Origin of the sequence: Erythrobacter sp. A6_0 (genome assembly GCF_017744235.1) — a bacterium.
Lineage (GTDB): Bacteria > Pseudomonadota > Alphaproteobacteria > Sphingomonadales > Sphingomonadaceae > Qipengyuania.
The window spans coordinates 277,947-334,605 of record NZ_JAGHQR010000004.1; the positions used below are offsets into that span (position 1 = coordinate 277,947).

Consider the following 56,659-nt stretch of genomic DNA (forward strand, 5'->3'; position numbering starts at 1 on the left):
GCTCTTTTCGGTCGCGTGCCGAACTTTCGTTTCGGCACGCTGCGGCTTCGCATCGCCGTACTGTTCACCATCCTGTTCGCGGCCGTCATGGCCGTCGTCATGCTTCTGGTCAGCCAGAGCATCGAGCGTTTCGGAGAAAAGGCTGCCTCCGGAAACCTGAGCGCGAATGCAAAAGTAGTCGACGAAATCCTCGATCTGCGCGCACGCCAGATGCTCGGCTCCGCCGATGTCCTGTCGCGCGATTTCGGATTTCGCGAAGCAGTCGCCACCGGGGATTCCGCGACCATAGCGAGCGCGCTGCGATCGCTGCGCTCGCGCTCGAAAAGCGGGTCCGCCTTCGTGGTCGGTCTCGACGGTTCGCTGGTGGAAGACGGCAGTGGTCGATACCCGCCGGTGGACACCATTTGGGGGCCGCTGGACGATGGAGGCCGGAAGGGACTGATGCGGTTCGGCGGCGAATTCGCGCTCGCGGCCGCTTCACCCATCGAGGTGCCCGACACCGTCGGCTGGCTGGTGGTTACGCAGCCGCTTAACGCCGCGGAAATGGATCGGCTCGCCAAGCTGGGAGGAGTCGATATGCGGGCGCGCGTTTCGGCCCAGTCGGACCTACCCGAGTGGGCCCGTGGCACGCAGGACGGGGAAATCCTCGAAGGGCGGGGCGAGAACGATCATCTCTATCACATCTCGCGCCTTCCCGCGCTGCAGGACGGAATCGAACCGCGCCTGGTGCTCGAACATTCGCTGGGCGAAGCGCTCGCCCAATACGCCTCGTTGCGGTATCTGCTCGCCGGGGTGATCGCTGCCGGTTTGGCGCTCGTCATCGCGCTCGGCTTTCGCATCGCCAGTGGCATAACACGGCCGCTGAACCGCCTCGACGTCGCGGTGCGAAAATTCGCTCGCGGCGAAGACGCGACGCTCGCCGTCGAAGGCGAGGACGAGATCGGGCGATTGGCGACCAATTTCAACGGAATGGTCAAGGCGATCGCCGAGCGCGAGCGCGAGATCATCCATGTCGGCCTGCATGACGGGTTGACCGGGCTGCCCAATCGCAAGCTCTTCGTCCAGCAATTGGACGAGGCGCTGTCCTTGCGCAAAGACGACGATCGCGTGCTCGTCGCCTATGTCGATCTCGACGATTTCAAGGTCGTCAACGACACGATGGGCCATCCCGCCGGTGACGCGCTGCTGCGCGAAACCGCCGCCCACCTTCGCAAGCATCTGCCGCAAGCCCGCATCGCGCGGTTCGGCGGAGACGAATTCGCCGTGCTGATCAGCCACATCGAACCGCACAGCAATCTCACCGCCCTGGCCGACGAAATCCAGGCCTGCTTCGAACGCCCCGTCGATCTCGGTGGGCATCAGGCGGTGAGTTCGGCCAGCATCGGCATTGCCATTGCACCCGGCGACGGTGAGGACGGCATCACCTTGATGAAGCACGCCGATCTCGCGCTGTACCGTGCCAAGCGCGACGGCAAGGCCAACCATCACTTCTTCGAGCCCTCGCTCGACGAGCAGGCGCGTCGACGCCGCGAGATGGAACTCGATTTGCGGCTCGCGATCCGCGATGGCGGGTTCGAACTGTACTTCCAGCCGCTTTACGACCTGCGTGCAGACCGGTTGCAGGGTTTCGAGGCCCTGATCCGCTGGCCGCACCCGACGAAGGGCATGATAAGCCCGGGTGAATTCATCCCGCTGGCGGAAGAGACCGGCCTGATCCTGCCGATCGGTGAATGGGTGCTGCGCGAAGCCTGTCGCATCGCGCGCGACTGGCCGGACGAGCTTTCGGTCGCGGTCAACATTTCGCCTAAGCAATTCCTCGCACCTGGCCTTGCCAACACGATCATGCAGGCTCTGTCCACGACCGGCCTGTCGCCCAAACGGCTCGAGCTGGAAATCACGGAAAGCGTCTTCATCGCCAATGTCGATAAGACGCTGGGGACGCTCCATTCCCTGCGCGATGTCGGCGTCAGGATCGCGCTCGACGATTTCGGCACCGGCTATTCCTCGCTCAGCTATCTGCGCAGTTTTCCGTTCGACAAGGTCAAGATCGACCGCAGCTTCGTTCAGGATCTGGCGGGTGAGGGCAATGCCCACGCAGTCATCCGCGCGATCACGACGCTGGCGGAAGCGTTGGGAATGGATACGCTGGCCGAAGGCGTCGAATTGCCCGAACAGATGGAAATCCTGCGCCGCGAAGGGTGTCAGTATATCCAGGGATATCTGCTCAGCGAGCCGCTTCCGATTGCGCGCGTTGCCGAGCTCTTCCACGAGATGGCGGAGCAGAAAAAGCAGCGCGCCATCGCCTGACAGGTTCAGGGCTCAGCGATCGAGCCCGTCGCCTGCGTCGCGAAGCGCTTGCCCAGGGGCCGCTGGCGACCTATCGCCGCGACGATGAAAAACGACACGACAGACAAGACCGAGCGCGATCTGAGCGATCGCAAATTCTACCCTGCCGAAGAAGAGGCGAAGTTCGAGAAATCGCAGCCGCGCCAGACGCCGCAGACCGCGCATCCCGCCTACAAGCTGGCATTTCAGGACACCGAATTTCTCCTGCGCGAAGAATTGCGCCCGGTCCGCTTCCAGCTCGAGCTGCTGAAGCCTGAAATGATCTTGGACGAGGCGGGCGTGGGCTCCACACTGGTGATGTATGGCAGCGCCCGCATCCCGCCGCCCGAAGCTGCGGAGACGGCGTTGGAAGGTGCGAAGGACCTGCCTGAAGGCGAGCGCCGTGTGGTCGAAAGCCTGGTCGCGAAGAGCAAATATTACGCCGAGGCGCGCAAGCTCGCCAAGATCGCGACCGAAAAGTCGATTATCGAGAACGGCAAGCGCCAGTTCGTGGTGTGTTCCGGCGGTGGCCCGTCGATCATGGAAGCCGCCAATCGCGGTGCGAGCGATGCGGGCGGCGAAAGCGTTGGCCTCAACATCATCCTGCCGCATGAGCAGGCGCCCAACCAATATGTGACACCCTATTTATCGCTGAACTTCCACTATTTCGCGCTGCGCAAGATGCACTTCCTGCTGCGCGCCAAGGCGGTGGCGGTGTTCCCGGGCGGGTTCGGTACGTTCGACGAGTTCTTCGAGCTGCTGACCCTGATCCAGACCGGCAAGATGAAACCGATGCCGATCCTGCTGTTCGGCAAGGATTTCTGGACTCGCGTCGTCGATTTCGAGGCTCTGGCGGAGGAGGGGACGATCAACCACGCCGATCTCGACCTGTTCCGCTGGTGCGAGAGCGCCGAGGATGCGTGGGAGCATATCGCGGATTTTTACGACCTGAAGCGCTGAAAGCGCGTCCGGCTCAGTCGGAGGAACCCTCCGCCAACCGGCGCACTGCCTGATGGCCCAGCGGGCCGTGGCCGGCGCCGAAGCCGGGCGCGTTCTCGATCGCCGCGAAAGTGAAGGCGCGCGCCATCCGTACCGCGTCGGTCAAGGGCAGGCGATGCGCAAGCATGGTGGCGAGCGCTGCTGAAAGGGTGCAGCCCGTCCCGTGCGTGTGCCGCGTTTCAAGCCGGGCATGGCCGAAGCTCGCGATCTTGCCGCTGGGCGCGAGTACGCGGTCGAGTACCTGATCGCCGGTTTCCGCATGGCCGCCCTTGGCCAGCACCATGACATCGTGCCTGCTTGCCAGATCCAGACCCGCATCGACGATCGCGTCTTCGGCCGGTTCGGTGCGCCCGGTCAGCGCGGCGAGCTCGGGAATATTGGGCGTGACGATCGTGGCGATCGCCATCAGCTCGGCAAATCCGGCGATCGTCGCCTCGTCTGCCAGAGCCGCTCCGCTGGTCGCGACCATGACCGGATCGAACACGATCGGCCCGGCAAAGCTATCCAGTCGACGGGCGAGCGCTCGCGCCGTCGTGGGCGATCCCAGCATGCCGATCTTGATCCCATCGGCACCGATATCGTCGAGGCAGGCGTCCACCTGCGCCATCACGAAATCCGCATCCAGCGCCTCGACCGCGTGGACGCCGAGAGTGTTCTGCGCGGTGACGGCGGTAATCGCGCTCATGCCGTAACCGCCCAGCATAGCGATGGTCTTGAGATCGGCCTGGATTCCGGCTCCGCCCGAAGAATCGGACCCGGCGATGGAAAGAATGCGAGGGGGCGGGGAGGATATCACGCGGCTGCGCGCACCGCGTCGCAGATAGTGTCGACCACGCGTTCGACCTGTTGGGCATCGTCCCCTTCGGCCATTACGCGGATCAGCGGTTCGGTGCCCGAAGCACGGATAACGAGGCGGCCTTTTCCGGACAGCTCGCTCTCGGCTTCGGCGATTGCGCGTTTCACGGCGTCGGCATCGAGCGGAGAGCCGCTTTCGTAACGAACGTTCTTGAGCAGCTGGGGTACGGGATCGAAGACATGCAGCAATTCGCTTGCCGGCTTGCCCGACCAGACCATGCTGGAGAGGACGCGCAGCGCCGCGATCGTCCCGTCTCCAGTAGTGCCGTGATCGAGCAGGATCATGTGACCCGATTGCTCGCCGCCGACATTGAAGCCACCTTCCTTCATCCGCTCCAGCACGTATCGGTCACCGACCTTCGTGCGCTCCAGCGTCAGGCCGCGCTCTGCCAGATGGCGCTCGAGCCCCAGATTGGACATCACGGTGGCGACCACGCCGCCTCCGGTCAGAACACCCTTGTCGGCCATTCGGTCGGCAATCAGCGCCATGATCTGGTCGCCATCGACCGTGCGCCCCTTCTCGTCGACGACGATCAGGCGATCGGCATCCCCGTCGAGCGCGATGCCGATATCCGCGCCGACTTCGACAACCTTGGCCTTGACCGCGTCGAGCGCGGTGGAGCCGACGCCGCGATTGATGTTCGTGCCGTTGGGTTCGACGCCCAAAGTGACGATTTCGGCCCCAAGCTCCCAGATGGCGGAAGGCGCGACATGGTAGGCGGCACCGTTGGCGCAATCGATGACGACCTTGAGATCGTCGAACCGCATGGCCGGGCCCACCGATTGCTTGATCGCGTGGATATAGCGCCCGCGCGCATCCTCGATCCGGCGCGCCCGCCCGATTTCGGGCGCATCGGCGAGAACCGGCTCCTCGTCCATCAACGCTTCGATCGCCAGCTCGTCTTCGTCCGAGAGCTTGAAGCCGTCGGGGCCGAAGAGCTTGATACCGTTGTCTTCGTAGAGATTGTGACTGGCCGAGATCATGACGCCCAGATCCGCCCGCATCTCGCGCGTCAGCATGGCAATGGCAGGGGTTGGGAGGGGGCCGGTCATGATGACGTCCACTCCCGAACTGGTGAAGCCCGCCACCAGCGCGCTTTCCATCATATAGCCGGACAATCGCGTATCCTTGCCGATGACCACGCGATGGCGATGATCCCCGCGGCGGAAATGCCTGCCTGCGGCCTGCCCCACCCGCATCGCCATGGCGGCGGTCAGCTTGCCCGAGTTTGTGCGGCCCCGGATACCATCCGTGCCGAAGAACCTGCGTGTCATGCAAAGCGTCCAAATATGAAAGTTTGTCGGGGCTTCTGCCGCGAAAGGCGTTGGAAGGAAAGGGTGAGAACCGAAATCCGCTTTCAATCGAGAGAGGCGATTACCGGCACGCAAGAAATTGGTTCCGAACGATGCAACAATCATCGCCCAGAAGCGTTAATCGACCATACACCCACAACCAACCGACCAAGAGGGACTTACAAACATGGCATTCAAGCTCACAGACCTGCCCTATGCGGACAGCGCGCTCGACCCGGCCGTTTCGGCGGAAACGCTGTCCTATCACCACGGCAAGCATCATCAGGCCTATGTCGACAAGACCAACAAGGCGATCGAGGGCACGGGCCATGCCGACAAATCGCTTGAAGAAGTGATCGCTGCGGCGCGCGGTAACGATCAGGGCCTTTTCAACAATTCGGCCCAGGCCTGGAACCACGGGTTCTACTGGCATTCGATGGCGGCCGAAGAAGGCAGCATTTCGGACGAATTGCAGGCCATGATCGACAAGGCCTTCGGTTCGACCGAGGAGCTGAAGAAGAAGCTGGCCGAGCGCGGCGCAGGTCATTTCGCCAGCGGCTGGGTCTGGCTCGCCGTCAAGAATGGCGAACTGACGATCGAGGAAACGCATGACGGCGACACGCTGGCCGACAAGGACGGGATCAACCCGCTTCTGACGATCGACCTGTGGGAGCACGCCTATTATCTCGATCACCAGAATAAGCGTCCGGAATATCTCGACGCGGTTCTGGGCAGCAAGATCAATTGGAGCTTCGCCTCGGACAATCTCGCACGCGGCGAAACATGGAAATATTCGAGCTGATCGCGCTTGAGTCCTAACGTAAAAGGCCCGCATCGTATTCGCGATGCGGGCCTTTTGTTTGGCGGCTGCCAATCCGGATCAGGCGGATCGCGTCTCTTCGGATGTCTTTTCGCCCGGCGTATCGCTCACCAAGTCGAACATATCGTTCGCGAACAGCGGTTCACCGAAGACGAAGCCCACCAGGTTCGGACGCCCCGTATGTTCGAACAATGCGGTCAGGATAAGGAGGATCGGAACCGACAGAAGCGCCCCGATCATTCCCCATATCCATGAAAAATACATCAGGGCGATCAGGATCATTACCGGGTTCATAGTGAACCGCGCGCCGAGGATCGATGGAGTAACGACGTTCGCCTCGACGGTGTGAAGGCCGAGATAGGCCGCCGCCGGGATCAATCCGATCAGCACCGTTTCCATCGTCCCGATTCCGAACAGGGCGAGAAGGCCGACCATGATCGTGGGGCCGATATAGGGCAGGAAATTGAGGAGCGCGGCCAGGCCGCCCCACATCACCGGTGCCTCGACGCCGAGGGCCCATGCCCCCAATCCCGCGACGATGCCGACGCAGATGTTGATCCAACCGACGGTCATTACATAGGAGGCGACCCGGTCCTGCACCTCGCGCAGGACTCGCGCGGCCTTCACGCTGGTTCCGAAGGAACTGCGCCCGAACAGCAACTTCTGGCGCAGGCGAACGCGCGCCTCGACCATGAAGAACGCCATCAGGAAGGTCAGGATCGTTTCGATCACGACGCTGGGTGTTGCAAAAGCGAGCTCCTGCAAGAGGCTCGGCGTGGCGACGACGACTTCGCGCCCCTCCTCGCGAGCCATCAGTTCGGCGAGCTGTTCGTTGATCTGCGCGATCCAGCCGAACTGATTGCGCAGATCGGAGAACCGAGCGCCCGCCGTGTCGATCATGGTCGGCAAGCGGTCGAAAAGGACCGTCGCTGGCTGCAGGATCAGAGCCAGCGCAAGAAGCAGGACGCCGAGGAAAATCAGCAGGGCGATGAAGGATGCGAGCACATTGGGAAGGCCCCAGGCCGCCAGCCTGTCTGCCAGAGGCGACAGAATGATGGTGAGCACCAGTGCGGCGGTAATCGGCAGGAACACCACCGATCCGATCGAAAGCACAAAGGGCATCGCGAAGAACAGGCCGAGTCCGATCAGGACGACCAGCGCCGAAATCAGGCGCAATTCCTGCTCGGCGAATCCTTTTCGCCGACCGCGCGAGGTCGTGCGCTCGGTTTCGGCTCCGCTATCGGACGTCGCGCCCGGTCCAACTTCGCCCGTGTTCATGCCTCCGACTGCTCGCCAGCGGGAAGGTCGGTCGAAAACCGCTTGGCATCCTCGAAGGATGCGGCCGCACGGCGCTCAGTTACGCGCGGCAACGCCGTTGCCGGCGGCAACATCGTCCAGCTCTTCAAGAATTGCGCGATGCGCCGCATCGTCGGAAGTGGAGCGGCGCGGGATTGCACCGTCGGCAAGCATCGCGTTTAAAGCGGCGCGGGCACGGCCGACGCGGCTCTTGATCGTGCCGACCGCACAGCCGCAGATATTCGCAGCTTCCTCGTAGGAGAAGCCGCCCGCACCGACCAGCAACAGCGCCTCGCGCCGTTCGGGAGGAAGCGTCAGCAAGGCGCGATGCATGTCGGACAGATGCAGCGGTTCTTCCTGGCCGGCAGGCGCGGTCAGGACGCGTTCCGCGACACCTTCGTCATATTCGCCGCGGAACCGGTTTCGGCGCATATCGGTGAGATAGGCATTGCGCAGGATGACAAAGGTCCAGGCGCGCATCGACGTGCCGGGCTCGAACCGCTCCTGGGCCGCCCACGCCTTTAGCAGGGCTTCCTGCACCAGATCGTCCGCCATGTCGGCGCGTCCGCAGAGACCCCGCGCAAACGCGCGAAGATGCGGAACGACTTCCGTCAGTTCCCGTTTGAAATCGGCCTTTTCCGCGACCGTGCGTGTGTTCGACCCCATCAGTTCTTAGTGTCCAGCTGCGACAGCAGATCCTTGAATTGGTCCGGTATATCCTCGTCGACGACGGAATCGTAAAGCTGGCGCAAGCCAGTTGCCCATTCGGGTCGTTCTTTTCGGTCGGTACGCTTCGCGGTACTGGCAGCACCCTCGGCGGGCGGAACCGCGACGTCTTTGTCCTGTTCGGATGTCATAGGCGAGAAGATAAGTTCCTGTCATTAACGGAGCTGGAGATAGGGAGCCCCGGCGCAGATGTCGATCCCGTGAATTGCGGGGGAACGATGCGCTTTGGGTTTGGTTCCCTATTCGACAGCCCCGACTTGCCGTTCGCTCCTGCGGATGCGAGGACGTTGTGAGGCAGAAACCGTTTTCACGGTGTTCGTTGGAAAACTTGATTTTGGAAGGCAGCGCGCTGGCGAGCAAACGGGAAATCACTAGCCCCGAGACGGGCAAAAGCGGCCCACGGCGATGGCTGGTGACCTATCCCAGGATCATCCCGGTGGCGATCTTTCTGATCATCATCGCTTTGACGGGCTTGAGCGTCTTCACGATCGAGCGTGGCGAACGTGCGCGGGAAGACGCAATGATGGCGCGCACGGCCGGGGCCTTGTCGGCGGTTATGGAGCGCCGCGCATCGGTCAACGCGTCCTATCTTCGCGCAGGCGCAGCGCTGTTTTCCGCACAGGGAACCGTCGATCCCGCGCTCTTCAACCGCTTCGTCGCCGAATTGCGGCTCGATGCGGATTACAAAGGCGCCGAAGGATATGGCTGGGCGCCGGTGCTGCGCCCGTCCGAGGTTCGCGCCTTCGAAGAGGATCTCAACCGCTATCGCGTCGGCGATGTCCGCATTTCGCCCACTCTTGAAGAACAGCCGCGCGATCGGCTTGTGCCGGTACGCTTCCTTCAGCCCGATACCGTGAGGAACCGCAGGGCTCTTGGATACGACATGTATTCTTCACCTGTCCGGCGCGAAGCGATGGATCGCGCGCAACGGTCGTTACGGCCGACGGCCAGCGGTTCTGTCGTGCTCGTCCAAGAAGGAGGAGGGAGCGAGCCCGGCTTTCTGATTTACATGCCCGTATTTTCCGGAATGGGCGATGACCGGACATTGTTGGGCTTCATCTACAGCCCCTTCAATGCGCCCGATTTCCTGAGTTCGGCCGCGGAATTGGTAGATCACGAAGGTTTCGGTCTCTCGCTTTACGATGGGGGGCCTGGCGGGAGCGAATTGCTCGCATCGCTCAAGGGTGGCGATGCGGATGGCCGGGCGGTGGAGCGAGAAGTGAATGTCGCCAATCGCGAAATGCGGCTGGTTGTGCGCGCTGCAGACGATCCGGCCTTGTCGTCGCTTTCGATGATTACGATGCTCTTCGGACTCGCGGTTGCCAGCCTGCTGATGCTGGTCGCGCGACTTCTGACCAAGCAGGCGCTGGAGGATCAGCGCTCGCTCAACTGGTTTGCGGAGCAGAATTCGATCCGCAATTCGCTTACGCGCGAACTCAATCACCGGGTGAAGAATACGCTGGCCAACGTGCTGTCGATCGTCGCGCTGACCCGGCGCCGCGCGGACGATGTGCAGTCCTTCGCCGACGGGCTCGATGGGCGTATCCGCGCACTTTCAGCCACGCACGACCTGCTGACGCAGTCGGAATGGGGCACGACGCCGATCGCATCGGTCGTCGCAGCCGAACTCGCGCCTTACGCGCATGACGAGGCGCATACGATCGTCAGCGAAGGTCCACCGGTGGAGCTTGCGCCGAACGATGCCCTCTCGCTTGGACTGGCGCTGCACGAGCTTGCCACCAATGCGTCCAAATATGGCGCGCTCAGCTGCGAGAATGGGAGTGTCACGATTCATTGGGAACTGACGCCCGACGGTCTGGCGCGCATCGACTGGCAGGAGCGCGGCGGCCCGCCCGTACCGGAAACACGCAAGCGCGGCTTCGGCACCGATCTCATCGAGAAGATCGTTGCCCACGAATTGCGGCATCCGGTCGAGCTCGATTTCGACCCTCAGGGCGTGCGCTGCACGCTCATGGTTCCTGTTCGCGAGCGAGGGGATTTCGAAATACGCGCCGCTCGCCAGATGGACAAAATCTGACTTTCAAGTTTTTCGAGGCTTGATTGGATCGGCGCCCTTTCGGCTCGGCCACTGCTATCGAAGCGCTTTGGAGCCCCCTGCAACCGCACATAAATGACGAAACGGCCGGCGCCCTTCCCGGGGCACCGGCCGTCATTTCGCTATGTTCCGACGCGTCGGAGGCTGACGGTCAAGCCAGCGGGCGGCTCGATCCGAAGAACAGCGCCTGACTGATCGCCGCGCGGACAGTCTGTTCCTGAAACGGTTTGGTCACCAGATAGGTCGGCTCGGGCCGGTCGCCGGTCAGAAGGCGTTCCGGATAGGCCGTGATGAAGATCACAGGCACGCTGCCGATCGCGAGAATATCGTCAACTGCATCGAGGCCGGAAGACCCGTCGGCAAGCTGGATATCCGCGAGCACGAGACCCGGTGTCTTTTCGGCGACCACTTCCTGCGCCTGCGTGCGCGTTGCCGCGGTGCCGCAGATCTCGTGGCCGAGCGAGGTGACGAGATCTTCGAGTTGCATGGAGATCAGCGGCTCATCCTCGATGATGAGCACTTCGGTAGAGGTCTCGCGATCGATTTCCTCCACCGCTTCCTGAACCAGCTTCTCGATGTCCTCTTCGGACACTTCCATGATCTCGGCGGCCTGATCGGTGGAGAAATCCTCCAGCGTTGTCAGCAAGAGGGCCTGCCGGTTCATCGGCGTGATCGCTTTGAGGCGGCCGCTCGCCGCTTCTTCATGCGCATTCAGATCCGAGCCGCTATCGGGGGCTTCCATGTAGGCGCTGCCCCAAACCTTGTTAAAGGCGCGGTAAAGGGGCACTCGTCCACCTTCGAGCGAGGTCTTGAGATCCTCGTCCGCAAGGGCTGCTTCCAGAGTGGCCCGGACGAAGGCATCGCCAGTCGCCTGAGAGCCGGTCAGCGCGCGGGCATAACGGCGTAGATACGGTAAGTTTTTCGCAATTTGATCACCAAGTGACATAGAGACCCCTTCCAAGGAATGCGCGCCTAGAACGTCCCGTTCGGGGGATGGTTCCGTTGCGTCCGCGCTAATGTTGCGCCGCGATTTGACATACATCCCGCTCCTTGGGAATATCGCATTGCAAAAGGTGAGGGAGTGTCCGGTTTCGATGGAAAACGTCGTGCGAACGATGACGTGTGCCCGCTGTCCGCTTCAGGGGAAGCCGGGATTGCGCGAGCTCGAAGGTGATCAGATCGCGTACATGGAGGATTTCAAGACCGGGGAAATCAAACTCGTCAAAGGCGAGGTGCTGATCGAGCAGGGGGCAAAGTTCGAGCAGCTTTTCACGCTGACCGAAGGCGTCATGATGCGTTATCGCTGCCTCGACGATGGGCGGCGCCAGATCGTCAATTTCATGTTTCCCGGCGACCTCGTCGGCTTGCAGAGCGCCTTCGACGAACCTTCACCTCATTCGGTGGAGGCACTACTCGATGCGCGGGTGTGCGTGTTCGAACGCACGCATTACGAAGGCCTGATCGCTAAATATCCGCGCCTCGGATACGATGTGACCTGGCTGGCCGCGAAGGAAGAAACCGCGCTTGAAGAGCATCTAGTCGCTTTGGGACGCCGCTCCGCCAAGGAGCGCGTCGCCTATCTGGCGGTGTGGCTGATCGATCGAGCGAAAAGCGTCGGATTGGCGGGCGAGATGAACCGTCTCCGCCTGCCTATCCGGCAAGCGCAGATCGCGGACATGCTCGGCCTCTCGCTGGTACACACCAATCGTACCATCAAGGCTTTGGATCGCGACGGTCTGGTTTTTTGGCAACCTGGCGAAATTCACGTTCCCGATCTGAAAACCGCGAGAGATTTTGCCAATTTCGAAAGGCGCGAAGGAGGGCATAAGCCCTTCATATAAAAAGAAAATATATCACGCGCGACGGTTTTCGCGATTTTTTCGATCGGCGCGGGAACCGCTTTTGCGGTCGCTCATTATATCCCTGTCACCGCCGAGACCCCCCCTCCCGTCCAAGCGGCTGGTGATACGATCCCGAAAGGCCTCCGTTCAAGAGAACGGAGGCCTTTTTTCTTGTGCGGTTCTTTCAGGAAAAAGAGGCGGAAGGTTTGAGCTGCTAAGGGAGAGCTGCGAGGCGAAACCGCCTGCGGATCGGCTTTCCGGTCAACGCAGGACAGCGCGCAACCGCGAAATCAGGCCGCGTCGCTTGGGTTCTGCCAGGATCCGGATCAGATCCTGCGGATCGTATGGCTTTTCCAGAATGCAGCCGATTTCCGCGATTTCCTCGGGAATATCCTGGGGGGCGCCGGTCGAGAAGACGATTCGCGGACCCGACGGGCCGAGGGATCGTGCCAGTTCTGCGATCGCCCACCCATCGTCGCGATCGGCGAGATGAACGTCGAGGATGATGGCATCGGGCTGTGCGGCCTTGAGCGCGGCCAGCGCCATCTCGGTCGTGGAGCTTACCTCGACCTGTTCGACGCCCGCGTCCCGCAGGGCCATTTCCAGCGACATCGCGAGCACCGCATCGTCTTCCACGACCAGCACATGGCCGGGCAGGGGAGGGGTTGAGATCTGATCCTTGCTGGTCATAGGAAGAAGTCGCGAATCCGTTTCGGGCACGGCGATCCGCACCTCTCCTTTCGAACCAAGCTCGGCCCTACTCGGTTCCCCGCGGCTGGGATTTGCGACTACCATGCGACCAGATTACCTCATCGCTCGCTCAGCGCGTCAGCGGCCTGCGATCGCCTTTTCGAAGACGACATATTCGCGATTGATGCGGCTATCGATGGCATCGGCGATCGCCAGCATGCCTTTGTTATCGTCGAGAATCCAGCCGATCTCGCCGCGTACGGATCCGAAGTTTTCCGTCGCGCTGCGGCGGATGCGCTCGATCATCATGAAAGCGAGCTGGCTTGCCATCCGCGAATTCTGAAGCTCGCGCCGGACGCCCATCAGGGGCACGCGCATGTCCGCACCCGTCGGTTTTTTCAGCCAGCGCAGCATTTTCAACCAACCGAAGGGCAGGAGGCGGCCCCCGATGCGCTTCAGCACGGCGTTCATGTCGGGAAAAGTCAGCATGAAGGCCACCGGTTCGCCATCGACTTCGGCGATCATGTTGAGTTCTTCGTGTACGATCGGCTTCATCTTCTTCGCCGCATAGGCGATTTCGCGATCGGTGAAGGGGACGAAGCCCCAATTGTCCGACCAGGCATTGTTGAGGATGGCGAGCACGATAGCGAGATCGGCGTCCCAATTTGTCTTGTCCACGGGGCGGACGGTGATGCGCGCATTGCGTTCGCCGGACTGGATGATCCGGCGGATCAGGGGCGGAAATTCCTGCGTGATGTCGAGTTCATAGGTCAGAAGCGACTTTGCCGGTCTGTACCCTGCCGTTTCGATCCAGTCGCGATAATGGGCCGGATGGTGGCCCATCAGCATAGTGGGGGAATGGTCCTGCCCTTTCACAAGCAGGCCCGGCTCTTCCCAGATCGATAGCGAGATCGGGCCGAGCAGGCGATCCATTCCCTGCGCGCGGTTCCAGGCTTCCGCCTGCGCCAGAAGTGCGTGGGCGACCTGTTCGTCCGCAGCGTCGAAATACCCGAACAGGCCGGTTCCGGGGCCCATCCCCTGTTCGGGCGGCAATTCGAGCGCCAGCTCGTCGATATGGGCGGAGATGCGCCCGACTGCAGTCTCGCCGCGATAGGCGATGAAGAGGGCCACGCGCGCATGCCCGAAGAACGGATTGCGATCGGGATCGATCAGTTCGAGCTGTTCGGACCGCAATTGCGGCACCGAATGCGGCTCGGCCTGAGCGAAGGCACGCCCCAGATCGACGAATTCGGCCCGTCCGGCCTTGCCCGATACCGGGCGGATCACTATTTCGCCTGCCGTCACGGCGCGGACCTTTCGATAGGATGGGTCGATCACTTTAAAGGCGTTCAGCCAAGGTTCGCCCCTGCTGCCCCAACCAGCATCGTGTCAAGACGCCCGCTCGCTTCCCGGCCTTACCGGCCGCCTTGCGAGTTCGGCGCACTTTCGGATAGATCGTAGCATGAATTTTCAGCAAACCTTCAAGCCAGGCCAGTCCGATCGCAACGCGGCGCAAGCGCCGGAGGCGTCGACGCCCGTCGCTCGCAAACCTGTCGAGGACGACAAGGCGATGCTGCGCGCCGCGCGCGATCTGACCAAGGATATCGCTGAGGCCAATCCGGCAATCTACTGGACCGACATGCTGGCCTCCGCCCTGATCGGCTATGGTGCGCTGGCCGGTGCGATACTGGTCGACAATGTCGCGGCGGCCGTCGCGCTTGGCGCGATAGCGGCGCTCGCGCTGTATCGCGCGCTGCTGTTCATCCATGAAATCTCCCATTTCCGGCGCGGCGCCATGGCGCGCTTCGGCGCGGCGTGGAACGTGCTGGTCGGCATCCCACTGCTGACGCCGTCCTTCATGTATGAGGGCGCGCATGTGATCCACCACAAGCGCACTCAATACGGCACGGTAGAAGATCCCGAATACCTCCCGCTGGCGCTGATGAAGCCGTGGACGCTACCGCTGTTCGTCATCATCGCGCCGTTCGCCACGGTCGGATTGCTGTTCCGGTTCGCCGTGCTGGTGCCGCTGGGTGCCGTCATCCCCGCCGTGCGCCGCATGACCTGGGCGCGGTTTTCCGCACTCTCCATCAATCCCAAGTTCCGCCGCCGCCCGGTGGAGGACGATCTGCGCCAGAAGGTATTCTGGCAGGAGCTGGGCGGAGCCATCTGGGCCTGGACGCTGATCGCCAGCGTGTTCCTGCTGGGCTGGAAACCGATCCTGATCGCGTTCGCCGTGTTCTCCGTCGTCGCGACCGTCAATCAGCTGCGGACGCTGGTGGCGCATCTGTGGGAGAACGAGGGCGAGCCGATGACGGTGACCGCGCAATTCCTCGACAGCGTGAATGTGCCGCCGCCGGGGCGGATCGCGGAATTGTGGGCGCCGGTGGGCCTGCGCTATCATGCGCTGCATCACCTGATGCCATCCATGCCCTATCACTCTCTGCCCGAAGCGCATCGCCGCCTCGCCAGCGAACTCGGCGAGGGATCGACCTATCATGGTGCGAACCACCCCGGCATGGCCTCGCTGGTGGCTCGGATCACGCGGAGCACGATGGCGCGCCGCTAAAGCCCGTGGCTCAATCGAGCAGACGCACCATCGCGCAGCGATCGGGCGCGAGCGTCTGCTCGGGATTCTCGTTCGCTATCTCGACGAAGCCGTGCGCTGCATAGAATGGCGCGTTCCACGCAATGTCGCGCCAGGTGGTCAAAGCGATCGCCTTGAAGCCCGAATTGCGGGCATCGATCGCCAGCGCTTCCAGCAATGTCGCTCCGATCTGTCTGCGCTGCCAAAGGTGCGCAACGCCGAGTTCGTGAAGGTGCAGTTCGCGGCCCGATGGAGCGGCGGCGGCGAAGCCGATCACCTCGTCATGCACGACAGCCGACAGGCAATGGCCGCGTCGGATCAGGCGGGCATAGTCCTGTGCGCTCTGCGCGGGAGGGATCTCCATTCCCGCCAGCTCGGGCGCGGCGCGCAGGATTTCGGCTGCATCCTCCTCGACCCGGTGGAAACTTTCCGCATCGTCCAGGCGTGCGAGGCGAAGCGACCATTCGGCGCTCATTCCTCGGTCCGGATCAGCACCGTCTCGCCGAGGAGAAAGAACAGCAGGAAGGGCGCCCAAGCGGCAAGGTAGGGCGGATAGCCTCCGAAATTGCCCATGGCGAGAGCGGCGTTGTCGACCACGAAATAGGCAAAGCCCAGCGCCATCCCGATCAAGGCGCGCACGAACAACTGCCCCGATCGCGCAAGACCGAACGCCGCCACGGAGCCCAGCAGGGGCATCAGTACGGCAGAGAGCGGCCCGGACAGCTTGTGCCACCATTTGGCGCGCAACTCCGCCGTACGCCGTCCCGCCGCTTCGTAGCGGTCGATGGCCGCAGACAGGTTCCAGAAGGACACGGTATCGGGATCGACCTGGGCGAGATCGACCTGTTCGGGCGTCAATGCTTCGCCGACCACGATCTCCGGTATCTCCTGCGCGCCGGCGCTGGCGACTTCGAAGCGGGTCGCATCCTCCAATCGCCATCCGGGGGCGGCATAGGTGGCAACGGGCGCGCGAATCTGTTCCACGATCGCGCCTTCGGGGCTGCGGCGATACCAGGTGACCTGGCGCATCCCGATCGCCTCGCCACTGCCCGCCACGGCAGCGGCGGTGAGAATGTCGGTTCCGTCGGTCAGATAGACATTGGTGCGCACATTGCTCGCTTCGGGGATGGGTCCGAATTCGTTCGCCTCCCAAGCCTTCAAGGTCGCGGTCGCACGCGTCACGACGCGCTCGTTGAAGGCGAAGCTGATCCCTGCGACCACGAGCGACGTCAGAAGGAAGGGTGCCAGCACCTGATGCGCGGACAGGCCCGCTGCCTTCATTGCCACGACTTCGCTGTTCTGATTGAGCCCGACCAGCGCGATCAGCGTCGCGAGCAGGACCGAATAGGGCAGGAAGCGAGCGACCAATTGCGGAATGCGCAGCCCGGCATAGGTCAGCAATTCGGCCTGGCCATTCCCTTCGACCGCGAGGATCTCGCCGCTGCTGGACAGCAAGTCGAGCATGAGCAGGACGAGCACCAGCATCACCAGCACTGCGAGGATGCGGGTGACGAACATCTTGGCGAGATACAGCGTCAGCGTGCGCGAGGGAAAGAAGTCGAATTGCATGGGTCTGGCCGCAGCGTCCTATTCCGCCGGTATCGGATCGGGCAAGGTCTGGTCGGCGGGCGCCGAAGCCTCGGTCCCGCGCCGCGGTTGCTTTCGCCCGAAGAGCCGGCCGAGCCGCTTGGCGATCTTGGCGAACCAGCTTTCCAATGCGCCGATCGCCTGCCCGCCCGGAACATGCGCCACCTGATAATACATCCAGCCGATCAGGGCTGCGAAAAGGACGAATGGGCCCCACAGCGCCAGGACCGGATCGAACCGGCCGAGTGCGGCCAGATCCTCTCCGTACTGGTTTATCTTGTGGTACGAGACGACCATCACGATCGACACGAACACGCCCAGAGCACTGGTTGATCGTTTCGGCGGAATGCCCAGCGATACCGCCAGCAGCGGCAGCAGCGCCATCATCACCACTTCGACCAAACGGAAGTTGAAGCTCGCCTGGCTGGCATCGCGGCGGGCCTCGCTCTCGCCCGAATTCCACCCGATGCGCAGCAATTCGGGCAGGATGAATTCGCGCTCCGCATCGCCGCGGGCGCGGAATTCCTCGATCGCGGGCAGGTCGATGGGGAGATATTGACGCGTAAAGGCGAGGACGCGAGGGCTCTGATTGCCGGTGTCCTGAACGATGGTCCCGTCGTCGAGCCGCAGGATGATCGTGTCCGGACTGTCTGTCGTGGCGAGAAAGGCGCCCTCGCGCGCACTGATCGACAGGATCTGTCCCTTGTCGTTGGAAACGCGGGCGAAAATGCCCTTCAACCGGGTTCCGTCATCCTCGCTTTCCTCGATGCGGAGCGCCATCCGGTCCGCCAGCGTGGTGAATTCGCCCACCTTGATCGAGGCGCCCAGCGCGCCCGAGCGCAATTCGTATTCAAGCTGCTCGTAATAATAGCGACTGATCGGCTGGACGTAGAAGACGAGCGCCACGTTTACCGCCATCAGCACCGCCGTGATGATGTAGGGCATCCGCAACATCCGCCCATAGCTCATCCCCACGGCGCGCAGCACGTCGAGTTCGCTGCTGGTGGCGAGTTTGCGGAAGGCGACGAGGATCCCAAGCATCAGCCCCAGGGGTATCGCGAGGCTGGCATATTCCGGGATGAGCGCGCCGAGCATCTTGAAGACGACACCGACCGGGCCGCCTTCGACAGCGACGAAATCGAACAATCTCAGCATCTTGTCGAGCGTCAGCAGCGATGCGGCGAGCGCGAACACGCCCAGCATCGGCACGACGACGAGCTTGAAGATATAGCGATCGATGCTGGGGACGAAGTTGAACACTAGGGGCCTGGCTATCGTTCGGGGGACGCGATAGCCCTAGCGCGCTTTGCCGCGAGGGTCATGTGCAAAGGCACTGCAACAGGGTCGCGCCCACCTCGCATCGCTACCAGAACCGGCTGCCGGGCACGCCCTTGAACGGCCCCGCTTCGCGCGAGGTGATCCAGCCGCCGTAAAACCCACCCGGTTGCGGCACGACCTGTTCGCCATCGACCAGGCATTCCTCGAACGGATCGGAATAGAAGGCGATGTGGCCCGCCACGGGAGCAAAGGACGATGTCGGATCGGGATAGGACCAGCCGACGCCTTCGAACCGATCGCCGGCGATCGCGACGTCCCAATAGCGTGCCTGACCCTTCCATTCGCACAGCGACCGGCGCGCATTGGGCGACAGCAGATCCATCGCGATATCGGATGGCGGCAGATAATAGGTGGGGGGATGGCTGGTTTCGAGCGTCCGCCAGGCTGCATGCGTATCGGCGAGGACCACGCCCTTGTGGCGGATTACGATATGGCGATCGGTCGGCTCGGCAATGGCGGGGCGGGGATAGTCCCAGACGCTTTCCTGGCCCGGACCGGGCGCGTCGGGATCGGGATGGCCCATCATCGCACCGATCCCTGATCGTCGTCCTTCACGCCTTTTCGAGCGTGCACTGGAGCGGATGCTGATTCTGGCGGGCGAAATCCATCACCTGGTTCACCTTGGTTTCCGCCACCTCGTACGGGAAAATGCCGCAGACGCCGACGCCGCGTTGGTGGACGTGCAGCATCACGCGCGTGGCTTCTTCCATGTCCATGCGAAAGAACCGCTTCAGCACGATCACGACGAATTCCATCGGCGTGTAATCGTCGTTCAGCAGCAGAACCTTGTACTGGCTGGGCTTTTTGGGCTTGGTGCGCGTCTTGGTCGCAAGGCCGACGCGGCTTTCCCCGTCGCCTTCGTCGCCGCCCGGGCCATTCTGGCCGTCATCGTCCCCCGCCATCCGGAAGGGTAGGGCGGAGAGGCGGGCGGAGGCCGCAAGGGGAGAACGCAAGGATCGCATGACAGCTCGCATATCGTATCGATTGCGCGCTTCGCAAGTCGTGGCGCGATGCGCCGTGCTGTTTGCGCGCGATTTACCGGGTAGGCCGAGGCCCCTCCGGACAAAAGAACGGGCCGGGAGGCATAACGCCACCCGACCCGTTGTCGCGACGCTCCCGGGCGGGAGAGAGAGGAGAGAGGCCCGGGAACGAGGAGCGCGTTAAGCTTAGGCGGCCTTCGAGAACTTCTCGGTGGCGACGCTGGCGCGGCTCGAAATCGGCGCGAACGCTTCGTTGACCAGCTTCATCATCATCTCGGTGTTCTTCGAGGTGGTGGCGACCATCGCGTCGAAATTGCGACGGGCGATCTCGCCCTGCAGCTGGAAGAATTCGGTCGGCGACTTGATCGCGGCCATCTTCTTCACATCGTCCTGCACGGTGTCGGCAGCGGTCTTGGCTTCTTCGACATAGGTGCGGCCCATGTCCTGCATGCCCGAAGCGAGGATCTTGCCCGATTCGACGAGGGCTTCGATGTTCGCCTTGTGGAAGTCGGTGACCTGCGAAGTCATTTCGCCACCCTTTTCGAAAGCGGCCTTGGCGCGGGTCTGCATCTGCGCAGCCATGTCCTTGGCGGTGGCGGTGTAGTCGGTCTTGGTGTTCTTGGCAGTGGCCATGATTTTTTCCTTGAGTTGGGTGACGGAGGGGCGGGCGGTGTTGCGCGCAGCCGCCTTCTTGGTTGTTTTTTCAGCGGGTTTCGAACCGGCAGCCTTCTTCGGCCTACGCTTCTTCGCGGGCGCCTTCTTGGCAGCGGCCTTATTGGCGGGGGCCTTATTGGCGGGGGCCTTTTCAGCAGCAGCCTTCGCAGGCTCCGCCTTTTCGGCTTCTGCCTTGGCGGCCGGGGCCGATGCCTTGGAATCGGCCTGCGCCGGTTCTGCGGCGACGGCTTCGGCAATCGCGGACGGCTTGACCGCAGCGGTCTCGTCGGCGGAAACCGCCTTCTCGACAGCCTTGACGTTCACGTCGTCGGCTTTCTTCTGCGCCGCGTCGGCAAACGCCTTTTCCGCGGCAGCATCGATTTTGCTCTGACCTTCGGCCATCGGTAACCTCACTTTGTTGCATTGCACAAATAGGGTGCAGGGCAACAAAGGTCAAGCGGTTTTTGTGCAGTGCAACATTTCTGCTTCGAGAGGCTCCGGTGCGGCCTATCGCGTCATCACATAGCGTCCCGGCGCATCCTCGATGCCCGCATCATTCTTGCCGCCGGGTGCGCGCTTGCCCTTGGCAGGAACCGTCCGGCCATCCTGATCGCGCAGCCACTCGATCCAGTCGGGCCACCAGCTGCCCTTGTGCTCGGTCGCCCCGGCAACGAATTCTTCCAGCGAGGCGGGATCGCCCTCGTTGATCCAGTACTGGTATTTACCGGAGTCGGGCGGATTGACGACGCCCGCGATATGTCCCGATCCGGCCAGCACGAAGCGCAGCGGCCCCTTGAAGTGATCGGTGATCTTCCAGACGCTGGCGGCGGGTGCGATATGATCCTCGCGCCCGGCCTGAACATAGGTCGGCGTTTCCACGATGCCGAGATCGACCTTGGTCCCGTCGACTTCCATCCGGTCCTTGTCGACCAGCCGGTTGTCGCGATAGAGATCGCGCAGGTAATCCTGATGCCATTGCGCGGGCAGATTGGTGACGTCGCCGTTCCAGTGCAGCAGGTCGAACGCCGGATAGTCCTCACCCAGCATGTAATTGTTGACGACGTAGTTCCAGATCAGATCGGTGCCCCTCAGCAGGTTGAAGGTCGCCGCCATGTACCGCCCGTCGAGATAGCCTTCGGGCGACAGCGCCTGGATCGCGGCGAGCTGCTGATCGTCGACGAAGTGCAGCAATTCGCCGGCCTGTTCGAAATCGACCTGCGCGGTGAAGAAGGTCGCGCTCCTGACCTTGTCCTGCTCGCCCCGGCGATGCAGCAGCGCCAGCGTCGCCGCCAGCGTGGTCCCGGCCACGCAATAGCCGATCGCGTTCACCGCTTCGACATCGAGGCGTTCGCGCACATGGTCGATGGCATCGATCTGCGCCCGCACGTAATCGTCCCAGACGACATCCTTCATGCTGGCATCGGCCGATTTCCAGCTGACCATGAACACCGTCACGCCCTGCGCGACGGCCCAGCGCACGAAGCTCTTCTTCTCGTTCAGATCGAGGATATAGAAGCGGTTGATCCACGGCGGGAAGATGACGAGCGGGGTTTCCAACACCGTGTCGGTGGTGGGCGAATACTGGATCAGCTGGAACAGATCCGTTTCGTAGACGACCTTGCCCGGCGTGGTCGCGATGTTCTCGCCCAGCGTGAAGGCGTCGGCATCCGTGTGGCTCAGCTGGCCGCGCCTGAGATCGGCGAGCAGGTGCTCCATCCCCTTGACCAGATTTTCCCCGCGCGTTTCCAGCGTGCGTTCGAGCACGACCGGATTGGTCATCGGGAAATTCGCCGGACTCGCCGCTTCGGTGATGGCGCGCGTGGTGAAGCGCAATTGCTCACGCTTGTCGGGGGTCAGACCGTCCATATTGTCGACCATGGCGAGCGCCTGTTCGGCTAGGAACAGATAGGTCTGGTGGATCAGCGCGAAGGCGGGATGGGCGCGCCAGCGCGGATCGGCAAAGCGCTTGTCCTTCAGGGGAAGATCGGGCTCTCCATCCTGCGCCTCTGCCGATTTGGGGCCGATCCCGTACTGGCCCAGCACGTCCTGCCACAGGGCGAAACCCTGTTCCCAAAGCGCCTTTTGCTGTTCGGCCTGCGCCAGCGGCATCTGGCGGTACCAGCTTTCCGCAACGCTCATCCAGCGGGCCGGATCGAAGAACGGCATCATCGCCTGCGGGTCGCCCATGCGTTCCTGCTGGTATTGCAACCACATGCCCTGCAGCTTGGTGCCGACTTCGGCCCAGTGCTGCATATCCTGCGCGGACATCGCGGCATTGCCATCGGTCCCCGCCATCGGGACGAACGAAGGATTGAGCATCGGAGCGAACATCGCCTGGGCAAGGCCGGCGGGGTTATCGTACAGGGCCGTGAAGGCAGTGCCGTCGAAAGGGTTCGGCGCTTCGGTCTTGTCGGTCATCACAGCTCCGCTCGTTCTGATTGCACGCTTGTGGGACAAATGCGCGCTTGTCGCCTGTGTAGAATATTCCGGCGCGCCCTGCCTAGGGTGAGTTTGCGCGAGGCCTTCAAGCAGCTAAGCATGGCAGTGTCGAAACGCCCGTTTCGCATTCGTATTCGCCATCGGAGGATCGCTTGGCCGAGGAATTCTACCGTATCAAACGCCTGCCGCCCTATGTGATCGCGGAAGTCAACGCGATGCGGCACGCGGCGCGGCGCGAAGGGCGCGACATCATCGATCTGGGCATGGGCAATCCCGATCACCCGCCGCCCCAGCATGTGATCGACAAATTGTGCGAAGTCGCGGGCAAGCCCAGCGCACATGGCTATTCCCAGTCCAAGGGCATTCCCGGCCTTCGCCGCGCGCAGGCGAATTATTACGGGCGCCGCTTCAACGTCGATCTCGACCCCGAGCGCGAAGTGGTCGTCACGATGGGTTCGAAGGAAGGCCTGTCGAGCATGGCGACCGCGATCATCGCGCCGGGTGACGTGGTTCTGGCGCCAAGCCCGAGCTATCCCATCCACACATTCGGCTTCATCATCGCGGGCGCCACTATCCGCAGCGTGCCGACCACGCCTGACGAGAAATACTGGCAGGCGCTCGACAATGCGATGGCCTATACGGTGCCGCGCCCGACCGTGCTGGTGGTGAATTACCCCAGCAATCCAACCGCCGAGACGGTCGATCTGGCCTTTTACGAACGGCTGGTCGCCTGGGCGAAGGAGAACAAGGTCTGGGTCCTGTCGGACCTCGCCTATTCCGAGCTTTATTACGACGGCAAGCCTACCCGATCGATTCTGGAAGTGCCGGGGGCGAAGGACGTTGCGGTCGAATTTACCTCCATGTCCAAGACCTATTCCATGGCCGGATGGCGGATGGGCTTCGCGGTGGGCAATCCCGAACTGATCGGCGCGCTGACGCGGGTGAAGAGCTATCTCGATTACGGTGCCTTCACGCCGATCCAGGCGGCGGCCTGCGCGGCGCTGAACGGGCCGCAGGATATCGTCGAGGAAAACCGCCGCCGCTATCAGCACCGGCGCGACGTGATGGTGGAAGCCTTCGGGCGCGCGGGCTGGGACATTCCCGTGCCGCCCGCCAGCATGTTTGCCTGGGCGCCTCTGCCGCCGGGCTTCCACAATGTCGGCAGCCTCGAATTTTCCAAGCAATTGCTCGAACATGCGGGCGTAGCCGTGGCGGCGGGCGTGGGCTATGGCGAAGAGGGCGAAGGCTTCGTCCGCATCGCCATGGTGGAGAACGAACAGCGCATCCGCCAGGCGGCCCGCAACGTGAAGCGGTTCTTGGCGGAGCGCGGCTGAACAGGCCGGGCGCTTACCCCTCCGAAGCGGAGCTTTCCGCGCCCGCACGGCTCATCCGACCTCGCTAATTCCCTTTTCGGCCCGCATGTCCGCGCGGCCGGGAAGGGTCGATGCCGCATCGTTTCGTCTGGATTTCGCTCGCGCCGGAGCCGCCGCCCGATTGGGATCTGCGCCGCCGCGGCTGGACGATGGTGCCGGGCGAGGAAGGCCCCGAACCGCGCCTGTTCGACCGGCGGGAAGCAACGGCTCATGCCCTGCCGGAGAGGCCGACGCGTCTCATGGCGGCTCTGGGCGTAGAAGCCGGGCCGGCGCGCGCCGATCTGCTCTCGCGCGGGTTCGGCGATGCGCTCGGGCCCGACGCCGGGCTGGAGGAATTGTCCGCGCGGATGGAATTGATGGCCGAGAATGCCGCGCGGCTCCGGCGCGAATTGTCGGCGGGCCCTGTCACGCTCGACCTCTTTCACCGTGACGGGCGCGTGGGAAAGCGCTGGCTGGGCCTCCACCCGCGCGAATTCGCGCTTCTCTGGCATCTGGCGGAAATACCGGAGAAGGCGGTGTCGCGGGCCGATCTGCTGATGGAGGTCTGGCGGCTGAAACACGATCCGGGCACCAATTCGCTCGAAGTCCATGTGTCGCGCCTGCGCTCGAAGATCGCCGCCGCCGGTGTGAAGGGGTTGGTCGAAACCGCATCCGAAGGTGGGTATCGCCTTTCACTGTGACGCTGGACAGGACCGCCGCCTTTCCCCACCATCGGCACAAACCCGCGATGAAGGAGCGTGAGAGTGCAGGAAAACGATCGGATTCGGATCGATCTCGGCGATGACGGCGTGGCGCAGGTGCGCTTTACGCGCGGCGACAAGATGAACGCGCTCGATCCCGAACAGTTCGACCGGATTATCGAAGCGGGCGAATATCTGCGTGACCTGAAGGGCCTGCGCGTCGTGGTCCTGTCGGGCGAAGGGCGCGCCTTCTGCGCCGGGCTCGACCTGACCAGCATGGCCGAGGGCGGCTCGAACCCGCAGGCCAAACTGGCGGAGCGCACGCACGGCAATAGCAATCGCGCGCAGGAAGCCGCCATGACCTGGCGCAAATGCCCGGTACCGGTGATCGCGGCAGTGCATGGCGTTTGCTTCGGCGGTGGCCTGCAGATTGCGAGCGGGGCCGATGTCCGCATGGTCCATCCCGATACGCGCATGGCAATCATGGAGATGAAATGGGGCCTGGTGCCCGATATGGGCGGATATGCCCTCTGGCGCGGGCTGGTGCGCGACGATGTCTTGCGCGAGCTGGTCTACACCAATCGCGAATTTACCGGGCGCGAGGCGCAGGAGCTGGGGCTGGCGACCTTCGTCGACGAAGATCCGCTGGCCCGCGCGACGGCGTTGGCTGAAACCATCGCGCGCAAGAATCCCGCCGCCATTCGCGGCTCGAAACGCCTGTTCGACGTGATGCAGGACCGCGATACCGATGCGATCCTGATGGCCGAGAGCGAGGAGCAGGATCACGTGATCCGCAAGCCCAACCAGATCGAGGCCGTGATGGCCGAAATGCAGAAGCGAGCGCCCCGTTTCGAGGATTGAGGCGGCGGGCTTTCCGCCAGCTCAGCCTGCGCGGAAATGCCGCAGATCGCCATCGCCCGCTTCGATGAGGCCATCGGAGCCGACCGGGTCGCGCCGTCCGTTGGACAGGAAATCGAGCGTGGCGCGATCGTTTGCCGGGACGGCGGCCAGCGTCCGCTCTCCTGCTGGCGTCAGAGCGACCACCGTTCCCATACGCACCGTGCCGTCGCGACGATAATGGACGGTGTAGGTCTCGATTCGTACCGGCCCTACATACTCCTCGTCCAGCGACGGGATCGGCCCGCGCCGGGCATCGGCTTCGGCCTGATAATCGTAATCTTGCGGGAAGGAAGCACCGGTCGGCTGGCTCGACAGCAGGATCGTGTGATTGTGCGTCGCATAGCCGCCATTGGCAAACAGCAGCCCCTTACCGCCATTTTCCCGCAACCGCTCGACCATGCTGGCCACCGCGTGGCTCATATAATTGCCGATCGGTCCGCCGCCGAAGGTCAGGCCTCCGAAAACCGTGATGGGCCTGTCCGCAGGCCAGTCGAGCACGCGCCGTGCCATTTTCGGGACGCAGGGGAAACAGCTGTAGAGTTCGACGTGATCGAGATCGGCGGCAGTCACGTCGTTCAGTTCCAGCGTGCGCTCGATCGAGACTGCCATGCCGGGGGAGGCGGCATAAGTGTCGCGCTTCAGGAAATCCGCATCCTCGTGCGCCGCCGCGCCGTGGCCGATATGGATCAGCCGCTCCTCCGCGATCCCGCGCCGACGCGCTTCGGCAAGGCTGGCGACGATGAACCCCGCGCCCTGATTGACGCTTGAGTTGGCGACCTGGAACTTGGTGTAGGGAAAGGCAATCGGGCGGTTGCGTTCGGACGGTGTGACCACCTCTTCCGCCGCCCTTTCCTCGTTCAGCCATGCATGCGCGTTCGTTGAGGCAACCCGGCTCATTCCGACCCACAGCGCGCCGCTTTCCGCCTGGCCCTCTGCCAGCGACTGCCCCCATGAAGAGCGTGCGGCGTTCTCGTACAGAGGATAGACGTCGACCGGCAGCGTGAGGCCGTAATTCTGCGCATAGCCCGCCTTCTTGCGATGCGGCGCATCGCGCAGCGCGTTGGGCTTTGCGCCGTCGGTGCGTGGTTTCAATGCCGCGAGCTGCCCGGCCGTGCGCAGCGCTTCCCCGCCGACGACCGCACAGATCGCAGCTTCGCCCGCGCCGATCCGGTTCGCCGCATCGTGCAGCAATTTTATCGGGCCATCGCCATTGGGGCCGGGCGTGTGGTCGCGATGGGCGGGCGCGATGGCGAGCGCGGCGCATAGCGCGTCCTCGACCGGATTGAGCTGGGGCCAGCCGATCTGCGTCACCACTGCAAGACTGTCGCAATCGCTGAGCAAGCCGGCTGCGCCGTCCCGTTCCGCCCGCCGCAGCGCTTCGGCCATCAGGCCGACCGGATCGAGCCCGTCTCCGGGCTGGTCGGGCCGGTCGTTCACCTGCCCCACGCCCACGATCACCGGTATCCGTTCCGGGTTCAAGTGCATCCGATCTCTCCCTTGCCACGTCTTCGCCCCATGGATACCGGTTGCAAAACGAAACACAAAGGAGAGGCCTGCCCATGAAGACCGCGATCACCGAGATGTTCGGCATCCAGCATCCCATCATCCAGGGCGGCATGCATTATGTCGGCTTTGCCGAGATGGCGGCGGCGGTTTCCAATGCGGGCGGGCTGGGCATCATCACCGGGCTGACGCAGGGCACGCCCGAAAAACTCGCCGACGAAATCGCGCGCTGCAAGGACATGACCGACAAGCCCTTCGGCGTGAACCTGACCTTCCTCCCTTCGCTGAACCCGCCCGATTATCCCGGCCTCGTAAAGGCGATCATCGAAGGCGGAGTGAAGGTGGTCGAGACCGCCGGGCGCAATCCGGAACAGGTCCTGCCGCATTTGAAGGATGCCGGGATCAAGGTGATCCACAAATGCACCAGCGTGCGCCATTCGCTGAAAGCCCAGTCGATCGGCTGCGATGCGGTGTCGGTCGACGGGTTCGAATGCGGCGGCCATCCGGGCGAAGACGATATTCCCAACATGATCCTTCTCCCCCGCGCGGCGGACGAGCTGGAGATTCCCTTCGTCGCCAGCGGCGGCATGGCCGATGCGCGCAGCCTCGTCGCCGCGCTCGCGATGGGCGCCGAAGGGATGAACATGGGCACCCGCTTCATCGCGACGAAGGAGGCGCCGGTGCACGACAATGTGAAGAAGGCGATCCTCGCCGCGAGCGAGCTGGACACCCGCCTCGTCATGCGGCCCCTGCGCAATACCGAGCGCGTGCTAAACAACGATGCGGTCGAGCGGCTGCTTAAGATCGAACAGGAGAAGGGCGAAGATCTGAAGTTCGAGGATATCTACGAACAGGTCGCGGGCGTCTATCCGCGGATCATGTCGGAAGGGGACATGGATGCGGGCGCCTGGTCCTGCGGCATGGTGGCCGGTCTCATCAGCGACATTCCGACCTGTCAGGAATTGATCGACCGCATCATGAACGAGGCCGAGGCGATCATTCGCCAGCGGCTCGCCGGCTTCCTAGACGCGTAAGGGTTTCGATCATGGATTATGTCAATCTCGGCCGTTCGGGCCTCAAGGTCTCGCGCCTGTGCCTTGGCTGTATGAGCTATGGCGATACGAGCTGCGGCTGGCATGGCGACTGGGTGCTGGATCAGGACCAGTCGCGCCCTTTCATCCGCGAGGCCATCGAGGCCGGGATCAATTTCTTCGACACCGCCAACATGTATTCGATGGGCGCATCGGAAGAGGTGATCGGGAAACTGCTGCCCGAATTCGCCCATCGCGACGAGATCGTGGTGGCGACCAAGGCCTTCCTGCCCTGGAAACGGGCGCCGAACGCCGGTGGCCTGTCCCGCAAGGCGCTGTTCCAGGCGGTGGACGACAGCCTGAAGCGGCTCGACATGGAGTATGTCGACCTGTTCCAGATCCACCGCTGGGACGCCTCGACCCCGATCGAAGAAACGATGGAGGCGCTTCACGATATCGTGAAGATGGGCAAGGCGCGCTATCTCGGCGCGTCCAGCATGTATGCCTGGCAATTCGCCAAGGCGCAGGAAACGGCGCGTGCAAACGGCTGGACGCCCTTCGTCTCGATGCAGAACCACGTAAACCTGCTTTATCGCGAGGAAGAGCGCGAAATGATCCCGCTCTGCGAGGATCAGGGTGTGGGGCTGATCCCGTGGAGCCCGCTGGCGCGCGGACGGCTGGCGCGCGCCTGGGACGAAAGCACGGTGCGCAGCGAGACCGACGGATTCGGCAAGACGCTCTATCGCCAGCATGTCGAGGCGGATCGCGCCACGATCGAAGCGGTCGGCGAAATCGCCGAAGCGCGCGGCGTCGAGCGGGCCAGCGTCGCGCTCGCCTGGCAGTATTCCAAACCGGCCATGGTCGCGCCGATCGTGGGGGCGACCAAGCCCGGTCATATCGCGGCGGCAGTGGCGGCCACCCAATTGGAGTTGAGCGAAGACGAGATCGCGCGACTGGAAGCGCCCTATCTGCCGAAGAACCCGGTCGGCGTGGAAAGCACGGTTGCGGGCGATCTCGAGTTGACCCTGCGCGGAGATTCCGAACGCTCCTGACAGGAAAAGGCGAAAAATCGCCTGTTCTGCGACAGCCCTGTCACATTCGCGGCATCCCCGTCACGCATCGGTCACGCAATCGCGACACAAAGCCTTGAGCCAGAGGGCCCCCAGCGAGGGGCTAGGGGGCGTGGGCGACGTGTCGGGGTGCCATGGATATCGTTACGATCTTTCTGACCGGGCAGGAGGCCGAGGGACTGGAACCCTTCGACCATGACAATACGCATATCGTGTTCGACCGGCTGACAAGCGAAGGCCCCCGCCGGATCGCGGAAGGGCAGGTCTGGGCTTTCATCGACTGGGTGCTCGACGACATGTCGGGCCTCGAACTGTGCCGTCGCCTGCGCACCGATCCGCGCATGGCGGACGCGCATATCACCATGGTTCTCGATGCCGCCGACAATGGCGGGGACGGCGGCGGCGACAGTGCGGCGCATGAAGAGGACCGGCGGCGTGCGCTGAAGGCCGGGGCGGATGATTACATGACCGGCCCGATCGACAGGCACGCGGTGCTCGACCGCGTGTTCGCCCTGCGTTGCCCGCGTCAGCAGCACCGCGTCGCCCGCGTCATCGAGCTGGGCGCTTTGGTGATCGATCTGGGTTCGCTGCAGGCGCGCTGGGATGGCGAACGATTGGCCTTGCGGCCGAACGAGTTCCGCCTGCTGCGCTTCTTCGCCGAGAATCCCGATCGTGTGTTGAGCCGCCAGGATCTGATCGCGGGTCTGGGGAAACAGGAACCGCCGATCGACGAGCGCACAGTCGATGTCTGGGTCGGCCGCCTGCGCCGCGCGCTCCAGGCGGCGGGCGCGGGCCAGCCGCTGCGCACCGTGCGTTCGATGGGCTATGTCTACGACAGCGCCTGACGCGGATCGCCATCGGAGCTTTGCGGCGCGGATCGTTTGCGGCACAGTGTCATGATGCTGATAAAACGCCATTCCCTTCGCGCCGCACGCCTCCTGTCCGCATTCGCCGCGTTCCTGTGGGGATCGCTGGCTCTCGCCGCGCAATGCCCGCTCGATCAGGGACAACAGCAATTCCGGTTCGGTACAACGGCCAAGCCGTCCGGCCTGCTCGTGCCCGAAACAGAGCCCAGCGGGGATTATGGGCCGCGCCCGCTCGTCATCCTTCTGCATGGCAGCGGCGCCACCGGCGAAGCCATGCTGCGCGATTCGAAATTGGCGCAAACCGCGCAGCGGCACGGCTTCCTGCTCGCTTATCCCGATGCTGGCATTCCGGCAGGGCAGGGCTTCGTCTGGAACATTCCCGGCATACCGACCGTCACGGGCGAGGTGCCCGGCCCCATGGACCGTGACGACACCGCCTATCTCGTCGCGCTCGCCGATGCGCTCGTCGCGGCGGGCTGCGCGGATCCTGCGCGCATCTACGCGACCGGGCTTTCCGGCGGAGGGCGGATGGTGTCGTGGCTCGGTTGCACCGTCCCCGCTCGCTTCGCCGCCATCGCCCCGGTGGTGGGCCTGCGCGCAGGCAATCCGAGCGCAGAGGACCGGATGCGGCCCGATCCCGAAACCTGCGAACCCGACGCCCCGATCGCGGTGGTCAGCTTTGCCGGGCTCAAGGATAACACCAATCCGATCGCTGGCGATGGCGGCGATCGCTGGGGCTATTCCATGCACGCCGCCGAACAACGCTGGGCCCAGCTCAATCGCTGCACCGAAGCACCCACGACGCGCTGGATCGAGCCCGGCCTTTACGAGGAACGCTATGGCGGCTGCGCCCAAGGCACCGAAGTGATCGCCCGCGTCAGCGTGGACGGCGCCCATAGCTGGGTCGTCGACAACGAAGCGATGTGGCAAGCGCTGTCGCGCCACCACAGGGACTAGCGGCGTAGATAGCGGGAGAGAGGAATGGTGGACGAGGCAAGGATTGAACTTGCGCCCCCCCTATTGTCTGGGACCAGTGTCGCGATGATCGAGAAGCACTATGGCCATCTTGTGCGCGACGATGCCGAAGACGCGCTGGCGACCTTGGTCGTCTAGGATGAGGTCAACCGATGAAATTCGAGACCGCATCAGTAAATTGGTCTGGGAGACCGGATGCGAGACCTCGCCTCCCGGCCGGAAATGTCTATAGAAAACTGCGGGAGAACCGACAGGCGTGTTATATTTGACGCCGTGGGTGCCTTTGGGAGCATCGGCACTGATTTACCGGTCCCAAGCTTGCTGTCGCCATCGAAGGACGCGCTTTTGCCAGGCGACGTAGACAACGTCGATGCTACTACCGTAGAAGGACGAGGGCTGCATTTTTCTCAATTCTTGGACCGGTCCAATGATGTCGATCCGCCTCCTCTTGGTGTTTGCCACAGTGGCGCTTTCGGGATGTACCGCTTCCACCTCCCCGACAGAGGTCGTGCCATCGAACCAGCTCGATCAGGCTACCCTTGCCGTCATGGAGCAAATGGACCGGGAAAAGGCCCCTGCGGACATTGCGGGCCGGATCGACGCGCAGCGAGCTTTCTACGGTGAGTGGAACGATCGCAGGCTTGAGGAGATGCGGCAGGTCTTCTCCACGACAGACAGGCGCGTGACGATCGGAGGGGTTCCAGTCGACATCGTCGAACCTTCGGAGGGCGTGGCGCCGCGCAACGAGAACCGGGTGCTCATCAACGTTCATGGCGGTGCGTTCATGTGGGGTGCCGGGAGCGGAGCACTGGTCGAATCCATTCCCATCGCCGCGACGATGGGAATCCGTGTCGTGGCGGTCGATTACCGTCTGGCGCCCGAAAACCGCTACCCCGCCGTGTCCGAGGACGTCACCGCCGTCTATTCCGCGCTGCTCGAAGACTATCCGGCTGCGAATATCGGCATTTACGGCTGTTCCGCCGGGGGCATCGCGACGGCGCAGTCCGTCGCCTGGATGGCGCGGCAGGGCTTTCCGCGTCCGGGCGCGATCGGCACGTTCTGCGGGACGGGCGCGCCCTATTCCGGGGACAGCCGACGCCTCGACGCGCTGTTCGAGAGCGGGGAAATGGCGAGCCAGCCGGAGCTGCCTCGGACCCTCACCAATCCCTATATGGAGACTGTGCCGCCGAGTGATTGCGCGGCCTATCCCCTGACTTGCGAAGGCGACATTGCGAAGATGCCTCCGACCCTGCTCCTCGCCGGAAGCCGGGATTTCGCCGCTAGCGCTCTCACGCTGGCGCATCGCCGCCTCGCTGCGGCTGGCGTCAGCAGCAGGCTGTTCCTGTTCGACGGGCTTCCGCACGCCTTCTTCATGTGGCCGCAAATGCCAGAATGGCGCGAGGTCTACCGGACTGTCGCCGAGTTCTTCGATCAAGAGCTTGGGACAGAGGCGAAGCAAGAACCTTGACCCTGAAGCTTTTTGGCGCGAAATCTGGATGAGTTCACGAGGGAGGGCAGGATGGATTTCGGTGCGGTGCGGCTGAGCAGAGTTTCGTCGATCCGCCGGGTGTGCCTGGCCTTCGTCGCGGCGATCGCCCTTGGCGCAAATCAGGCTCCGCCGACCCCTTCTGAACTCTATGGCGATTTGTTCGTGGAGGTGCAGGAACAGCGGATTTTCGGCGACAACAAGACCTTCGTCGACGCCGTCCCGCTCCGCGCGCCCGAACAGATCATGGCGGACTATCGTGCCGCGCCCCCGGCCGACGAAGAGGCCTTGCGTGCCTTCGTTCTCGCCAATTTCAGCGTGCCGGGCATCGCCCCCACGGCGCCGCTTGCTCTGCGCGAGCACATCAGGGCCCTATGGCCCGATTTGGTCCGGCAGCCGCGTAAAGAGGTCGAGGGCGGATCGCTTATCGCGCTGCCTTTGCCCTATGTCGTTCCGGGCGGCCGGTTCCGCGAAATCTATTACTGGGACACCTATTTCACGATGGAGGGATTGCGCGCCGATGGCGAAGCGGTCCTTGTCGACAATATGATCGACGACTTCGTCAGCCTGATCGAACGGTTCGGCCACGTGCCCAACGGGACGCGTACCTATTACGTCAGCCGTTCGCAGCCGCCCTTCTTCGCCCTGACGCTCGATCTGTCGGAAAATACCGACCCTGTTGTAATTGCCCGGCGCCTGGCGGCCCTGCGCACCGAATACGCGTTCTGGACGAGGGGCGAGAGGTGCGCGACGAAGGGATCGCCGTGCGAGCGTGTGGTCGTCATGCCCGACGGTTCGATCCTGAACCGCTATTGGGATGGGCGCGATACCCCTCGCGACGAATCTTTTGCCGAGGATCGCGCCACGGCAGCCGAGGTCGAGGGCGAGCCTGCCGAAAAGGTCTATCGCAATCTTCGCGCCGCTGCCGAAAGCGGATGGGATTTCAGTTCGCGCTGGTTCGCAGACGGGCGAACGCTCGCCACGATCAGGACGACCGACATCGTACCCGTCGATCTCAATTCGCTTCTCTACGCGATGGAGATGCGCATCGCGCGCGGATGTCGCGAGGCTGGCGATCAGGCTTGCGCGGATGGTTTCGCCGCCCGCGCCAGTGCCCGGCGCGCCGCGATCCGCAAATATCTCTGGGTCGATGGAGAGGCGCGCTATGCGGATTGGAGCAGGCTCGAAAACCGGCCAATCCCCGGATTGACCGCCGCCACGCTCTATCCCCTGTTCACCGGCGTGGCGACGCCCGACGAGGCCGGCAAGGTCGCGCGGACCACGCAAGAACGGTTGGTCGCGCCCGGTGGCCTCAGGACGAGTCTGGTGCGCACGGGCCAGCAATGGGACGCGCCCAATGGCTGGGCGCCGCTGCAATGGATCGCGGTCATGGGGCTGGAGCGATACGGTCACGACGAATTGGCGCGACAGATCGCTTCGCGTTGGATCGACACGGTCGATCGGACCTATCGTGAAACCGGCAAGATGCTCGAAAAATACGACGTCGAGGAGCAGAAACCGGGCGGTGGTGGCGAATATCCGACGCAGGACGGGTTCGGCTGGACCAATGGGGTGGCCAGCGCCCTGCTGGAAAAATATCCCGGGCTGGACCCTGCCGACGCCCCATAGGAAGAACCAATCCGGTCCGCCGAGGTTTGTCTCGCGGCGCCGATCCGCTAGTCCCTCGCCACGTTCGCTGCGAAGGACCCCCAATCTTTGATTAAAGAGCATCTTCACGTTGCCCGGCTGACGCGGGCCCTGGCCTCGCATCTGCTGGAGAGGGCGGCGCTGACCGCGCGGCATCTCGATTTGGGCGTCACCGAGATCCGCGCCGTCGAACAATTGTATCTCTCCCAGCCCATGACGATCGGAGACTTGGGTAGCAGTTTAGCCCTGACGAGCGGATCGATGACCGCCCTCGTCAAGCGGCTGATCGCCAAAGAAATTGTGGTGAGGCAGGACGACGAGGAAGATCGCCGCCGGGTCTGGATATCGATCAATCCCGACAAGATCGCCTGGTTCGAAACCTTCTATCTCTCGACCATCGCCATAGGTCAGCGGGCCGTGGAGGACTTTCCGCAGGAGGATCTCGAGACCGTGGTGCGGTTTCTCGAACATTATTGCGCGGCGTCCACCGCCTCGACGGAAAATCTCAAAAAGGAATTTCGCGCGGAGAAAAGAGCCGGAGCGCGCACGCCCCGGCCCTGAAGTGGCCCGTCCGGGCGGCCTGCAATATTAGAACGAGATCGAGGCTCCGAAGGTGAAGGAGCGGCCGAGGATCGGTCGGGCAAGGATCGGACCCGTCCCCTGCGATCCGATGATCCGCGGATTGCCTTCGGTGAGGCCGATCTCGTTGGTGAGGTTCGTGCCGGTCACCTGAAGCCGGACCCGGTCGCTGATATCGACGGAGGCACCGGCATCGAGCTGGTAATAGGACGGGAGCAACTGGTTGTTCTCCGGGTCCGAAAAGCGATCGCCGGTATAATAGAGCGTGGCGTAGACGGACGGCCTCAGCCCGCCGATGTCCACCTCGTAGCTCGGCGTCACGCGCCAGCGCCAATTCGGCTGGCGCTGCACCTGGTTGCCGGTGTTGTCGATCGCGCCGTTGCTCGTGAAGAAGCCCTGATAGGTCGCATCGAGATAGGTGGCGCCGAACGCCAGGCTGAGGCCTTCGATCGGCTCCAGCGCTCCTTCGACCTCGACGCCGGTGGCCTTCGCCCCGCCGACGGCGGAGGAGGGCGCTCCGTTGATGATCTGGATCGTCGCCAGGCCGCTGAAATCGTTATGGAACAACGTCGCGTAAAGGTTCAGCCAATCCTTGGTGATCTTCAGCCCGCCCTCATAGGTATCGACGGTGGCGATATTGGTCACCCCTTCGCGCAAATTGTCGAATTGCGGGAAGGCCTTGCCCTTGCTGTACCGGGCAAACACGCCGACATCCGGGGTGAAGTCGAAATTCGCGCCGCCGGTGAACGACCAAGCGTCTTCCGAATAGGCGATGGGCGTCTGCACTGGGCCCCGCTGGGCATCGTTGTTGTTGTAGAGGGTGGTCGGATTGCCGTCCGTATTGCTGTAGAACGGCTGGCGGACATAGCCGTCGACCGAATGCTTCTGCCAGCGCAGGCCCCCGTCGATCCGCAATTGCGGCGTGATCTGCAATTCGTCGACGAGATAGAGGGCGATATCCTCGCCCGAATAGGCGGCATCGAGGAAATAGAACGATCCCTGCACGAAACCGTCGCGCGTGGCGACGCGGCCATCCGCAAAGGTCAGATTGATGCGGCGTGCATTGTCTTCCGCCGTCAGCAGCAGGCCGTTGGCCAAATTCCAGTCGTCGCGCGTGAAATATTCGGCGTAATAAACCCCGCCCGTCAGCGTGTTTCCGCCCGTGCTGAGCTGAAGGGCGAGATCGTTCACGAAGCTGTCAATCTTCTTCTCGACGGTCCAGATGCCCGCCTGGATCACCTGCTGGTTGGGTGAGACTGCACCTCCTCCATTGACGAAGGTCAGCGAGCCGATCCGCGATCCCGCGCCGCCGCGGGCAGCGGCGAAATTGGCAGCCGTCGTGGGTGGGCCAGCGGGGACGAGGCCGGTGGTGAAGGCGTTCCCGCCGAGGAAGCTCATGCGATCGCGGATAGTGAGCGAATCCGACAGGGCGAATTCGACATTCGCGCCGACATTGACGATTTCGGCACCGCGTCCCTTGGCGAGATCGACCTGCGCGCCCGAATTCAAAGTCGTGAAGCGACCATCGTTGCTGGCGAGGGTGCCATAATTCGCGTCGAACCCCGGAAATTCGGAAATATCTTCGCCGTTCTGAATGATCGGGATCGGGAGCAGCCACTGGCCCCGATCGTCGAGATAGCGCGCATAAAGGAGGATCGTCCCGTCATTGCCGAAATCGTGCCGGATATTCGCGGTGATCTGACCGCCCCTTTCCGCATCGAACTGCGGATCACGCACGCCGCTACCCTGCCGATAGAAGCCGCCGATCATGAAGCCGGTATCCTCGCCGAGCGGACCCGAAAGGTAGGCGTCCGCCCGGTATTCGCCGTAATCGGTTATCGAGCCTTCGAATTCGCCTGCAAGGACCGAGCCGCCTTCGCGCTACACGAGGTTGACGGTGAGGCCCGGCTGACCGTTCGAGAACAGCGATCCGGTCCCGCCGCGAACCGCCTCGACTCTCGCGACGGTGTTGTCGATGCGGATCAATTGCGAGTTTTCGAGGAACGACAATGTCGGGGGCGGGAAGATCGGCGTGCCGGAGGACTGGAAGGTCACGAACACCGCATCGCCGCCCGACGGATAGCCGCGCACGAAGATATTGGCGCCGTTCTGGCCGCCCGATGTCTCCGCCGAAACGCCCGGAACCAGCTTGAGGAAGTCGGCCGTGCTCGCGGGTGCGGCACGCGCGATTTCCTCGTCGCTGAGGGCAGTGACGGCGAAGGCCGCATCCTGGCGAGTCGTGCCTGCGCCGGCGGTCCCGACCACCACGATCATCGGACTCTGCGCGCCGGTTTCGTCCTGGTTTTCCGAAGCCGCGCTTCTGTCTCCCATAGCGTCCTGAGCCAGCGCCGGAGAGGCACTCAATGCCAGAAGGCTTGTTGCAGCCAATATTACTTTCTTCATTGTTTCCCTCCCGTTTCCAGCGCGCCGGATCCCGTCCGAGCGTCATCTGATCCCAATTCTTTCCTGAAGAAGGCGCCGACTGTCCGATACGCCTCGCGGCTCTCCTGCGGTTCGGGGTCGGACATGAAGGAATGCCACATGCCGTCCCACACATGCAGGTCCGCCAAAACGCCTGCGCGGTTCAAAGCGGCATGGGTCGCGAGCACCGAGCTGAGGCCGCCGTCGCGCGTCCCGCTGATGAGCAGCGTGGGCGGAAAGGCAGCGATCGCTTCGGGCGAGGCCAGGGGTACGAGCTTCGGATCGGAGAAGTCGGACCCCGCGAAATAGGGGTGGGCCGTCCAGTCGATGCTGTTGCCCGGTTCGCCGCCGCTCGCGACCTGCGAGAGATAGACGGAATCGCCACCGGGCATGGATGCGCCCATGTAGAACAGGCCAATCGCGCCGGGGGAGGGCAGGTCGTGTTGCTGGAACCAGACGACGGACTGGGCAGTGAGCATCGATCCCGCCGAACACCCGTAGATCCCGATAGATTTCGCATCGAAGCGTTCGAGGAGGGAGGCGTAGACGCTCGCGACATCCTCGCTCGCCGCGGGGAAGCGCGCTTCGGGCGCGAGGCGGTAATCGACCGTCACGACCTGCATCCCGGAACTGGCGGCGATGGGTATCGCCTCGACCAGGGCGCCCGTATCGCTGCCCCAGAAGAAGCCGCCGCCATGCAAATTGATAAGGATCCGGCCCGGATCGGGCGCGCGGTCCGCCGGAGTGACGATCTGGACCGGTACGCCGCCGATCTCCGTCCGCTCGATCGACACGTCGTAGAGGGCGCGGAGGCGAGCGATGCGCGAGCGATCGACGACTGCGTAATCTTCCCGCACCTTGGCGATGTCCGGTCCGAAGGTCGGGCCGGGTGCGAGCACATGGTCGGCGAACCATTGCCCCGCTTCCGGCGAGGCGAAGTCGCTCCACGGGAGCTCGAACGCAGACACCTCAACTGCGGCGGAAGAAGGCGTCGCCTCCTGCGAGAATGCCGGGCCTGCCAGCAACCCGGCGATCGCAATCAGACCGAAACCAGATTTCCTCATCAGCGTCTCCCTCCGTAGCAAATCTCACGATCAACCTTGATGGTCAAGCAAAATACCTTCGCTGTGAAGGAATATGTTGGTTTTCGCCTAAACGATTGAAACGTCGATCATATTGCGTGCGGGGCGACGCCGACTGCGGCGAGAGCGCGCGTTAGACCGCAGATATCCTTCGACATCTTCAGCGACTCGCCATCACCGTAGATGCCGCTCGGGAGCTTGCTCTCGTTGGGGCGGGGCAGGTGTCTCGGCTCGCACGGCAATCCGCGTCTGGTCTGCGCCTCCCGCCCTCAAATGGCGACCTTGACCGAAGAGCCTCCATCGACCGGTAAGATCACGCCGGTCACGAACTTCGCCTCGTCGCTCATCAGATATAGCGCTGCGAAGGCGACATCCTCGGCCTGGCCCACATGGCCCATCGGAACGGCGCGGTCGCGGCCCTTTCTCAGCGCGTCCTTGTCTATGCCGCTGGCCTTGCTGTGCCCTTCGATCGCCATCGGCGTGTCGATCAGTTCCGGCGTGATGGCGTTGCAGCGCACCTGATGGGCGGCCTCATGGAAGGCGACGCTTTACACCAGTCGGTTCATCCCCGCCTTGGAGACCGAATAGGATATCATCGGACTGGGCGCGATCGAGGCGAGCGAGGATATGGCGACGATGGCGCCATGCCCGCTGTCGCGCAGCAAGGGGATTAACGCCCCCATCGTGCGCCGCGCCGCAGTGAGGTTGACCAGCATGATCCTGTCCCAGGCGTCGTCGCTGACCTTGCCTGCCGGGCCGTCGCCGCCGCCTCCGATGCCGATATTGTAGACGAGGCCGTCGAGACCGTCCCAGCGCGCCTTTGCTGCTTCGGCGACGCGATCGGCGGCCCCTTCCTCGGCGACATCGGCGACCATGACGGCATTGGGCCCGGCGCAGATGTCTGCCGTCGCTCGCGCGGCGGCTTCAACGCGATCGACCAGAAGGAGGTCGGCGCCCTCATGCGAAAAGATGCGAGCCATCGCGCGGCCATTGCCCTCCGTATCGCCGCGGGTCTGGCCCGCGCCGAGGATCGCGATCCGTTTGCCCGCCAGACGTCCGCTCACGCGAACAGCGGGCGCAAGGGGTCGTCGGCGACGTCGGGATCGGGCTCGACCCCGGCGGTCAGTAGAAACATGCAGACCTGCGAATACTGTCCGACCGTCCAGACGATGTCGATCGCGGTGTGATCCCCGAAGGTCGAGCGGATGCGCTCGAATGTGTCTGGCGCGATGCGTCCTTCTACGACCAGTTCGTCGACCGCCTTCATGACCATTGCCATCTCGTCGGTAAGAGGCGTGCGATCGCCGACGGCGATGGCGTGCAGCACTTCGTCCGTGAAACCATGCTGGCGAGCGATCACCGCGTGACGCAGAAATTCGTATTCGCAGCGGCGCAGCGCGCCCGTGCGCAGGATCGCGAGCTCGCGAAGCGCGACGCTGAGGGTGTTCTGGTCCGACAGGATATAGGATCCCCATCCCAGAACGCCTCCATGGCAGCGGGATGGTGCAGCATGGTGCGAAACACATTGTAGTCGCGTCCGCGCACCAGCATCGCGTCCATCATGCGACGCTGCCGCTCGCCCATCTCTGCATCGCCCAGCGGTTTCAACACGGCCATCGATTAGGATTCCTTCTCATGGCGCATCGAGAGGGCGGGGGTCCGCATCCTTATCGCAGTGTCGAATGCGGACGCTCCGATCCGGTCATTCACTCTGCGCCGCTTTCCAACAACCGTCGGCGCTATTCGGGCGCACGTGATGATAGCCGAGAAATCTCAGCTATCAAGAATCTTGATCATGAAGAGAAAAGGTGTCGCGCCGCTGCCGGGACAATTCGCATCTGGAATTTATACCGCCTGGAAGCAGGGTACTGAAGCAGTGGGGTAGACGCAGCCTGGGATTGCAGGCCCGCCGAAAAGACAATCGGAACGCTGTATCAGCGCATGGTCTTGCGCAGATCCTCGGTCCCGATGGCCGAGGCCTGGTAATAGGCTTCGAGGAAGCGGACCGCGGTCTGGCGGTCTTCCTTCGAGAAGCCCTTCACGACCCTGCTCCCGCCCTTGATCGTGTCTAGATAGGGCGCGATGAATTCGTCGGCCTTATCGGGCGCAATGGTGATCCACACCTTGCGGCGATCGTCTTCGTCGCGCGTGCGCACCACCAGCTTGTTCTTCAGCAACCGCCCGACCAGCGCCGTCACCGATCCGCTCGTCAACGCGAGGCTCGTGCCCAATTCGCCGGCGGTCATCGGGCCGGTCAGATAGAGCTGCTCCATCGCTCGCACTTCGGTGACGCCGAGGCCGTGATGGCGTGCCGTTATCGTCGCACGTTCCAACAGATGCGAGGCAAGTCCCCGCGTGAGGCGGGCGACCTGGAGGTGCTCGTCATCCATGTGGGTTCGGGCGGGCTGGTCCATGGCTTTCGCTTAGGCGAGAGCCATTGATGGGCGCAAGCTCTTCGCCCGTTGGACCGAGCGTCATCCCCGATGCCGACATTGGTCTCCGAAGCGGATGTCCGGTGCTTGTCGATCAATGCAGTCGGGAAGTCGCGCGCGCGATTTCCGAAGCCCGATAAAAAATCGGAAAATCTGTCGCCGAACGGATTAAAACCATCGGGCGTTTCGTTTCCCTCTCAGACGACCGGGTCGACCCGGCCGCGCATGAAAGGAAGACGATCGATGACCAAACCCGCCGCAATCCCGTTCCTCGCCCTTGTCCTGACCGGAGCGATCGGGGCGACCGCCGTGAGCGCTGCCATCCCGATGCTTTACGAAGAGCAGATGGCGCGTGCGGAAGAGGCCCTGATCATCACCGCGCCGATTGCCGGCATCGAGAACAGGTTCTGGTTCGATTACCGCATCGACGTGACCGAAGCGCAGAAGGAGCTGTCGAGCGATCTGCGCCGCGCGAGCGATCTGGAAGACCATCGCGATGCCTGGGAAGAATATGCGCGCGAGTTGAAGCACGAGCGCGTCCACTATGTCGAGGAAATGGCCGAGCGCGGCTATCGCATGGGCCGGGTCATCATCGTCGACTGAGCCTGGATCAGCGAACCAGAATCAGTAGCCCCCCGGGCCGCATCCCTGATCGGATGCGGCCACCCCTGAAGGAAGGATCGGACCAGCCCCCGATCCTTCCTTCTTCGCGCTCAGATCAGGGCAGAAGCCGACCGGAAAGCGAAAGCCGGGAAAGCTATCGCGGGCCGCTCAGCGCCATCCACGTTCGCGTGCGGCCTGCTCGGCCGCCGCGTCGAGAGCGGGGCCCGTCGCCATATCCTGCGCCTCCGCCAGGATCGCGCCATCATCGGCGCCTGCCATGCGGAAATCTGTCGAGGCGGCTTCGCCTCCTTCGGACCGGCGTTCGATTCTCCAGCCCTCGTCGTCGCGGCAGGCGATGCCGCCACCCGAAACGCCGCTGTAAGCGCGGCAAAACTGGCCGCCTTTATCCTCGAACGACAACAGCACGCGGGTTTCAGCCGCCGAAGATTGCTCGGCAACGAGCTGGTCGTCGAGCACTGCGGCGAGCTGAGGACCGGCATATCCGGCCCCCGGCCCGGTATTGGTGTCACCCAGAATGACGGCGATCGCTAGCGAGGCGGCCAGCGCGGGCCCTGCGATCCACCCCCAATGAGGGTGCCTCGACGGAGCTTCTCGTTTTTGCGCCTCCTGCTTCTGGCGCGCGGCGGCGAAATCGACCACCGTCTCGTCCTTCCGCGCTGTCAGGAGATCCGTCAGGCGGTCCGGCACCCCTTCCTCCAGCACGGGCGCATAATGCTGCGACAATCGCGCGGCGAGGGCGCGATGCCGCTGCACCTGTTTCGCCAGTTCGGGATCGGCGGCAATCGCCTCCCGGATCGCGGCTTCCCGCCCGGCCGGCAATTCCCCGTCCGCTAAGGCGGCGATCTCTTCAGGCGTCACGCGGGTGCTCATGCTTCGTCTCCCAGCATCTGCATCAGGGCATCGCGGCCCCTGACGAGCCGCGAGTTGAGCGTGCCGACCGGACAGCCCACGATCTCGGCGGCTTCCTTATAGGCATAGCCTTCCACCATCACGAGCAGCACCGCCTCGCGCTGATCAGGCGGAAGCGTTTGCATCGCGCGATCGACATTGCCGAGTTCGACCACGGCTTCCTGCGCCCCGTCGCCGCCGATGGTGACACCCGCTTCCTCGTCCACGAAGGTCTGCAGGCTGCGGGTCGTTCGGCGGCCCTCGTCGATCCAGATATTGCGCATGATCCGATACATCCAGCTATCGAGCCGCGTGCCCTGCTCCCAGCGGGAGCGATTGGCGAGCGCGCGCTCGATCGTCATCTGGCACAGATCGTCACCGTCGGACGGATTGCCGGACAGCCCGATCGCGAACCGACGCAATCGGGGCAGTAGCGCCAGCAAGTCTGTCTCGAAAGCGGTGTTCAGTGTCTCTGCCTTCCATGGGATTAAACGGACGGAGGCGCTCGTTTCATCCATGCTTAATGCGTTTTATCCGATTGCCGAGGCCTCGATGCGAATTTTCCCTCTTCTGTGCGCCGCTCTGGCTCTGATCGCGGCCCCTCTCGCCGCGCAGATCGCTCTGCCGCGCCTGCCCCAGCCGCCGGTCGGCAGCGTGGTAGGCGACAGTCTCGGCGCGCTTGGAGAAACGCGCGCGGATTTGCAGCGGACGATCGAAAGGCTCGCCCGCGACCGGCTGCGCACGGTCGAGCAATTGGTGCGGACCAACCCCGATATCATCGAACTGGACGCCCTCGGCGGCCCCGCACGGCGCGGCGAACTGATCGTCATGGATGTGCCCGCCACTGCTTTGGCTCCCGCGCTCCAGGTCGGTTTCACCGTAGTGTCGCGCGAGGAGGTCGAAGGGCTCGGTATTTCGCTGGTGCGCGTGAGCGTCCCTGTCGGTCTGTCTTTGGCCGAGGCGCAGAGCGTGCTGGCTCTCCTTTTGCCTGATGCCGAGATCGTGGCGGACAATCTCCATTTCCAGGCCGGTGTTGCCGACGGCGCGCTCGCATCCGCCTCCTCTTCGGCCTCGACGGGACGGTCCGCGCCGGTCGGCATAATCGACGGAGCGACCGGACCGTCGATCGCGGTCGCGGAAACCCGCGGCTTCGCGAAGGGAGCGCCTTATCCCAGTCATCACGGAAGTTCGGTCGCCTTCCTGCTTCAGCACGCAGGCGCCGGTACGATCCGCGTCGCCGACGTCTATGGGACCGACAAGGCAGGCGGGAATGCGCTCGCCATGGCGAAGGGCCTCGGCTGGCTGGTGGAGCGGGGCAGCAAAGTGGTCACGATCAGCTTGGTCGGGCCGCGCAACGCCCTCCTCGAAAGAGCGGTGCGAGCGGCGCAGAGCCGGGGCGTGGTCGTAGTGGCGGCGGTCGGCAATGACGGTCCCGCCGCTCCGCCGGCCTATCCCGCATCCTATCCAGGCGTCGTTGCGGTCACCGCGGTCGATGGCAAGCGTCGCGCTCTGATCGAGGCGGGGCGGGCGCTCAATCTCGACTATGCGGCGCCGGGCGCGGATATTTACGGCCGCAATGCGAAGGGCAATCGGATCAAGCTGCGCGGGACCTCCTTCGCTACGCCGCTCGTCGCTGCGCGCGTGGCGAAAGCGATCGGGCAGGGCGGCGATTGGCGCAACGCGCTCGACCGGGAAGCGATCGATCTCGGGCGCAAGGGGCCGGACGATGTATTCGGTCGCGGCCTCGTCTGCGCGAAATGTACTGGGCGCTGAGAGAAATTTTCGGCAGCGATGGATTAAGCGCGCTGGCCCGCCCGTTTTCCTTTCAAGCGGATGCATCCCCCTTTTTTCGCACCCGCAGACGAAAGGAACTTATCATGAAAACCCTCCTGCTTGCCGCATCGGCCCTCGCTTTGTTCACGGCGCCCGCTCACGCGCAGCTTCTGGGCGGAGTCGGCCAATCCGTCACCGGCACGCTTGGCGGTTCGGTCAATTCGACCCTGCGCGGTTCGACCGAGACGCTGCGTTCGAGCACGCGCGGCACGCTGCGCGGCGAAGCCTCTACTCGCGGCAGCCATACGGTCGACCGCCGCAGCGGCAGCGTCGCCGTCGATCGCAGTGTCGACACCAGCCTTGATGGCGCGACCAGCCACGTGCTGGGCAGTCAGACGGGCAACGCTTCGGCTAGTGGCGCGAATTCGGCCAGCGCCTCGGGATCGGGCAGCGCCAATGCGCAGCTGATCGGGACCGATGCCGTAACCGGCGCGGTCCGTGGGGCCACCTCCACCGTTCGCAATGTCGCCACCCCGGCCGTCGGCGCTGCGCGTGACCGTTTGTCCGGGACCGCAGGCCAGATCGGCAACGTCACCGGTTCGGCGAACGGTGCGGCCAGCGGCGCGGCGAATGGGAGCGGCATGATCGGTGGTGGGATGCTCGCCCTTGCAGGTAGCGGCGCGGCCGAGGGCGAGGGCGCCTTTGCCGTCACCCAGGGAATGCCGGTGCAGCTCCCCTCGGGCGAGCGGCTCGGGACGGTGCGCGATATCTTGACGACGCGCGCCGGAGAAGTCCGCCAGCTAGTCGTCCAGACCAGGGACGGCCTCGCGACCATCCCCTCGGGCAGTCTCTCGGGAAGCGGTTCGGTCCTGATCGCAGCGGAAGGGTCGGCCTCGGGCGCCGCTTCTGGCGAATAAGCCGTCCGCCAATCTGACTAACTTTTGTGGGGTCGGGCCGCTCGAATGGGCGGCCCGACCCTCAGCCGACCCCGATTTCGACGCTTCGGCCTGCTGCTCTGACGGTACGTCAGACACGAGGATACCCCCATGCGGATCGCGGCATTAACCGCCCTGTTGCTGGTCACCGGCGCGCCAGTAATGGCTCAGTAGGCGGATGCCACCCCTCGGCAGGATACCGGTTTCGAAACGGCTGTCTCGCTCCTCGCGGGGGCGGACTATATCACCGGCAATATTGATGATCGGGAGTGCGAGACCTACGCGCGCCAGCGCGGGTCTGGCCGTCCGCTCCGGGCGGTTTTCCTTGACCGCGTCGGTGCCTTACGTCTCCACGACAGGGCCCGAGGATCTCATTGTCGGCAAAGGCGGACTGCTTGCACTGCCCTTCCTCTCCCGTCCATCGACCGAGCGCCGTGAGGTCACCCGCGACGGGATCGTGGAGATCCTAGTCCAGGCCGACTATCTCGTACCGACCGGAGGCGTGAACGCATTCGTCGCGGGCAATGTAAAGAAGCCCACCGCCGCGCGCGAAAAAGGCGCTGGGTACGGGCGAATTCGAATATGGGGTAACCGGACAGGTCTCGCGCCGGTTCGGGCGCGCCATACCCTTCGCCTCCGCGAACTACTCCGTCGCCGGCGAACCCGACGACTTCGACGTCCGCAATACGGTGGCCGCAAGTGCGGGCGCGTAGGTAACGCATTGGGGGAATTCCAAACACCACTCATCGCGGCTAGCACCGCTTGGGCGAGGTTGCTTCCTGCCTCTTCTACATCCACGGGCTCAGGCCTCATCCGTTAAAATCCGTATGATCCGGCTACAAAGCGGCCCGGTCCCTCCGGTCTTCCTTCTCCACCACCAGTTACAGTCGCGACCACAACGCCGTCCGATAAGCGGGTCGCTGTTATCCGGAAAAGAGCTCCGACAGAGGCGTCCGGGTCAGGTGTCTGTAGAACGGTCAGCAAAAAATCGGAGAGATCAGCAATGCCGAGCATCTCGCCCGTCTGCTTGTCGGTGTATGCAGCCTCCGTCGCCGCCAGTTTCCGCATGGCGAGCTTTCGATCTATCAGAGCGAGACCGATCGCGCGAAGACGGTTTTCGAAGGCATCGAGAAATCGCCATTCCTCGCTCTCGGAGAGAACGCCTTCGCGTTGATCGTCTTCGACTTCGCGGCGGCCTTGATCGACTTCGCATTAATTAGTTGTCAGGCAACCTTCGCACCAACCAATCGCTCGATGCTTTCGACCGTGATCGGAGTTCGTCTGCCGACTTTCTTCCTGACCAGCGTGCCATCTCGCATAAGCTTGTCAATTGTCGTCCGACCTAACCCAGTCGCCTGTTCGGTCTGAGCGACCGACGCGGTAAGATCGCCGGGCCTGATCGGTTGCACGCCTCCCTTCTTTGCCTCGGAAGCCGCAATGGATGGGGCGATGCCTTTCGTCGTAGCGTGAGCATCGCAGCCGCTAGACTGTTTTGAAACGCCAACAGGTGAATCTACGCAATATCTATCGAGGACCTTGATGAGAGCGGCTTCGGAGAAGCTGATTCCCGTTATGAGGACGGACGGGGTGCCTCCCTGTAGGAGCGATCCTTCGAGCCGAACCGTTCCACCGTCTAGGGCGGCTTGAATCTTTTTTGATGCGACAATCCTCTCCCAATCTTGGGCCGGAATCTGAGCGTCGCGCACTACCTTGGTCGGACCCCCAGCGGGTCTTATCTCTCGCACGAGAGCATAAGTTTTGATCGGGCCGGCCGCGGCGAAGCCGGCTAGCAGAGGATCAGCTTTTTCGAAATCCCTGGACCTAACGAGCTCGATTTCCTTGGCCGGAAGGACTGGTTGATGGGCTGACATGCTTTCTCTCGAGTTTGAACGGGCATATTTGTCAGCCAATCGTGAAAATGCGGCAACCCTCTGGTTCGTTGCGGCTATGCAAATCGATCAAGCCGGCGATTGCTCGACCAATCGTCGCGCCGAAGTCCTCGCTGATGTTCGCGGATGTCCACCCAGGTTTCATGTTTTTTCATGGAAACGCCGTCCATCTTTTCAAAGTCATTGAAAAGATGGTGGGCGCGGCAAGGATTGAACTTGCGACCCCACCCGTGTGAAGGGTGTGCTCTACCACTGAGCTACGCGCCCGCCCGATGGGGCAGCGCTTAGCTGCCGGGCAGGGGCGCGCGTTTACGCAAGGTGGGGCGGCTTGGCAAGCGGGAGCTGCGAAAATGCGCTCCGCCGGATTGCCTAATTCAGGATCAGCGCGGCAAGCTTGCCCAGCCACCCGTCGAGCCCGCCGCCCATGCCGCCGACCCGCGCGGTCTTGGCCGTGGGTGTCTGCGGGCACTCGAGGCAATAGGCTTGTGCGCCCTCGGTCGTGAGCAGGCGATCGAGGTCGGCTTCGACCCTTCCGGCGAGCGCCTGTTGGCGCCGCGCGAACAGGGCCGTCATATCGGCGCGCGCTTCGGTCTCGTCGCCGATCAGCCACTGGCGCAGCAGCGTGTCGTAGGTGCCGGGCTCGTCGCCGAGATAGGCGACGTACCAGCCGCCTTCCTCGAGGCCCGCTTCCTCCGCCGCCCAGTCGATCGCGGTCTGCAAGCTGCCATACTGATCGACCAGCCCGATCTGGCGCGCCGCGCCGCCATCCCACACGCGGCCCTGACCGATGCGGTCGGTCTGTTCCATACTGAGATTGCGCGCCTGCGAGACGCGGGTGAGGAAGTCGCGATAGCCGTCTTCGATGCCCGACTGGATCATCGCGTCGACTTGCGGAGTGAAGCCGCCGATCAGGTCCGGCTGGCCAGAAAGCGGGGTGGTGCGCACGCCGTCGGTCGAAACGCCGATGCGCGCGGCGAGGTTTTCGAATGTCGGAATCACCGCAAAGATGCCGATCGATCCGGTGATCGTCTCCGGCTCGGCGAAGATGCGGTCGGCGGGCGTCGAGACCCAGTATCCGCCGCTCGCCGCGACATTCGCCATCGAGACGGCGATGGGGATGTCGTTCGCCTTGTGGCGCAGGATGGCGCGGCGGATTTCCTCGCTGGCGAGGACGGAGCCGCCCGGCGAATCGACGCGCACGACCAGTGCCGCAAGATCGTCGTTCAGAGCTTCGTCGAGCAGGTCGGCGATGCGGGTGCCGCCCGCCGTGCCCGGCCCGGCGTCGCCATCGACGATCTCGCCAGCAATGGTGACGACACCGATGGCGCCGCCCTGGGCCGCAGGCTCGGTGTCTTCGAGCCAGGGGTCGAGATCGGTCGCAGGATAGGCGTTGCGCTCGCTCGACCAGTCGTCCGCGCCGACCAGTTCCACCACGCGTGCTTCGAATTCGTCGCGGCTGCCGAGCTTGTCGACGAGCCCCGCGGCGAGCGCGGCAGTTGCGGGATCGCCACCCGATGCGGCCAGCCAGGCCTGCGGATCGGTCGTGGCGAGCGCGATGTTCGCCTTGGGCCGCCCCTTCTTCACATGCGCCTGCCATTCGCCCCACAGCGCGCCGTAAAGCGCGGAATAGTTCTCGCGCGCTTCTTCGGACATGGTGTTGCGCAGGTACGGTTCGACCGCGCTCTTATATTCGCCCACGCGATAGACGCGCGCATTGACGTCGAGATTTTCGAGCAGTTCGCCATAATAGAGATTGCCGCCGCCCGGCCCGGCGATGGCCGCGCCGCCGAGCGGGTCGACCCAGATTTCGCTGGCATGGCTGGCCAGGAGCAACGCATCATCGGCATAGGCGGTCGCGAAGCTCAGCACCGGCTTGTCCGCCGCGCGAACGCGGTCGATCGCTTCGCCAATATCCTGCAGATGGACCTGTCCGCCGCCCAGAAAACTGTCGAGATCGAGCACCACGGCGGTGATGCGCTCGTCCCGCGCCGCCGTGTCCAGCGCGCGGACGAGATCGCGGGCCTGATATTCGCCAATTGGCGCGCTGCCCGAAAGCAGCGCCTGGAACGGGTCGATCGGCGTGCGTTCTTCCACCACCACGCCGTCGAGCGCGAGCACGAGCGCGCCTTCGCGCACCTGTGCCGGGCTGGGCCGCGCGGTCAGCACCGCGTAGAGCGCGAAGAAGAACAGGAGCATGAAGGCGAGCACCAGCCCGTCCTTGATACCCACCAGCAAGCGCCACACCCGGCCTGCGAATTTCATTCCATCGTCCCCATCAATCTCGGCTATCGGCTTCTGCTCGGGGGTTTAGGAGCGATGCCGCACAAGCGCCACCGATAATGCTTGAGCGGCCCACGGGGCTCGATTAGGGGCTTGGCTTTAATGGCCTCGCCCGAAATCTCCTCCTCCAGCGGCCGCTACCCGGCCGGTCGGCTTGCCTTCCCGCATCGCGATCTGACAGGCATCGCACAGCTCGAACGGCACGAGATCCTGTTCCTGCTCGACGAGGCGGAACAATGGGTCGATCTGAACCGCAAGCGGCACAAGCATCACGATACCCTCGCCGGGCTGACGATCATCAACGCCTTCTTCGAAAATTCGACGCGCACGCTGTTGAGCTTCGAGATCGCAGGCAAGCGGCTGGGCGCGGATGTCGTCAACATGCACGCCGCGACCAGCAGCGTGAAGAAGGGCGAGACGCTGATCGACACGGCGATCACGCTCAACGCCATGCGCGCCGACGGGATCGTGATCCGCCACGGATCGAGCGGGGCGACTCAGCTCATCGCGGGGCTGGTCGACTGCCCGGTCCTGAATGCGGGCGACGGGCAGCACGAGCATCCCACGCAGGCTCTGCTCGACGCGCTGGCCCTGCGCGAGGCGCTGGCCGACCGGGGCGAGCCGAGCGAGGATTTCACCGGGCTGACGGTGACAATCTGCGGCGACATCCTTCACAGCCGGGTCGCGCGTTCGAACCTGCTGTGTCTTCAGGCGCTGGGCGCGAGTGTGCGGCTGTGCGCGCCGCCTGCGCTGATGCCTCAGGGAATCGAAATGATGGGCGCGGAAGTCTTCCACGATTTCGATCAAGCGCTGAAGGGTGCGGACGTCGTCATGATGCTGCGCCTCCAGACCGAGCGGATGAGCGGCCAGTTCATCCCGTCCGCGCGCGAATATCATCATCTCTACGGGCTGACGAAGAAACGGCTCGACAATGCGGCGCCCGAAGCGCTCGTCATGCATCCCGGCCCGATGAACCGGGGGGTGGAGATCGACAGCGACGTGGCCGACATGCTCGACCGGTCGATCATCACGCGCCAAGTGGAAATGGGCGTGGCGATCCGCATGGCCTGTCTCGACGTGCTGACCCGCCGCGCGCGCGGCGTGGAGGGCTGGGCATGAAGCAGGCACGGCCGATCACGATCACCGGCGGCAGGCTGGTCCTTCCAGACGGCGTGCGCGAAGGCGCGATCCGGCTAGTGGACGGGCGCATCGCCGCGCTGGGCGATATCGAAGGCGAAGAGGGCGACGAGATCGTCCAGGCGCGCGGGCGGCTCGTTACGCCGGGCCTCGTCGATTACGGAGTCTTCGCCGTCGACAAGCCCGCCTTCCATTTCGGAGGAATCACGCGCGCGGCGCTGATGCCCGATCAGTCCCCGCCGCTCGATCTGCCCAGCCGCGTCGCGTATATCGCGAAAAGCGGCAAGCCCGATCTCTGGGTTCATCCGCTCGCCGCGGCGACGCGCGGGCTGGAAGGCGAATCGCTCGCCGAAGCGGCGCTGATGCGCGCAGCGGGCGCGCGCGGGATTGCGACCGGGCGGCGCTGGATCGGCGATACGGGCGTCATGCTGCGCCTGCTGACCTATGCCGCCATGCTCGACCTGCCGGTAGTCGCCCATGCCGAGGACGGTGCGCTTGCGGGCGACGCGGTGGCGACGGCGGGGGAAATGGCGACCCGGCTCGGCCTTCCCAGTGCGCCTGCCGAGGCCGAGACGCTGGCGATCGCGCGCGATCTGGCGCTGGCAGAATTGGCAGGGGCGCGTATCCATTTCCGCCAGGTGACGACGCGGGCAGGGCTTTCTCTGATCCGCGCGGCCAAGGCGAAAGGGCTTGCGGTCACGGCAGGGGTGACGCCCGCCCATTTCATGCTGTCCGATCTCGCCATTGCGACATTCCGCAGCTTCATGCGCCTCTCGCCGCCGCTAAGGCCCGAAGACGACCGTCAGGCCGTGATCGAGGCCATTGCGGACGGAACTGTCGATGTCGTCTCCAGCGGGCACGATCCGCGCGGTGTCGAGGACAAGCGCCTGCCCTTCGCCGATGCCGAGCCGGGCATGGCCGGGGCCGAGACGCTGCTGGCCATGCTGCTGACGCTGGAGCGGGATGGCGCGATCGACATAGCGCGCGTTTTCGATCTGTGCGCGTCGGCCCCTGCGCGCCTGCTGGGTGTGGAGGCCGGAGCGCTCGTCGAAGGGTACGAAGCGGATTTCGCGATTGTCGATCCCGAAAAGCCGTGGATCGTCGATCGCCGCAAGATGGAAGCGAGCGCGGGCAACACCCCCTTCGACGGTCAGCCGACGCAAGGCCGGGTGATCGCGCTGTTCAAGGGCGGTGTCGCGGTAAGCCTTTAACGCGCGGCCATCCGAACATTGGTCTCGATCGCACCGGGCAGCGGATTGTTCGCCGCATAGGCGATGCAGCCGCCGCCGCCTTTCTTGACCAGCGAACACAGGCTGCGCGCGCTCGTTTCGGCATAGCCGGCTGCGGCGACGCGGTAATAGATCTTGCCGTTTACCTTGGCCTTGGTGATCACTTTTTCGGCGCCCGCCAGTTCGGGGTGGCGCTGCTGGAAGATCTTCCAGGCCTGTTGCGCATCGGACATCGAGAAATAGCTGCCGAGCTGGACGCGGTAATCGCCGCTCTGCGCCAAGAAGGTCTTGGCTGGGGCGGAGGGTGCGGTTTCAGCCCGCGATGCCGGTGCGAGTGATGCGGTGGTGCGAGCGGGCGCCGGAGCGGCCACGCGGGCAGCGGGCGTTTTCGGTTCGGCGAAGGCCTGCGCAACGGTGCGCGATGCCGCTGCCGGAACGGGGGCCGGAGCAGGGGCGGAAACGGGGCGGGCAGCGGCCACTGCCTGTCCGCTCACCGGCGGCAATTCCCCATTCGCGGCGAAGGCGGGCTTAGGGGCGACATCGCTCTTGGCGAGTGTTGTGGAGAGAGCGTTTTCGGCGGCGAGTTGATCGACGCTCGGATGGTTTGCCAGTGCCAGACGCGCAGGCTGGCCTGCATCCCGCACCAAGTCGACGCCGAGCAGATCGGCGACGCGATGGCGGAAATAGACGGGGTTCGTCATCTGCGCCCAATGGGCCATCCGCTCACCGATCTTGTCGGCGGGCACATCTTCCGCGGCCATCAGCCGCGCCGCGCGCCAATCGCCCTGGAGGGCGTAGGCATAAGCCAGGTTCTGGCGCACCTTGGCGGAGCTTTCGCCGAAGCGAAGCTGGTTGGCGAGGACGAGAGCGCCGCGCTTGGGTTCGCCCGCCAAGGCGATGGCGAGGCCGAAATCGGCCGGATCGAGATCGGTTTCGTGGGCGTTGAGTGTCCGCAGGGCAGCGTCCTGATGCCCGCTCGCGATCTGGGCGAGGGCCAGCGAGAGGATGGTGCGCTGCGATCCGTCACCCAATTGCCGCGCTTCGGCGAGCGTGGTGGCCGCCGATTCGAAACGGCCCGCTTCGATATAGGCTCCACCCAGCAGCGCGCGCAGATCGGCGTCGCGCGGCGATGCCAGCACGGCGCTTTCCGCGAAGGAGACGGCCTTGTCGCTCTTGCCCTTGGCCAGGGCGCTTTCGGCCTTGACCGCCGAAACCGAAGCTGGCGGCGCTTCCTTGGTGCTGCATCCACCCAGAGTGGCACTTGCCAGTGCGGTGGTCAGCGTCAGCCCCACCATGCGGGCGGTCCGATTGATTGTCGTGGAGCGCATTTCCCTCTCCCTAAGCGGTCGGGCATTCGTTTCGGCAAAGATGATCACGGGCGTTTTACCTGAGCCGCCAGCGTTTCGATTTCGGGCATTTCGGCGAGCATCGCGTCGAGGGCCTGCGTCACCAGGTTCTGGGCGCTCTGGCCGCTGATCGTGGAGGCGAGACGGAGGCGCAGATGGCGTTCCGGATCGAGCCGCAGGGTAAAGGCAGCCCGGCGGTTGCCTGATGCGGCAGCGCGGGCGCCGAGCTTCGCGGCAGGCTTGACGAATGCCTCGACAGCGTCCCGGCGGTTCTCGCCGAGTTTCTTCGCGATCCGGTCGATCGTTTCGCGCACGGGACTGACCTGAGCTTCGATCGCTTCCTCGGAAGCGTGGGCGACTTCGTAATCGCCGTCCCGCGACGAATTCCCATCCGCTTCCGTATCGAAGCGGACGATCTGCGCACCTGGATGGCGGCGGGCGCTGGTGTCCTCGCCCATGTCGTTCCAGCCGAGATCTTCCAGTTCGGCAGCGGCATCGGCGGGATCGATCTTGCCCGGCATGCCGTGCTGCGGGCGCATGGCCGGGCGCGCTCCGCCCTTGCGGGCGAGCAGCGTCGGCGAAAGGGAGGCGAAACCGGCGTCGTGCATGGTCCTGTTCCCGTGTGGGCCCCCGTCTTACTGCGCCACCCGGCGGCCGAAGCCGCCCTGGGGCCGATGGGCGCTCGGCATTGCGCTCTGCGTGTTGGGAGCGGCGAAGACGGTGCGGCGGAAATTCTTCTCGAGCCGGTCGGAAACGTATTTCCACAGCGCAGTCACTTCGGCAGCGCTGCGGCTGACGGGATCGACCTCCATCACCGTGCGCCCGTCGATCATCGAAGCGGCGAAATCGGTGCGGTGGTGGAGCGTGATCGGAGCGACCGTCCCGTGCTGAGACAGGGCGACTGCGGCTTCGGAAGTGATCCGCGCCTTGGGCGTCGCGCCATTGACCACGAAGACCAGCGGCTTGCCCGCCCGCTCGCACAGATCGACCGTAGCGCCCACAGCGCGCAGATCGTGCGGGGAAGGGCGAGTGGGTACCACGATCAGTTCGGCGACAGAGATCACCGACTGGATCGCCATGGTGATGGCGGGCGGCGTGTCGATGACGGCAAGCTTGAAGCCCTGCTGGCGCAGGATCATCAGGTCGCCGGCGAGCCGCGCGACGGTGGTCTGGGCGAAAGCGGGATATTCCGCTTCCCGCTCGTTCCACCAATCGGCGAGCGAGCCTTGCGGGTCGATGTCGATCAGCACGACGGGCCCCGCGCCCGCCCGCTGTGCCTGGACGGCGAGATGTCCGGACAGGGTCGTCTTGCCCGATCCGCCCTTCTGCGATGCCAACGCCAGTACCCGCAAAGCCCGGTCCCCCTAAACGCTTCAAGATCGCGACCCGCCTCGTGCGGCTCGCCTCGTTCGCTGGGCGCGAACATTCGCCATGGGGATTCGCAGACTACCCTAAATTTTAAGTTAAAGACGGCCTGCAAATCGGCCCGGACCCGGTCCTGCAAGCATTGCCTCTGTCGGGTCGGAACTGATGCCACCGGTATCGCTGGCCACATCGCAACGTTTTGCTAACGGACGATTTACTATAGAATGCGCGCAATCGCCCTGGGGTGTTAGGCTGGGGCATCTGACTGGCGGAGACTTCGAACATGACCACCTCACCCTTTTATCGCAGCGTGGGCGGCGGTGTGCTGGCCGCCTGCCTGCTCGCGCTCGGCGCGCCCGCACAGGCTGATGTGAAGAGCGGCGTCGATGCCTGGTCGGCTGGCGATTACGCCACGGCGGTGCGCGAATGGTCTGGCCCTGCACAGGCGGGCGATCCCGATGCACAGTTCAATCTCGGCCAGGCCTATCGCCTGGGGCGCGGCGTGGAGGCTGACAAGGAGCAGGCAGAGGCGCTTTATGCCGCCGCCGCCGCGCAGGGGCACGTCCAGGCATCGGACAATTACGGCCTGTTGCTGTTCGAGGACGGTCGGCGCGAAGCGGCCATGCCCTATATCACTGCCGCAGCCGGGCGGGGCGATCCGCGCGCGCAATATCTGCTGGGCGTCGCGCATTTCAACGGAGACCTGGCGGAAAAGGACTGGCCGCGCGCCTATGCGCTGCTCACGCTCGCCAACAATAGCGGCCTCCCGCAGGCGCGCGCCGCGATGGCGCAAATGGACGAATTCATCCCATTGGCACAGCGCGAGGAAGCGCAAGTGCTCGCGCAGCGGATAAAGAGCGAGGCCGACGCCAATCGTGCGCGCCAGCTCGCCGCGGTCGATCTGGGCGGCACGCCGGTGGCGGTTCCGGCCGCAACCGTTCCGGCGCGCGCGGCCGCCCCTGTTCCCGCCGCAACGCGCCCGGTCGAAGTGGCGCGGGCCGACACCGCCGGGGCCGATTACACGCTTCCCGAGGGCCGTCGCCAATCCGCCCCCGCCGTGACGCAATCGACGCCGGTTCCGGGCAAGCCCGCAGCGCAGGCCGCCCCCGTCACTGCAACGGTTCCGGTAAGCGCGAGCGCGCGCATGAACGGTGAATGGAAATTGCAGCTCGGCGCTTTCGGTAATTCCGGCAATGCTGATCGTCTGGCAAGCCGTCTTTCGGGCAATGCCGCCCTCGGAGGTGCGCGTGTCGAGCAGGAGCCAGCCGGACGTCTTACCAAGGTCATGGCAGTCGGCTATTCCAGCCGCGCGGCGGCGCAGGATGCATGCTCCGCCCTGAAACGCGGCGGACAGGATTGCCTCGTCACCCGCTGATCGCGCGAGGCCGGTTTCCCCCCTCAATCGACACGCTTCGCTCGATCGAGAGCGCCTATGCATTGCATCGGCGTTCGCATCTGGAGAGCGCCCTCTTGAAGCTCGTCGGTTACGGAGCCCGCCCGAATCGCCTAGGATCGCGCGGAAGGGGCGGAAGGGGATGATGTCGTGGCGAATATGCTGAAGACGCTGGTCAAGGATTACGGTTGGATACACACCTCGCTCGGCGTGGTAGGCAATGCCACGTTCGTGGTCGGAAGCGTCCTCTTTCTCCCGCAATTCGACAATTTGCAGAAACTTGCCGTTTGGCTCTTTATCGTCGGGTCGGCGCTGATGCTGGTGGGTGCGCTGGGCAGCTTGGCGGTCAAATTATACGACGATAGATAGGTCATCGGGCGCAAGGGACGGACGCCTGGTTGGGACCAATGGGGGACAAAATGACTGAAACGCACGCAAAAGCTGCCGCCTCACCCGACCAGCCGCAAGCGCGTGCGACACCGCTCGGCGCCTCGCCCGATCGGATCGCGAGCCTGGATTTCATTCGCGGCATTGCTGTGATGGGCATCCTCGCGGCGAATATCGTCGCCTTCGGCCAGCCTTTTGCCGCTTACATGTATCCCGACGCCTTTCTGACGCCGCATGGCGAGGCGGAAGGGTGGATGTGGGTTGCGCAATTCGTCCTCGTCGACGGCAAGATGCGCGCGCTGTTCTCGCTTCTGTTCGGAGCCGGGCTCTATCTCTTCCTCGAAAAGGCGTGGGAGCGGGGGCAGGGCCGCTGGCTCCAGGTGCGCAGGCTGTTGTGGCTGGGCCTGTTCGGGCTCTTCCATTTCTTCTTTATCTGGAAGGGGGACATCCTGTTCCTCTATGCGGTGTCCGGGCTTGCCGTGCTGCCCTTCGTGAAGATGGCGCGCCGCAACCAGTTTATCCTCGGCGTACTCGGCTATATCGTCGGCGGTATCGTCTATGCCGGGATGGCCGCATCCATGGTGATGAGCGCGAACGGCGCGATCCCCGGAGACGAAGCCGCGCGGGCCGAAGTGCAGGCCGTGATGGTCGAAGCGCAGGAACAGGAAATCGCGCAGGACCGGATCGACGGTGAATTGATCGCGAGCGGCGATTATCCCGGCCTGGTCGAACGCAATCTCACCGAAAGCACAACCGAGCCGCTGACCACGCTGCTGCTGTTCTGGCTGGAGACCTTGCCGCTGATGCTGATGGGCATGGCGCTCTATCGCAAGGGGCTGTTTTCGGGCGGCGTCGACCGGCGCAAGCAGATGATCTGGGGCT

At 63.9% G+C, this 56,659-nt stretch carries 52 protein-coding genes, 1 tRNA gene and 1 pseudogene (2 of these 54 only partly in view); 24 read left to right on the forward strand and 30 right to left on the reverse strand.

What is annotated here, in order from left to right:
- Both J7347_RS12560 and J7347_RS12565 read left to right on the forward strand, forming a co-directional pair.
- A protein-coding gene (locus J7347_RS12560; RefSeq protein ID WP_209162393.1) for an EAL domain-containing protein crosses the window boundary here: on the forward strand, positions 1–2,307 show its 3' portion. It extends 9 nt beyond the left edge of the window; only the last 2,307 of its 2,316 coding nucleotides appear in the window; the start codon falls outside the window, past its left edge; the stop codon is at positions 2,305–2,307.
- Between the two features lie 84 nt (positions 2,308–2,391).
- On the forward strand, positions 2,392–3,285 hold the full coding sequence (locus tag J7347_RS12565; RefSeq protein ID WP_067678795.1) for an LOG family protein: 894 nt from the start codon (positions 2,392–2,394) through the stop codon (positions 3,283–3,285).
- Positions 3,286–3,298: 13 nt separating this feature from the next.
- On the opposite strand, the gene thiD is transcribed toward J7347_RS12565, so the two are convergent.
- Together thiD and glmM are read right to left on the reverse strand one after the other, a co-directional pair.
- Entirely contained in the window at positions 3,299–4,120 is an 822-nt protein-coding gene (gene thiD, locus J7347_RS12570) for a bifunctional hydroxymethylpyrimidine kinase/phosphomethylpyrimidine kinase (RefSeq protein WP_209162394.1), read from the reverse strand.
- The gene (gene glmM, locus J7347_RS12575; RefSeq protein WP_209162395.1) at positions 4,117–5,454 is read right to left on the reverse strand and encodes a phosphoglucosamine mutase; all 1,338 of its coding nucleotides are present in this window, start codon (positions 5,452–5,454) and stop codon (positions 4,117–4,119) included. The genes thiD and glmM overlap by 4 nt, the downstream gene beginning before the upstream one ends.
- A gap of 205 nt (positions 5,455–5,659) precedes the next feature.
- On the opposite strand from glmM, the gene J7347_RS12580 reads away from it, so the two are divergent.
- Entirely contained in the window at positions 5,660–6,274 is a 615-nt protein-coding gene (locus tag J7347_RS12580; RefSeq protein WP_209162396.1) for a superoxide dismutase, read from the forward strand.
- 78 nt (positions 6,275–6,352) lie between these two features.
- On the opposite strand, the gene J7347_RS12585 is transcribed toward J7347_RS12580, so the two are convergent.
- From J7347_RS12585 to J7347_RS12595, 3 genes are all read right to left on the reverse strand, one after another.
- Positions 6,353–7,570, reverse strand: a complete 1,218-nt coding sequence (locus tag J7347_RS12585) for an AI-2E family transporter (protein ID WP_209162397.1) — start codon at positions 7,568–7,570, stop codon at positions 6,353–6,355.
- Between the two features lie 75 nt (positions 7,571–7,645).
- Positions 7,646–8,254, reverse strand: a complete 609-nt coding sequence (locus tag J7347_RS12590) for a sigma-70 family RNA polymerase sigma factor (RefSeq protein ID WP_067678784.1) — start codon at positions 8,252–8,254, stop codon at positions 7,646–7,648.
- Complete coding sequence (locus J7347_RS12595; protein WP_067678781.1) at positions 8,254–8,445, reverse strand: NepR family anti-sigma factor; 192 nt, start codon at positions 8,443–8,445, stop codon at positions 8,254–8,256. Before J7347_RS12595 ends, J7347_RS12590 begins: the two co-directional genes overlap by 1 nt.
- Before the next feature lie 281 nt (positions 8,446–8,726).
- Between J7347_RS12595 and J7347_RS12600 the strand changes: the two genes are divergently transcribed.
- The gene (locus tag J7347_RS12600) at positions 8,727–10,352 is read left to right on the forward strand and encodes a CHASE domain-containing protein (RefSeq protein ID WP_067678857.1); all 1,626 of its coding nucleotides are present in this window, start codon (positions 8,727–8,729) and stop codon (positions 10,350–10,352) included.
- 169 nt (positions 10,353–10,521) lie between these two features.
- On the opposite strand, the gene J7347_RS12605 is transcribed toward J7347_RS12600, so the two are convergent.
- The gene (locus J7347_RS12605) at positions 10,522–11,316 is read right to left on the reverse strand and encodes a response regulator (protein ID WP_209162398.1); all 795 of its coding nucleotides are present in this window, start codon (positions 11,314–11,316) and stop codon (positions 10,522–10,524) included.
- A gap of 208 nt (positions 11,317–11,524) precedes the next feature.
- On the opposite strand from J7347_RS12605, the gene J7347_RS12610 reads away from it, so the two are divergent.
- A complete protein-coding gene (locus J7347_RS12610; RefSeq protein ID WP_209162399.1) occupies positions 11,525–12,211 on the forward strand; it encodes a Crp/Fnr family transcriptional regulator in 687 nt (228 codons plus the stop codon).
- A 261-nt stretch (positions 12,212–12,472) separates the two neighbouring features.
- Here the strand turns inward: J7347_RS12610 and J7347_RS12615 are convergent, their stop codons facing one another.
- Both J7347_RS12615 and J7347_RS12620 read right to left on the reverse strand, forming a co-directional pair.
- Entirely contained in the window at positions 12,473–12,901 is a 429-nt protein-coding gene (locus J7347_RS12615; protein ID WP_209162400.1) for a response regulator, read from the reverse strand.
- Between the two features lie 138 nt (positions 12,902–13,039).
- Complete coding sequence (locus J7347_RS12620) at positions 13,040–14,239, reverse strand: N-acetyltransferase (RefSeq protein WP_348521626.1); 1,200 nt, start codon at positions 14,237–14,239, stop codon at positions 13,040–13,042.
- A 124-nt stretch (positions 14,240–14,363) separates the two neighbouring features.
- On the opposite strand from J7347_RS12620, the gene J7347_RS12625 reads away from it, so the two are divergent.
- Positions 14,364–15,470 carry a fatty acid desaturase gene (locus tag J7347_RS12625; protein ID WP_209162401.1) on the forward strand — a complete coding sequence of 369 codons (1,107 nt, stop codon included), beginning with the start codon at positions 14,364–14,366 and terminating at the stop codon, positions 15,468–15,470.
- 10 nt (positions 15,471–15,480) lie between these two features.
- Here J7347_RS12625 and J7347_RS12630 read toward each other — a convergent pair whose 3' ends face one another.
- The 7 genes from J7347_RS12630 to phaC form a co-directional block, all read right to left on the reverse strand.
- A complete protein-coding gene (locus tag J7347_RS12630) occupies positions 15,481–15,963 on the reverse strand; it encodes a GNAT family N-acetyltransferase (RefSeq protein ID WP_209162402.1) in 483 nt (160 codons plus the stop codon).
- Positions 15,960–17,057, reverse strand: coding sequence for an LPS export ABC transporter permease LptG (gene lptG, locus J7347_RS12635; RefSeq protein WP_209162403.1), 1,098 nt, complete (start codon positions 17,055–17,057; stop codon positions 15,960–15,962). Before lptG ends, J7347_RS12630 begins: the two co-directional genes overlap by 4 nt.
- A gap of 18 nt (positions 17,058–17,075) precedes the next feature.
- Complete coding sequence (locus J7347_RS12640; protein WP_209162404.1) at positions 17,076–18,335, reverse strand: LptF/LptG family permease; 1,260 nt, start codon at positions 18,333–18,335, stop codon at positions 17,076–17,078.
- 103 nt (positions 18,336–18,438) lie between these two features.
- Positions 18,439–18,936: a DUF427 domain-containing protein gene (locus J7347_RS12645; protein ID WP_209162507.1), complete on the reverse strand. Its 498-nt coding sequence runs from the start codon at positions 18,934–18,936 to the stop codon at positions 18,439–18,441.
- A gap of 28 nt (positions 18,937–18,964) precedes the next feature.
- The gene (gene clpS / locus J7347_RS12650; RefSeq protein WP_067678760.1) at positions 18,965–19,315 is read right to left on the reverse strand and encodes an ATP-dependent Clp protease adapter ClpS; all 351 of its coding nucleotides are present in this window, start codon (positions 19,313–19,315) and stop codon (positions 18,965–18,967) included.
- Between the two features lie 264 nt (positions 19,316–19,579).
- The gene (locus J7347_RS12655) at positions 19,580–20,449 is read right to left on the reverse strand and encodes a phasin family protein (RefSeq protein ID WP_209162405.1); all 870 of its coding nucleotides are present in this window, start codon (positions 20,447–20,449) and stop codon (positions 19,580–19,582) included.
- Between the two features lie 105 nt (positions 20,450–20,554).
- On the reverse strand, positions 20,555–22,342 hold the full coding sequence (phaC, locus tag J7347_RS12660) for a class I poly(R)-hydroxyalkanoic acid synthase (RefSeq protein WP_245174098.1): 1,788 nt from the start codon (positions 22,340–22,342) through the stop codon (positions 20,555–20,557).
- 296 nt (positions 22,343–22,638) lie between these two features.
- Here phaC and J7347_RS12665 point away from each other — a divergent pair, with 296 nt between their 5' ends.
- The 3 genes from J7347_RS12665 to J7347_RS12675 all read left to right on the forward strand — a co-directional run bounded on the left by J7347_RS12665 (position 22,639) and on the right by J7347_RS12675 (position 25,400).
- A complete protein-coding gene (locus tag J7347_RS12665) occupies positions 22,639–23,820 on the forward strand; it encodes an LL-diaminopimelate aminotransferase (RefSeq protein WP_067681382.1) in 1,182 nt (393 codons plus the stop codon).
- 110 nt (positions 23,821–23,930) lie between these two features.
- Complete coding sequence (locus J7347_RS12670) at positions 23,931–24,539, forward strand: winged helix-turn-helix transcriptional regulator (protein WP_209162407.1); 609 nt, start codon at positions 23,931–23,933, stop codon at positions 24,537–24,539.
- Positions 24,540–24,602: 63 nt separating this feature from the next.
- Complete coding sequence (locus J7347_RS12675; RefSeq protein WP_233999314.1) at positions 24,603–25,400, forward strand: crotonase/enoyl-CoA hydratase family protein; 798 nt, start codon at positions 24,603–24,605, stop codon at positions 25,398–25,400.
- Between the two features lie 21 nt (positions 25,401–25,421).
- Here the strand turns inward: J7347_RS12675 and J7347_RS12680 are convergent, their stop codons facing one another.
- Entirely contained in the window at positions 25,422–26,924 is a 1,503-nt protein-coding gene (locus J7347_RS12680) for an acetyl-CoA acetyltransferase (RefSeq protein WP_209162408.1), read from the reverse strand.
- A gap of 74 nt (positions 26,925–26,998) precedes the next feature.
- Between J7347_RS12680 and J7347_RS12685 the strand changes: the two genes are divergently transcribed.
- From J7347_RS12685 to J7347_RS12715, 7 genes are all read left to right on the forward strand, one after another.
- Positions 26,999–27,976 (forward strand): nitronate monooxygenase family protein, encoded by a 978-nt coding sequence (locus J7347_RS12685; RefSeq protein ID WP_209162409.1) that lies wholly within the window; start codon positions 26,999–27,001, stop codon positions 27,974–27,976.
- Positions 27,977–27,987: 11 nt separating this feature from the next.
- Complete coding sequence (locus J7347_RS12690) at positions 27,988–29,025, forward strand: aldo/keto reductase (protein WP_209162410.1); 1,038 nt, start codon at positions 27,988–27,990, stop codon at positions 29,023–29,025.
- A gap of 152 nt (positions 29,026–29,177) precedes the next feature.
- On the forward strand, positions 29,178–29,888 hold the full coding sequence (locus tag J7347_RS12695) for a response regulator transcription factor (protein ID WP_067681399.1): 711 nt from the start codon (positions 29,178–29,180) through the stop codon (positions 29,886–29,888).
- Positions 29,889–29,939: 51 nt separating this feature from the next.
- Positions 29,940–30,866: a PHB depolymerase family esterase gene (locus J7347_RS12700; RefSeq protein ID WP_245174065.1), complete on the forward strand. Its 927-nt coding sequence runs from the start codon at positions 29,940–29,942 to the stop codon at positions 30,864–30,866.
- A gap of 445 nt (positions 30,867–31,311) precedes the next feature.
- Complete coding sequence (locus J7347_RS12705) at positions 31,312–32,352, forward strand: alpha/beta hydrolase (RefSeq protein WP_209162411.1); 1,041 nt, start codon at positions 31,312–31,314, stop codon at positions 32,350–32,352.
- 51 nt (positions 32,353–32,403) lie between these two features.
- The gene (treF, locus tag J7347_RS12710) at positions 32,404–33,999 is read left to right on the forward strand and encodes an alpha,alpha-trehalase TreF (protein ID WP_209162412.1); all 1,596 of its coding nucleotides are present in this window, start codon (positions 32,404–32,406) and stop codon (positions 33,997–33,999) included.
- 87 nt (positions 34,000–34,086) lie between these two features.
- Positions 34,087–34,578, forward strand: coding sequence for a MarR family transcriptional regulator (locus J7347_RS12715; protein ID WP_209162413.1), 492 nt, complete (start codon positions 34,087–34,089; stop codon positions 34,576–34,578).
- Positions 34,579–34,605: 27 nt separating this feature from the next.
- Here J7347_RS12715 and J7347_RS12720 read toward each other — a convergent pair whose 3' ends face one another.
- The 7 genes and pseudogenes from J7347_RS12720 to J7347_RS12745 all read right to left on the reverse strand — a co-directional run bounded on the left by J7347_RS12720 (position 34,606) and on the right by J7347_RS12745 (position 40,513).
- Entirely contained in the window at positions 34,606–36,366 is a 1,761-nt protein-coding gene (locus J7347_RS12720; RefSeq protein ID WP_245174066.1) for a TonB-dependent receptor, read from the reverse strand.
- Positions 36,367–36,477: 111 nt separating this feature from the next.
- Positions 36,478–36,999, reverse strand: a complete 522-nt coding sequence (locus J7347_RS13370) for a TonB-dependent receptor plug domain-containing protein (protein WP_245174067.1) — start codon at positions 36,997–36,999, stop codon at positions 36,478–36,480.
- Complete coding sequence (locus tag J7347_RS12725; protein ID WP_209162414.1) at positions 36,996–38,081, reverse strand: alpha/beta hydrolase; 1,086 nt, start codon at positions 38,079–38,081, stop codon at positions 36,996–36,998. The genes J7347_RS13370 and J7347_RS12725 overlap by 4 nt, the downstream gene beginning before the upstream one ends.
- Positions 38,082–38,368: 287 nt before the next feature.
- Positions 38,369–39,163 (reverse strand): annotated as a pseudogene (locus J7347_RS13375) (SDR family oxidoreductase).
- The gene (locus J7347_RS13380; protein ID WP_348521627.1) at positions 39,160–39,459 is read right to left on the reverse strand and encodes a hypothetical protein; all 300 of its coding nucleotides are present in this window, start codon (positions 39,457–39,459) and stop codon (positions 39,160–39,162) included. The pseudogene J7347_RS13375 and the gene J7347_RS13380 overlap by 4 nt, the downstream one beginning before the upstream one ends.
- Positions 39,456–39,716, reverse strand: a complete 261-nt coding sequence (locus J7347_RS13385) for a hypothetical protein (protein ID WP_245174068.1) — start codon at positions 39,714–39,716, stop codon at positions 39,456–39,458. Before J7347_RS13385 ends, J7347_RS13380 begins: the two co-directional genes overlap by 4 nt.
- A gap of 317 nt (positions 39,717–40,033) precedes the next feature.
- Entirely contained in the window at positions 40,034–40,513 is a 480-nt protein-coding gene (locus tag J7347_RS12745; RefSeq protein ID WP_209162417.1) for a MarR family transcriptional regulator, read from the reverse strand.
- 261 nt (positions 40,514–40,774) lie between these two features.
- On the opposite strand from J7347_RS12745, the gene J7347_RS12750 reads away from it, so the two are divergent.
- Positions 40,775–41,134 (forward strand): hypothetical protein, encoded by a 360-nt coding sequence (locus J7347_RS12750; protein ID WP_209162418.1) that lies wholly within the window; start codon positions 40,775–40,777, stop codon positions 41,132–41,134.
- Positions 41,135–41,302: 168 nt separating this feature from the next.
- Here J7347_RS12750 and J7347_RS12755 read toward each other — a convergent pair whose 3' ends face one another.
- Both J7347_RS12755 and J7347_RS12760 read right to left on the reverse strand, forming a co-directional pair.
- Positions 41,303–42,025 (reverse strand): hypothetical protein, encoded by a 723-nt coding sequence (locus J7347_RS12755; protein ID WP_209162419.1) that lies wholly within the window; start codon positions 42,023–42,025, stop codon positions 41,303–41,305.
- Positions 42,022–42,561 carry an RNA polymerase sigma factor gene (locus J7347_RS12760; protein ID WP_209162420.1) on the reverse strand — a complete coding sequence of 180 codons (540 nt, stop codon included), beginning with the start codon at positions 42,559–42,561 and terminating at the stop codon, positions 42,022–42,024. Before J7347_RS12760 ends, J7347_RS12755 begins: the two co-directional genes overlap by 4 nt.
- Positions 42,562–42,595: 34 nt before the next feature.
- On the opposite strand from J7347_RS12760, the gene J7347_RS12765 reads away from it, so the two are divergent.
- Entirely contained in the window at positions 42,596–43,816 is a 1,221-nt protein-coding gene (locus J7347_RS12765) for a S8 family serine peptidase (protein WP_209162421.1), read from the forward strand.
- A gap of 104 nt (positions 43,817–43,920) precedes the next feature.
- On the forward strand, positions 43,921–44,733 hold the full coding sequence (locus J7347_RS12770; protein ID WP_209162422.1) for a hypothetical protein: 813 nt from the start codon (positions 43,921–43,923) through the stop codon (positions 44,731–44,733).
- Between the two features lie 2,099 nt (positions 44,734–46,832).
- Here J7347_RS12770 and J7347_RS12775 read toward each other — a convergent pair.
- Both J7347_RS12775 and sppA read right to left on the reverse strand, forming a co-directional pair.
- Positions 46,833–46,907: transfer RNA gene (locus J7347_RS12775), tRNA-Val, on the reverse strand.
- 102 nt (positions 46,908–47,009) lie between these two features.
- Entirely contained in the window at positions 47,010–48,902 is a 1,893-nt protein-coding gene (sppA, locus tag J7347_RS12780) for a signal peptide peptidase SppA (RefSeq protein WP_209162423.1), read from the reverse strand.
- A gap of 120 nt (positions 48,903–49,022) precedes the next feature.
- Between sppA and J7347_RS12785 the strand changes: the two genes are divergently transcribed.
- Together J7347_RS12785 and J7347_RS12790 are read left to right on the forward strand one after the other, a co-directional pair.
- On the forward strand, positions 49,023–50,039 hold the full coding sequence (locus J7347_RS12785; protein WP_209162424.1) for an aspartate carbamoyltransferase catalytic subunit: 1,017 nt from the start codon (positions 49,023–49,025) through the stop codon (positions 50,037–50,039).
- Positions 50,036–51,268 (forward strand): dihydroorotase, encoded by a 1,233-nt coding sequence (locus J7347_RS12790; RefSeq protein WP_209162425.1) that lies wholly within the window; start codon positions 50,036–50,038, stop codon positions 51,266–51,268. Before J7347_RS12785 ends, J7347_RS12790 begins: the two co-directional genes overlap by 4 nt.
- Here J7347_RS12790 and J7347_RS12795 read toward each other — a convergent pair.
- From J7347_RS12795 to J7347_RS12805, 3 genes are read right to left on the reverse strand one after another with little or no spacing between them, the layout of a single operon-like run.
- The gene (locus tag J7347_RS12795) at positions 51,265–52,614 is read right to left on the reverse strand and encodes an SPOR domain-containing protein (RefSeq protein ID WP_209162426.1); all 1,350 of its coding nucleotides are present in this window, start codon (positions 52,612–52,614) and stop codon (positions 51,265–51,267) included. The two genes, J7347_RS12790 and J7347_RS12795, sit on opposite strands and share 4 nt — an antisense overlap.
- A gap of 44 nt (positions 52,615–52,658) precedes the next feature.
- On the reverse strand, positions 52,659–53,240 hold the full coding sequence (locus J7347_RS12800; protein WP_067678018.1) for a hypothetical protein: 582 nt from the start codon (positions 53,238–53,240) through the stop codon (positions 52,659–52,661).
- 27 nt (positions 53,241–53,267) lie between these two features.
- Complete coding sequence (locus J7347_RS12805; RefSeq protein WP_067678015.1) at positions 53,268–53,984, reverse strand: ParA family protein; 717 nt, start codon at positions 53,982–53,984, stop codon at positions 53,268–53,270.
- Between the two features lie 296 nt (positions 53,985–54,280).
- On the opposite strand from J7347_RS12805, the gene J7347_RS12810 reads away from it, so the two are divergent.
- The 3 genes from J7347_RS12810 to J7347_RS12820 all read left to right on the forward strand — a co-directional run.
- Complete coding sequence (locus J7347_RS12810; RefSeq protein ID WP_209162427.1) at positions 54,281–55,372, forward strand: SPOR domain-containing protein; 1,092 nt, start codon at positions 54,281–54,283, stop codon at positions 55,370–55,372.
- 177 nt (positions 55,373–55,549) lie between these two features.
- Complete coding sequence (locus J7347_RS12815) at positions 55,550–55,759, forward strand: YrhK family protein (protein ID WP_245174100.1); 210 nt, start codon at positions 55,550–55,552, stop codon at positions 55,757–55,759.
- 50 nt (positions 55,760–55,809) lie between these two features.
- On the forward strand, positions 55,810–56,659 hold the 5' portion of the coding sequence (locus J7347_RS12820) for a DUF418 domain-containing protein (protein ID WP_245174069.1). The gene runs 446 nt beyond the window's last position; only the first 850 of its 1,296 coding nucleotides appear in the window; its start codon is at positions 55,810–55,812; its stop codon lies off the right edge, out of view.

What these genes read in the sequence shown, in the direction of transcription:
- phaC (WP_245174098.1), bottom strand. Translation starts at nt 22,342, where the DNA reads ATGGCGGGGACCGATGGCAATGCCGCGATGTCCGCGCAGGATATGCAG.
- J7347_RS12705 (WP_209162411.1), top strand. Translation starts at nt 31,312, where the DNA reads ATGATGTCGATCCGCCTCCTCTTGGTGTTTGCCACAGTGGCGCTTTCG.
- sppA (WP_209162423.1), bottom strand. Translation starts at nt 48,902, where the DNA reads ATGAAATTCGCAGGCCGGGTGTGGCGCTTGCTGGTGGGTATCAAGGAC.
- clpS (WP_067678760.1), bottom strand. Translation starts at nt 19,315, where the DNA reads ATGGCGGGGGACGATGACGGCCAGAATGGCCCGGGCGGCGACGAAGGC.
- J7347_RS12770 (WP_209162422.1), top strand. Translation starts at nt 43,921, where the DNA reads ATGAAAACCCTCCTGCTTGCCGCATCGGCCCTCGCTTTGTTCACGGCG.
- J7347_RS12630 (WP_209162402.1), bottom strand. Translation starts at nt 15,963, where the DNA reads ATGAGCGCCGAATGGTCGCTTCGCCTCGCACGCCTGGACGATGCGGAA.
- J7347_RS12790 (WP_209162425.1), top strand. Translation starts at nt 50,036, where the DNA reads ATGAAGCAGGCACGGCCGATCACGATCACCGGCGGCAGGCTGGTCCTT.
- J7347_RS12585 (WP_209162397.1), bottom strand. Translation starts at nt 7,570, where the DNA reads ATGAACACGGGCGAAGTTGGACCGGGCGCGACGTCCGATAGCGGAGCC.
- J7347_RS12815 (WP_245174100.1), top strand. Translation starts at nt 55,550, where the DNA reads ATGCTGAAGACGCTGGTCAAGGATTACGGTTGGATACACACCTCGCTC.
- J7347_RS12785 (WP_209162424.1), top strand. Translation starts at nt 49,023, where the DNA reads ATGGCCTCGCCCGAAATCTCCTCCTCCAGCGGCCGCTACCCGGCCGGT.
- J7347_RS12590 (WP_067678784.1), bottom strand. Translation starts at nt 8,254, where the DNA reads ATGGGGTCGAACACACGCACGGTCGCGGAAAAGGCCGATTTCAAACGG.
- J7347_RS13370 (WP_245174067.1), bottom strand. Translation starts at nt 36,999, where the DNA reads ATGAAGAAAGTAATATTGGCTGCAACAAGCCTTCTGGCATTGAGTGCC.
- J7347_RS12615 (WP_209162400.1), bottom strand. Translation starts at nt 12,901, where the DNA reads ATGACCAGCAAGGATCAGATCTCAACCCCTCCCCTGCCCGGCCATGTG.
- J7347_RS12720 (WP_245174066.1), bottom strand. Translation starts at nt 36,366, where the DNA reads ATGATCGGCGGCTTCTATCGGCAGGGTAGCGGCGTGCGTGATCCGCAG.
- J7347_RS12670 (WP_209162407.1), top strand. Translation starts at nt 23,931, where the DNA reads ATGCCGCATCGTTTCGTCTGGATTTCGCTCGCGCCGGAGCCGCCGCCC.
- J7347_RS12745 (WP_209162417.1), bottom strand. Translation starts at nt 40,513, where the DNA reads ATGGACCAGCCCGCCCGAACCCACATGGATGACGAGCACCTCCAGGTC.
- J7347_RS12755 (WP_209162419.1), bottom strand. Translation starts at nt 42,025, where the DNA reads ATGAGCACCCGCGTGACGCCTGAAGAGATCGCCGCCTTAGCGGACGGG.
- J7347_RS12725 (WP_209162414.1), bottom strand. Translation starts at nt 38,081, where the DNA reads ATGAGGAAATCTGGTTTCGGTCTGATTGCGATCGCCGGGTTGCTGGCA.
- J7347_RS12655 (WP_209162405.1), bottom strand. Translation starts at nt 20,449, where the DNA reads ATGGCCGAAGGTCAGAGCAAAATCGATGCTGCCGCGGAAAAGGCGTTT.
- J7347_RS12795 (WP_209162426.1), bottom strand. Translation starts at nt 52,614, where the DNA reads ATGCGCTCCACGACAATCAATCGGACCGCCCGCATGGTGGGGCTGACG.
- J7347_RS12690 (WP_209162410.1), top strand. Translation starts at nt 27,988, where the DNA reads ATGGATTATGTCAATCTCGGCCGTTCGGGCCTCAAGGTCTCGCGCCTG.
- J7347_RS12800 (WP_067678018.1), bottom strand. Translation starts at nt 53,240, where the DNA reads ATGCACGACGCCGGTTTCGCCTCCCTTTCGCCGACGCTGCTCGCCCGC.
- J7347_RS12605 (WP_209162398.1), bottom strand. Translation starts at nt 11,316, where the DNA reads ATGTCACTTGGTGATCAAATTGCGAAAAACTTACCGTATCTACGCCGT.
- J7347_RS12700 (WP_245174065.1), top strand. Translation starts at nt 29,940, where the DNA reads ATGATGCTGATAAAACGCCATTCCCTTCGCGCCGCACGCCTCCTGTCC.
- J7347_RS12765 (WP_209162421.1), top strand. Translation starts at nt 42,596, where the DNA reads ATGCGAATTTTCCCTCTTCTGTGCGCCGCTCTGGCTCTGATCGCGGCC.
- lptG (WP_209162403.1), bottom strand. Translation starts at nt 17,057, where the DNA reads ATGCAATTCGACTTCTTTCCCTCGCGCACGCTGACGCTGTATCTCGCC.
- J7347_RS13385 (WP_245174068.1), bottom strand. Translation starts at nt 39,716, where the DNA reads ATGGCCGTGTTGAAACCGCTGGGCGATGCAGAGATGGGCGAGCGGCAG.
- treF (WP_209162412.1), top strand. Translation starts at nt 32,404, where the DNA reads ATGGATTTCGGTGCGGTGCGGCTGAGCAGAGTTTCGTCGATCCGCCGG.
- J7347_RS12580 (WP_209162396.1), top strand. Translation starts at nt 5,660, where the DNA reads ATGGCATTCAAGCTCACAGACCTGCCCTATGCGGACAGCGCGCTCGAC.
- J7347_RS12750 (WP_209162418.1), top strand. Translation starts at nt 40,775, where the DNA reads ATGACCAAACCCGCCGCAATCCCGTTCCTCGCCCTTGTCCTGACCGGA.
- J7347_RS12625 (WP_209162401.1), top strand. Translation starts at nt 14,364, where the DNA reads ATGAATTTTCAGCAAACCTTCAAGCCAGGCCAGTCCGATCGCAACGCG.
- J7347_RS12685 (WP_209162409.1), top strand. Translation starts at nt 26,999, where the DNA reads ATGAAGACCGCGATCACCGAGATGTTCGGCATCCAGCATCCCATCATC.
- J7347_RS12680 (WP_209162408.1), bottom strand. Translation starts at nt 26,924, where the DNA reads ATGCACTTGAACCCGGAACGGATACCGGTGATCGTGGGCGTGGGGCAG.
- J7347_RS12565 (WP_067678795.1), top strand. Translation starts at nt 2,392, where the DNA reads ATGAAAAACGACACGACAGACAAGACCGAGCGCGATCTGAGCGATCGC.
- J7347_RS12760 (WP_209162420.1), bottom strand. Translation starts at nt 42,561, where the DNA reads ATGGATGAAACGAGCGCCTCCGTCCGTTTAATCCCATGGAAGGCAGAG.
- J7347_RS12595 (WP_067678781.1), bottom strand. Translation starts at nt 8,445, where the DNA reads ATGACATCCGAACAGGACAAAGACGTCGCGGTTCCGCCCGCCGAGGGT.
- J7347_RS12695 (WP_067681399.1), top strand. Translation starts at nt 29,178, where the DNA reads ATGGATATCGTTACGATCTTTCTGACCGGGCAGGAGGCCGAGGGACTG.
- J7347_RS12810 (WP_209162427.1), top strand. Translation starts at nt 54,281, where the DNA reads ATGACCACCTCACCCTTTTATCGCAGCGTGGGCGGCGGTGTGCTGGCC.
- glmM (WP_209162395.1), bottom strand. Translation starts at nt 5,454, where the DNA reads ATGACACGCAGGTTCTTCGGCACGGATGGTATCCGGGGCCGCACAAAC.
- J7347_RS12645 (WP_209162507.1), bottom strand. Translation starts at nt 18,936, where the DNA reads ATGGGCCATCCCGATCCCGACGCGCCCGGTCCGGGCCAGGAAAGCGTC.